Raw genomic sequence first — 47309 nt, forward strand, 5'->3', positions numbered from 1 at the left:
AATATCGAGGGGCTATGCATTACGCGTATCATCTCGATGCAGCAAAGTTTACCAATATGTTGACCAAATTTGGTGTTGAACAGTTAGGCGTTAAACATCTGCTTGCAGAAGTTATTGATACAAAAATAGACGCTCAGGGAAATATCTTAGAGTTACATACTGATAACGCTGGTATATTGACTGCGGACTTGTATGTTGATTGTACTGGATTTAGTGCTCAACTCATTGGCAGCGCATGTAACGTTCCCTTCGTTGATAAGAGTGACATTTTGTTTGTCGACTCAGCATTAGTTGTGCAGCTTCCTTATGAAGATAAATATACGCCTATCCCTTGTTTCACTAAATCAACAGCACAAGAGGCTGGCTGGATATGGGATATCGGTTTGTCTGAACGTCGTGGTGTTGGTTATGTGTATTCCAGTCAATATTCATCAATAGAGCAAGCTGAGAGTGTATTGCGGGAATATCTTGGTAAAGCAGCAGAACACGTCTCGTTTCGACACATACCGATGAAGGTGGGGTATAGAGAGAAATCGTGGCAAGGTAACTGTGTGGCGATTGGTTTGTCGAGTGGTTTTGTTGAACCTCTAGAAGCGACTGGTCTGCTTATGTTTGATGCGACAGCCAGAATGTTAGCCGAATGTTTTCCTGCTAATACTGACGTTATGCCACTTGTGGCTAATCGTTATAATCAGCGCGTATCGAATGCTTGGAATCGGGTGATTGATTTTATTAAACTTCATTATGTCATAGCTAAACGAATGGATACGCCATTTTGGGTTGATAATAAAAATGAAATAAGTATTCCAGACACATTAAAAGAACATTTAGAATTGTGGCGCTATCACATGCCGACTGCCTATGACTTTACTTCTACGCTAGAATTTTTCAATTTAGAAAATTATTTATATGTACTTTATGGCTCAGACTTTGAGTCAAAATTAGAGAGGAAATTAAATGATGAAGAGAAAAGGCTTTTCACGGTAATGACCGAGAAATTAGGCAAGCAGGTTACATTACTCAAATCGCAATTATTACCCCATAGAGAGTTAATTGAACGTATCAAGTTGTATGGCATCCAACTTAATTAATGGTTTAATTAAATGGTGAGTAGAGCAAGATTTTTAATCTTGCTCTTCATTATTTTAAATATTTTTAATTTTCGCTAAGAATTCTTGATGTGATAAAGATTGCTCTTTTGCTCTAAACTGTTGTGTTTTTAAGTTGTCGAGTATTCTTGATATTTCATTTTTGGGACAAGGTATATGAATTTCAGGAATATGCTGCATACCATAAAGTACGTATCGATAATTCTCATCTGTAAAAACTGAACTATATCCATTGGCAAGATCGACATACTCACAAACCTTGTCTTTCCATAGTGTCATTTTTTGTTCTAGAGCAGGTATGAATGCTGAGCTTTGTGCAGCTTTTTGCCAAAATTCATTATCATCTCTATCAGTTAAACAGTAATGAAGTACGATAAATTGTCTAAGATCGGTATACAATCCGTTCATTGCGATATTATATGACGTCCTTATCGCTTGGGAGGGATTAGATGAAGTTAAATGCGTCGCTAGCAATCTTGCTCCTAAGTTTATAAGATGCAAGCCTGTCGATTCTAAGGGTTCAATAAATCCACCTGCGAGCCCCATTGCAATACAATTTCCAACCCAAAATTCACGTCTACAACCTATCTTCATATCTAAGTGAACAGTTCTTATGATCTCTTGTTCATCGCCAAGATAAGCTTTTAATTCAGCCTCAGCTTGCTCCCTCGTTAGACTATGTCCATCGTAGACATAACCCGTTCCTTGACGATTCGTTAGGTCAATTTCCCAAGCCCAACCATGACTAAGTGCTGTTGCTGTCGTATAGGCTCTTGGTTGCTGGTGAGGCAGATATTCCCGCTGCATTGCAACGGCTTTATTGCAAGGTAATTCGGTTTCAAATGATTGCCAATTATCATTCTTTAGGCTTTGAATTAAAAACCCTTTAAAGCCTGTGCAGTCGATAAATATGTCACTCTTGAATAAGCCTTGGTCAGTTACAACCTCTGTGATGTTGCCATCATTAACCAGAACGTCCGTTACATTTGCTTCAACATGCTCTACCCCTGCTTGGGTGGCTTTGCGCTTTAAAAAGGCCGCCATAAGTGTCGCGTCTAAGTGGTAACCATAGGGGACAATACCTTGATATTGATTCAAGTATTGTGTTTTAGGACTTAAGTTATTTCTCATTAAACTAAATGAAAGGCTTGTTGCTTCAGCAAAGGAAGTGCTGTTTGATTCATTAATCTGATTATTTAAAATCCAAGCACTTGCATTATCAATTTTTCCAGATGGTTTTTGTTGCTCAAATGGATGGAAATATTCATGCATTTTACCATCGACTGGTTTCATCCAGTTACGAAATAATATGCCGGTCTTTAATGTTGCGTTTGTTTCTCTAAGTAGCTCATTTTCATCTAATCCCATAGCTGCAAAGAAGAATCGTAGACTATGAACGGTAGCTTCGCCAACGCCAATAATACCAATTTCTTTACTTTCGATAAGTCTAATATCTATGATATTAGATGAGTGGTTATATAACTTACTCAAGTAGAGAGCCGTCATCCAGCCTGTGCTACCGCCACCGACAATCGTGATACTTTTTAGCGGAGAATTATTCATCTTAATGTTTCCTATTAACTCGCCAACATGACGCTACCCGTCAAAATGATCCAAATGGAGAAAAAGAGTTTTAATACTTTTACAGGGAGAAAGAGCGCTAATTTACGAGCGAGTAATCCTCCGATAATGGCGCCAGGGCCTGCGAATAACACTAGCTCAAAGAGGGCATGGCTATTTGTTGAAAAAATATGGATAGGGCTTGCTGACCAGACTGTAATCGCAGAAACAACAACGCCAGTGGCGACCGCCATTTTGGCGCATAGTCCCCTTATCATGAGATAAATGACGACTAATTCACCAACGCCTACCGATAACCAAGCTGTGATAATACCTCCGAAATAGCCAATGAGAGCGAGCCAAAGAAAATCGACCGGCATTATAGAGCGAGTGATTTGTGTGCTACTTTTGCTACTGATAATGATGGCGATACCAAGCACTATCGAGAAAATGCTAAAGCTGGTGTGTAGCGAAGAGGGCGAATTGAGTTGTAGTAATTGGCTACTCCAGAAACCTAAGACAGAAAAGAAGGCGGTAAGTAATGATGCTTTTACAAAACCAGACCATGCATCATCTTCTCGGTGGTGCTTTTTATAATGCAGTGACCATGAAATCGCGCCTGCTGTCATGCCAAAGCATTGGATCATAAATGAAGTCGAGACACTTTGAGACTCACTAAAGTTGAGGCTCGAAAATACCGGAATAAAGATGACTCCACCGCCAGCTCCCGTCGAGTTTGCAAATATCGCTCCTGTGATTCCTAGAAAAACGAAGCGTCCATATTCTTGGATAAGATCAAATAGCGAATGAAAATGGTTAGCCCAAAATAACCAAGCTCCACAGAGTAGTAATACCAAACTGAGGTTTAGGTAATACCGATTTAAGCGCGGAGCAGGCTGGGTATTATTGGGCACAAGTGTGTTAATGGGATTCATCAATAGCTACCGTGATCTTTGTCATGTTATCGCTATGTTATCAATGAAAGACAGCGTTGTCACATAAGCTTGAATAAATAAAATAAACATTTTAAGTATTTGAATAATTTGCATTAATTATGTCTATTCATAAAAAATAACAATAATTGTCAAAAAAATGTAGAAATCCTGTTCTTTCTTGTGTACTTTAATAATGACAACGCTGTCATCTGCTTGTGTGACGCGTTGTTTGTAAGGTCTGCATGAGAGGATGAGGTCTCCTTATCATGTGTTTGGCAGGAGTATTGCTGTCGGGCGGCGATACGTTTGTCTTTGATATTTTGATAGTCTCTCCCCAGAAACTAGCGTGGGCTGGGTACTGTAAGCAGTGCCCAGCCATTTTTTTAGGATGTTTTTACGGTATTACTCAACTGCCTACCTCAGCACTTGAACGTTAGCGGCATAGATAAATAAAACTCACTGGTATAAACCAGATAATAAAAGAGGCTGCAATTTATGGCGATTCATTTAACGGCTGCGATGCGTGTCATTGCAATTGGCATGTCGAGTGTCATTGGCCATGTCGCACTCATCATGACAAGAAGAACGGTTTGCATCCCCCTGTTTATAATAGCATTAGCGTTTTTTTCGGCATTTTCCTCTTTTGCTGTATTTGCTGCCGACACAGCCACAAATAATTTAGCTTCAAATTCTGATGTGTCTAAATCGTCTGCACAGGTTTCAAAAACAATCACCACCGCGATACAGCAGGAATGGTTGCTAAAGTTACTTGATGAAGCACTGCGGCGCTCGGATTCGGGTTATCAAGCGCAAGAAATGTCGACTCAAATGAATCAAAAGCGCAAGGTTGAAGAAGCACTCGCTGGGACTGTCGACGTGTTTTGGAGCATGACCTCAAAAGAATTGGAAGAAACAGTGCTTCCCGTGCGCATTCCATTGTTTAAAGGGTTACTCGGTAATCGGCTGCTGATTATCCGTAAATCGGATGAGGCACGATTTGCTAATGTGAAAACCATGGCGGATTTTAGGCAGTTAAAGGCGGGGCAAAATCGTTATTGGCCCGATGCCACGATTTTAGAAGCCAATGGATTACCCGTCGTCACTAGCTATCAGTACACCAATTTATACCCCATGTTAGAAGGCGGGCGTTTCGATTATCTTGCCCTCGGCGCCCAGGAAATTGGCGAAGAACTCGCAAATCACCCCGATCCCGCACTTAAGGTCGATAGCCATATCCTGCTGCAATATCGCTCGCCAGCTTATTTCTTTGTTTCCCCTAAGCGCCCCGAACTTGCTGCGGCCATTTTAGCCGGGCTTGAAAGTATGGTAAGCGACGGCTCTTTTGATGAGATGTTTAATCGCGAGCTTAAAATTGAGCAGCTGTACCGTGAGGCTAAGTTTGAACAAAGGGTGATTATCCGTCTTGATACACCTGATTTAAGTCCATTAACACCAATAGAACGCACAGAATTATGGTTAGATCTTTTTAGTATGCAAGGTGCAAAATAATGAAAACATTAGCCTTAAAAGTACAGATTGGATTAGCGGCAGCGATTTTTATGATTGTTAGCGTTCTGTTCGGTGCATCTTACTGGTTGGCGAGCGATAAATTGGCCGCCAGTGAAACTGAGTTCGAAGAAAATACCGTCGCCAATTTGCAAGTCACTATGGCGCAGCCCATCTTCACCTACGACTATGAGCAGATCCGTGCAGTGCTATCTGTGATGCTTAAATCTGCGCAAATTTATCATATTGTCGTGAGTGACCATCGCGGTAAAGTGTTAGCCGAGAGTCAACAGGCTCAAACAGTGGCCGATGAGTATCTAGTGAAACGTGAAATTCAATTTGCTGATCAAGGTAACCCAACGGGCCAATTGGCTATTCAGTTTTCTATGTTGCCTATTCGCGCTCAGTTGTCAGATTTACTCTTAGGTTATTTCTTGCAGGCGTTGTTAATTCTCGGTGGCAGTTTATTTGTTATCTTCATTATTCTTAAACGTTTAGTGATTAATCCACTTGGGAATGTGGTCCGTGCTATGGAAGAAATTGCCAGCGGTGACGGCGATTTATGCCACAGATTACCCGTTGAGAGTCAGGATGAGATTGGTCAGCTTGCCAAGGCATTTAATGGTTTTGTTGAGCAAATTCACGGCACGATTTCCAGAGTGCACGAAACCTCAGGGCAATTACTGGGTGATGCCAAAGCGCTGGGGTCACTGTCGCAAACCAATAATGATCGCGTGCAAACCCAATTAAAAGAAACCGAGGCGGCAGTGACGGCTGTAACTCAGCTGAGCGCCAGTGCCAATGAAGTCGCCATTAATGCGAAACGCACCGCGGACGCGGCGAGTCAGGCCGATAAAGCGGTCGATGACAGTCAGCGTCAGTTCGATTCGGGATTAGACATTACTCGTAAACTGGCATCTGAATTAGCTCGCTCGGCATTGTTCGTTTCACAGTTACAGCAAGAAACGCAAAAGATTGATGAAGTCGTTGTAGTCATCAACAGTATTGCTGAACAGACCAACTTACTGGCGCTTAATGCTGCGATTGAAGCGGCGAGGGCGGGTGAACAAGGGCGCGGTTTTGCTGTGGTTGCCGACGAAGTGCGTACGCTGGCGAGCCGAACCCAACAGGCAACTGGTGAGATCCAGAAGATGATCCAGCAGGTCCAGAGCCGAGTGGCCGAAACGGTCACTGTGATGAAAGCGAGCCAAGCCCTCTCAACTCAGGGCGTTAACCGCTCAGAAGAAATTAAGTTAGTGCTTACTAAAGTGACTGATTTAGTCTCAAATATCAGTAATATGAACATCGAAGTTTCCCATGCGGCACAGGAGCAAACCTGCGTCACCGAAGCGATTTCTCGTACGTTAAATGATCTTGCCAATGTCTCAGGTTCAGCCTCACTCGATAGCGAGCACTTAGCGCACTCGAGCGAGCGACTGTTTCACCAAGGGGAAAGACTGCGGACGTTAGTAACTTCCTTCAGATTGTAGCCATTTCTGGAGCTAGATAAGGATAATCATGAAAAAAACACTTTCAGCAAGCGCCATTTTACTGGCTTTAGGATTAGCGGCCTGTTCCGAGGCGCCTGTGACGCCTTCCGCGGCGTCAGCCGATAAGGCTGTGGCTCAAACACAGCAAGCTCAGGACGCATTAACTCAAGCGCAGTTACAACAACTCGGGGATTCGTTAGTCGTAACTTACCGTGTTGTGACCAATGTGCCAGACGATAAGTGCCTAAAAGATAAAGCCGATGGTCGCTGTTTTGTCGCTCAAATTGATTTCGTGTCCGGTATGGATTTAGCCAGCCAAGATTGGGAAATCTATTTAAGCCAAATGCGCCCAGTGCAATCGGTTGAAAGCGGTGAGTTGACGATAACGCACGTTAAAGGCGATTTGCATCGTATTACGCCAACGGCTGCTTTTAAGGGATTTGTTAAGGGCGAGAAAAAGCAATTGACGTTCCGTGGTGAGCCGTGGCAATTGGCTGAAACCGACGCTATGCCAAACTATTACCTCGCAGCAAAAGGATTAGAACCCGTCATTATCGCCAGCACTCAAGTGGGTAAAGATGCCGAAACGGGTTTAGAGACGCGTCCGTATGTTGAAGGGTTTACGAATTTTAAAACCCAATATCAACGCACTGAAACGGATAAACTCGCGCCAGCCGATGCCGCGCAATTATTTAAAGACAATCAAAGCGTGAGTGAAGATGCCGCCTTGGCTGTGGATACCATTATCCCAACGCCACAAAAGGTGAAGATCCATTCAACAGATACACCAGTATCCCTTGCTGGTGGTATTAAGCTAGAATATCAGCAAGATAACCCAGAGCAAAAGAGTCAAGTTGCGGCAGCGGTGGCACGTTTAGCTCGCCTGGGTGTGGCTGAATCTGCGAGTGGCATTATCGTGAAATTTGCCAGCCAAAAAGGGGATGAGGGCAGTTATCGCTTAGATATTCAGCCAACTGAAATTGTGATCGCTGCCAATGATGCGACGGGCTTCTCTTACGGTTTGTCATCATTAGCAAGCCTTGTGGATGTGAATTCGCTGAAAGTGAATGCCATGACCATTGAAGACAGCCCACGTTATCCGTTTCGTGGTATGCACATTGATGTGGCACGTAATTTCCACAGCAAACAATTGTTGCTGGATTTGCTCGACCAAATGGCGGCTTATAAGCTCAATAAACTGCATTTACACATGGCTGACGATGAAGGTTGGCGACTCGAAATCGACGGGCTACCTGAGCTGACCGACATCGGTAGTAAACGTTGTCATGATCTTGCTGAAAATACCTGTCTGTTACCGCAACTGGGCAGTGGTCCTTTTGCGGAGTCGAGCGTTAATGGTTTCTATACTAAACAAGACTATATCGACATAGTGAAATATGCCGAGGCGCGTCAAATTCAAGTGATCCCATCAATGGATATGCCGGGTCATAGCCGCGCCGCGATTAAAGCGATGGATGCGCGTTTTCGTCGATTACAGGCTGAAGACGTAGAGCTTCAAAACACGGGCAAAGTGCAGGTTGTCCCTGTGCAGGAAACGGCAAATCAAGCTAACACAGCGGTAAAAGCTTTAGATGCGGGCGCTCGTCAATTGCAAGCTGAAGGGAAAACCACTGCAGCTGAGCAATATTTGTTATCCGATGAAAACGACAAAACGGTTTATTCTTCAGTGCAATATTACGACGACAACACGCTTAACGTCTGCATGGAATCGACTTATCACTTTGTCGATAAAGTGATTGATGAAATTGCCAAGTTACACCAAGCCGCGGGTCAACCATTGACGCGTTACCACATTGGTGCCGATGAAACGGCGGGAGCTTGGAAACAATCTCCGCAGTGTTTAGCATTTGTCGCCAATAACGATAAAGGCGTTAAGTCGATAGATGACTTAGGCGCTTATTTTATTGAACGAATTTCGACTATGTTAGCGGCAAAAGGCATTGAAGCAGCAGGATGGAGCGATGGTATGAGCCATGTTCGCCCTGAGAATATGCCCGCTAAGGTGCAGTCTAATATTTGGGATGTGATTGCCCACAAAGGTCATTCGCGCGCCAATCAGCAGGCGAATCTCGGCTGGGAAACCATACTTTCTAATCCTGAGGTATTGTACTTTGACTTCCCCTATGAGGCCGATCCTAAAGAGCATGGTTATTACTGGGCGAGCCGCGCGACCAATAGCCATAAAGTCTTTAGCTTTATGCCTGATAATTTAGCCGCTAACGCCGAGCAATGGACCGATATTGAAAATCAGCCATTCGAAGCGGATGACAGAATAAAATTTGATGAGGCGGGTAACAAAGTCTCGGGTCCAAGGGAGAAAGGCAAACCCTTTACTGGCTTGCAAGGGCAGGTTTGGAGTGAGTCGATTCGCAGTGACGATACGATTGAATACATGGTGTTTCCGCGTTTGTTGATGCTGGCTGAGCGTGCTTGGCATCAAGCTGCGTGGGAAGTGCCTTATCAGTATCAAGGCGCTGTGTATAACCAAAGCTCTGGGGCTTTTACCTTAGCCATGCGTGATGCACAGGCAAAGGAGTGGCAACAACTTGCGAATACCTTGGGCCACAAAGAGTTTATCAAGCTAGATAAAGCGGGGATTGATTATCGCGTACCGACGGTCGGCGCCGAGATCCGTGACGGTAAACTGTTTGCCAATATTGCCTATCCCGGCCTTAAACTCGAATACCGTAGCCTCAATGGCCAATGGCAAGCTTATCAAGCGGGATTGTCGGTCACTGCACCAATTGAGATCCGAGCCATTGCGGCCGATGGTATTCGTAAAGGCCGAAGTTTAATCGTTAACTAAATCGTTTTTATATCTGGCTGTATTTTAAAGATAAAATACAGCCTTTTTGTTTTTCTGTGTCAGTGATTGCCTAAATTTGATTTTAGATCATAAATCACTTAAAAAACTAAATGACAACGCTGTCATTTTTGCTGTAACATTGAGTTAACTAAAGTTGAGCGCTGTATTAACGGCAAATAATAAGCAACGGTAGCGCTGCATTGATAGGTGAAGAGGGGTGTCATGGGGTTAGTCCAGACAAAAGATCAACAACTGTTTATAGGTGTAGATGGCGGCGGCAGTAAATGTCGAGCCACCATTTACTGCGCAGACGGTACCGTTTTAGGGACAGGTGTTGCTGGACGCGCAAATCCACTGCATGGTCTCACACAAACATTTGAATCCATTGAAGCATCGACTCGCCTGGCGTTGCTGGATGCGGGCATGAACGAGAGCGATAGTCACTTGCTGGTGGCGGGTCTTGGTCTTGCTGGCGTAAATGTCCCTCGGTTATATCAAGACGTGATCAACTGGCAGCATCCTTTTGCAGCCATGTATGTCACTACCGATTTGCATACGGCTTGTATTGGTGCCCACCGTGGTGCCGATGGCGCGGTGATCATCACGGGTACAGGCTCTTGCGGTTATGCCCATGTTGGTGATACCAGTTTGAGTATTGGCGGTTATGGTTTTGCATTAGGTGATAAGGGCAGCGGTGCTTGGCTTGGATTAAAAGCTGCGGAACACGTGCTGTTAGCACTCGATGGCTTTGCCGTACCAACCCGATTAACCGATATGCTGCTGAGCTACTTTAACGTCACCGATGCGCTCGGCATTGTCGAAAATCTAGCCGGTAAATCATCAAGTTGCTATGCCGCATTAGCCAGAAGTGTGCTCGATTGCGCCAGTGAAGGTGACGCGGTCGCGACGGCGATAGTACAAGAGGGCGCAGATTATATTAGCGACATGGCGCGTAAGCTATTTAGCCTAAATCCGGTGCGTTTTTCGATGATCGGTGGCCTTGCAGAGCCTTTACAAGCCTGGCTCGGTGCCGATGTGGTCGCCAAAATTTCAGAAACCTTAGCACCACCCGAACTCGGTGCTATGTATTTTGCTCAGCAAGAATTTAATAAGTCGTTGTCAGTGCAAATAGGCACTGAAGCCAAATCCTGTATTTGAACGTGAAGGTAAAAGACATGACAAACACTATTATGGAACAAGAAGCACGCACTGCACCGCAAAAAATTGCGGGTCAATTAGAAGCTAACGCTGACATCATGCAGCAGTTAGGTGAGAAACTGCGCGCCTTCGCCCCTCGTTTTGTGATGATAGTAGGTCGCGGCTCATCGGATCATGCGGGAGTGTTCGCTAAATATTTATTTGAAATTGAAGCGGGTGTACCGACCTTCGCCGCCGCACCTTCAGTGGCGAGTGTGTATGGTAAAACCTTGAAACTCGAAGGCGCGTTAGTCATTGTGATTTCACAATCTGGCCGTAGCCCTGACATTTTGGCGCAGGCGCGTATGGCAAAAAATGCCGGTGCTTTCTGTGTTGCCTTAGTGAATGATGAAAGTGCACCGATTAAAGATATCGCCGATGTCGTTGTGCCTTTACGTGCAGGTGAAGAAAAAGCCGTTGCTGCGACTAAGAGTTACCTCGCAACGTTGTCGGCGATTTTACAACTCGCCGCCGCCTGGACTCAAAGCGAATCACTCGCTAGCGCCGTAGCGTCTTTACCCCAAGCGCTGCAAACGGCGGTGGACGCTGAGCCGCAGCTCACGCCAGAATCCGTTGCCGACGTGAAAAACTTAGTCGTACTCGGCCGTGGTTTAGGTTATGCAGTATCCAAGGAAATTGCGCTTAAGTTAAAAGAAGTGTGTTCAATCCATGCCGAAGCGTTCAGTAGCGCCGAGTTCCTCCACGGTCCTGTGACCTTAGTCGAGAAAAAACTCACTATCGTCGATGTGTGTATTGGCGATGAATCTTACGCTAGCCATATCGAACAGATTGAAAATGTGAGCCAACGCGGCGCCGATTTAGTGCATCTGAATCAAACCTCTACTGACATTCACCCACGTGTGGCGCCGTTAGCCTTGTTACAGCGTTTTTATATTGATGTGGCTGCGGTTGCGATTGCCCGCGGTATCGATCCCGATCAACCGGCAGGCCTTAAAAAAGTGACCCAAACGCTCTAAGCCGCCGAGCTTTAAGTGGCCAAAGTTTAAGAGGTTTAGGTGCTGCGGATTAGATTTAGCGGACTTTTAGCTGCACGATTAAGCAGCTCACGATTAAACCTGTTCAGCTTAGCTCGTGCAGCTTAGCCCTCGCAGTGAACTTAATTTAAGACTTAAGTCACTCGTGTTATTTATTGAAAGAGGTTTGCGATGAAAATCACCCTGATCGCCGAGCGTATTTTTGATGGTGAATATTTCCATCAAGATGTGCCAGTGACTGTTGAAGACGGGCACATTCTGGCGTTTGATACTGTCTCAGACGCGAAGGAAATCCGCCAAGCCGGAACGCTGGTACCGGGTTTTATCGATGTGCAAGTGAACGGCGGCGGCGGGGCGTTATTCAATGCCGATCCGAGTGTGAATTGCATTGAGACTATCGGCCGTGCCCATGCGCGTTTTGGCACCACGGGATTTTTACCCACACTTATCACCGATGATGTTAGCGTGATGGCGAGTGCCGCCGACGCGGTGGCCGAGGCTTTAGGCAAAGGTAGCGCAGGCGTTTTAGGAGTGCATTTTGAAGGGCCGCATTTATCTGTGCCTAAAAAAGGTGTTCATCCGCAGGGATTTATTCGCGAAATAACCGATGCTGAACTCGCGGTATTTTGTCGCCAAGACTTAGGAATTAGAGTCGTTACGCTTGCGCCTGAGAATGTGTCGCCGGAGGTGATCCGCACGCTTGTCGCCTCGGGCGTTAAGGTGTGTTTGGGCCATTCTAATGCCGACTACGACACTGTGATTGCGGCATTAGCGGCAGGCGCAACGGGCTTTACCCATCTTTATAATGCAATGTCACCACTCGGTTCCCGTGAGCCGGGCATGGTTGGCGCGGCGATTGAGAGTGAAACCGCGTGGTGTGGGTTGATTGTCGATGGCCACCATGTGCATCCCGCGGCGGCAAAGGTCGCACTGCGGGCAAAGCCGAGGGGCAAAATGATGTTAGTCACAGATGCTATGCCGCCTGTCGGTATGGACGATGAGACCAGCTTCGAACTCTTTGGTACGCACGTGCTGCGAGTTGGTGACAGATTAAATGCCGTGACCGGTGAGCTGGCGGGCTGTGTGCTCGATATGGCGACTGCGGTCAATAATACCGTCAACTTGTTGGGTTTGCCTTTGGCGGAAGCCTTGAGAATGGCGGCGCTTTATCCCGCGCAGTTCCTCGGGATTGACCATAAAGCTGGCCGTTTAGCACTGGGGAATCGGGCTGACTTTGTCTTGCTAGATGGGCAGAACAAAGTGCAGGCAAACTACATTGCGGGGCAGGCCGTCTATTCAGGACCTGTTTATGCGAGCTAGGCAATCAGGGGTCGCCCTTAAATTGTGTCTGCAGCAAAGGTAATGTTTAACCTATACCCAAACTACCTGAAAATGCAGGATTCAGCGGGAATGTAACGCACTTTAGGCAAGGCGGTTATTTGCAGACCTAGTGGACTAAGTTAAAAATAACCAACACGGCATAAAGTGCGTTACAACCAGCCGGGACGGAGCGCCTAGGGCACTCCACTTCCGTGTTGCATCAATTCAAAAGGTGGCCGACATTCTGTCATTGATGCGCCTTGAATTGAAGCACCCTAGGCGCTCTGAAACTCGTATCTTCAGGTAGCTTGGGCATAGCCCTTGTCGTATTTTGATGACAGGGGCTAAGTTTTTTTATTGTACAGCACTCATTTTATTCAGTATTAGTTTTGTACCGTATTCGTTTTGTACCGTATTCGTTTTGTTCAACTTTTATAAAAGCTTTTAATAACAATAATAAAGGATGATGTATGGACACAACACAGACAAACGCGACTTTGCCAGTAAAGGCGAATAAACCTAGGTTGATGTCTCTAGATGCACTGCGCGGCTTCGATATGTTTTGGATTTTGGGCGGTGAGGCCCTATTTGGTGGTTTGCTTATTTTAACGGGCTGGGCTGGCTGGCAATGGGGCGATGAACAGATGCACCATAGCCAATGGCATGGTTTTCACTTCTACGATTTAATCTTCCCGCTGTTTATTTTCCTCTCCGGAGTGGCCTTGGGGTTATCTCCCAAACGTTTAGATAAATTACCTATGAGTGAGCGATTACCTGTGTATCGCCATGGGATTAAACGACTCTTTTTATTGCTGTTACTGGGCATTTTATACAATCACGGTTGGGGAACGGGCACACCTGCCGATCCTGAAAAAATTCGCTATGCCAGTGTGTTAGGTCGAATCGCCTTTGCATGGTTCTTTGCCGCATTATTGGTGTGGCACACGAGTCTACGAACGCAAGTTATTGTCGCCTTGGGCATTTTACTCGGTTATGGCGCAATGCAACTTTGGTTGCCTTTCCCTAGTGGACAGGCGGGCGTGCTCTCGCCCACGCAATCCATCAATGCCTATGTCGATTCAATTTTATTGCCTGGCGTCAGCTATCAGGGGCGCACGCCCGATCCTGAAGGTTTACTGTCGACCGTCCCCGCCATCGTTAATGCGTTAGCGGGTGTGTTTGTCGGCCACTTTATTGTTAAATCCCATCCTAAAGGTGAGTGGGCCAAAGTGGGATTACTCGCCGCAGCGGGGGGCGTTTGTTTAGCCTTTGGCTGGTTGTTAGATCTTGTTATTCCGGTCAATAAAGAGCTGTGGACCAGTTCATTTGTGTTGGTGACGACGGGCTGGAGCATGATACTGCTGGCGCTATTCTATGCACTAGTCGATGTGCTTAAGTGGCAAAAAGCCGCATTTTTCTTTGTGGTGATAGGCACCAACGCCATCATTATTTATTTAGCGTCGAGCTTAGTGGATTGGAAATATATCGCCCAAAGCGTGTTTGGCGGCTTAGTGCTGGCCTTGCCTGAAAGCGCTCAAGCGTTAGCTGCGGTTGTCAGCTTACTTACGGTGCAGTGGCTGGTGTTATATTGGATGTACCGTCGCAATATTTTTGTCAGGATTTAGTCAGTTAGGTCCGTTTATTCATAAAAGCCGTAGGCATCTTGTGTCTGCGGCTTATTGCTATTTGGATATGACTTACGCCCTAGCGGTTTGACTGCGTTGTTAATGTCAGAGTTATTAATAGTTGAGTAGTAAATCATAAATGACAGCGTTGTCTTTTTGTGTTATTTGTTTTAACATCAGTGAAACAATGGCGCGTTTGGATGATAACATTAGCCATTGCACACGAGTCGCGCTACGGGTATGTGGAACGCTGAGCTGTTTTTCGTCCCCTCATCACCTTAATAATTAATTACTATAAGAAGCAGGTTTATGGAAATGACACTCGATAAAAGCCAGCAGAAAAGCAGCTTTCTCCCCATGGCCATAGTGGCCGCGCTCTTTTTCATCCTTGGATTCGCCACTTGGTTGAATGGGTCTTTAATGCCGTATTTAAAACAAATATTGCAACTCAATCCCTTCCAAGCCTCGTTGATCCTATTTTCCTTTTATATTGCCGTGACTTTCACGGCACTACCTTCGGCTTGGGTCATACGTAAAGTCGGTTACAAAAACGGTATGGCGCTAGGCATGGGCGTGATGATGCTGGCGGGGTTGCTGTTTATTCCCGCTGCTGAAACGCAAATTTTTGCACTATTTCTTTTCGCCCAATTAGTGATGGGCGCAGGCCAAACCCTATTACAAACGGCGGTTAACCCCTATGTGGTGCGGTTAGGCCCTGAAGAATCTGCGGCCGCCCGTGTGAGTGTGATGGGAATTTTAAATAAAGGTGCGGGTGTGATTGCGCCTTTGGTGTTTTCGGCGTTGATTTTAGACAGCTTTAAAGACCGTATTGGTACTGAGCTAACTCAAGTACAAATTGAAGAAATGGCTGACGGTTTAGTATTCCCCTATTTAGGCATGGCCATTTTTATCGGTATCTTAGCGCTCGCGGTAAAAAAATCACCTTTGCCAGAGTTGTTGAATGAAGATGAAGCTGCTGAAAATACTGATAAAGGGCAACTTAAAGCGGCATTATCTCACCCTAACTTAGCCTTTGGCGTGTTAGCGCTGTTTGTTTATGTTGCTGTAGAGGTTATTGCTGGCGATACCATTGGTACATTTGCTTTGTCTTTAGGCATAGAGTCATACGGTGTTATGACTTCCTATACTATGGTGTGTATGGTGTTGGGTTATTCTTTAGGTATCCTGTTAATTCCTCGTTTTATTTCACAGCCTAAGGCTTTGATGGTGTCGGCCATTCTGGGTTTGTTACTGACATGCGGTATTTTGTTTGGCGATAATAATTCCTACGCTATTGCTAATGTTTTGTTAGTACCTTTTGGTGGTGTGGCGCTGCCCGATACTTTGTTGATGATTGCTTTTCTTGGTTTAGCTAATGCGATTGTTTGGCCTGCGGTGTGGCCGCTAGCTTTGTCTGGTATGGGGAAATTGACCAGTACAGGTTCTGCGCTTCTCATCATGGGGATTGCAGGTGGCGCCTTTGGTCCAGTGTCTTGGGGCTTAATGAGTTCGGCGACAGATATGGGCATGCAGGGTGGTTATATTGTGATGTTGCCATGCTACTTGTTCATCCTTTTCTACGCGGTGAAAGGCCATAAAATGCGTAGTTGGTAGTCAAGTCTGTTTGAACAGCTAAAAAGAAGCCCTCGATGATGAGGGCTTTTTTGTGTTTTAGTTGGACCAAGCTAAGGCGAAATTAGAACGCGTAGCTTACGCTCGCAAGCACGGTATCTGAGTTTTTAAATGCACCGTCAGAGACTTTTTGGTCACCGCTAAGATCTGTGCCTAACCAAGCAAGAGAAAGCCCAAAGCCTGACAGTTCAGTCGATACGCCAACAGAGTAATCAGAGTAGCTATCAAAACCTTCACCATCATCTAAGGCATCACCCACGTTATAGCCGTAGTGCAGATCGAGACTCCAGTTTTCAACAAATTCGTAGGAGTAGTTTAGCTCTCCATAGTGATAATCTAAGTCAGTACCACCGTAATCATTGGTAAACCAATAGGCTAGGCGAAAGCCCTTAAATTCCATACCCGTAATCACTTCGAAATAACCTATATCACTCTCGCCTGAGTAGTTATAACGGTTAAGGGTGATGTCGTAGGTCAGATCTTCGTTGATCTCACCACCATAGGCGACATAGAAATCGTATTCGATCGCTGGGCCGTTATAACCTGGCTCATCAAAGTCCACGTTACTTGCCCAAGCCCCGACAGAGAAACCCGAATCGAAGCTCCAATCGATACCACCTTGCAGGGCAGGATCGCCAGCGGTTTGTGATACGCCGCGAAAACGATAGTCGTTAGTAAGACTAATTTCCCCAGTCACTTCGGCGGCGGCAATGCCGGAGAATAGGGTCGTGGTTAGCGCGAGTCCGACAAGCTGTACCAGCCGTTTTTTTTTCAGATTGTTATGCACGGTATTTCTCCCATTTTCTTTGTTGACTCGGACGTGTTACTGGCGACCATGGTTATTCAATCGCGCCAGTGCATCCGTTGGTTTGCCAAACAACAGCCTAGGAAAACCCGTTGCTGTGACCTCATGGCGAGTTATTGCTAAGATAACTTAGCTTTTTTGAGGCTAACATCAGCCTCGTTGATCTCACTTTTGTTCGAAAATGACGTAAACCTTGCGGCAGGGCTCCACGACTTCCCAAGTGCCTTGAAAACCCGCGGGTATGATAAACCTGTCACCCACAGTGAACGTCTGCGATTGACCTTGAAGATCTGTGATAACACTCATCCCTTCGAGGATTTCGCAGTACTCGTATTCAGTGTAGTTTATTTTCCAAGCGCCTGATTCACTTTGCCAAATTCCACTGTGAAATTGATCACAAGGGCTAGAATAATGATTCTCTAGCCCTTGAGTTGGATTGCTTGCTAACAACTTTTCCGCCGGTAACTGATAGGTTTCGACGGGTGTTTGCGCCGTAGCAAAGCGAATAATGGCGTTGATACTCACAGTCATTTGCGATTTCCTTGTTGAGCTGACATTCGGCTATTTCATCGTTGGCATCACAAACTCGGCTTGAGTCTGTTTACCCACGGGCCAGCGGGCAGTTATTGCCTTACGCTTGGTATAAAAACGCACGCCATCGGGGCCATGCATATGCAGCGGCCCAAACAGTGAGCGCTTCCAACCGCCAAAACTGTGGAACGCCATCGGCACCGGGATCGGCACGTTCACTCCAACCATACCGACTTGTACGTGGTGACAGAAATGTCGCGCCGCTTCACCACTTTGGGTGAAAATCGCCGTGCCATTGCCAAATTCGTGTTGGTTAATCAGCTCAAGCGCCGCCTGATAATCTTTCACGCGCACAATCGCCAGCACTGGCCCAAAGATTTCTTCGCGGTAGATGCTCATATCTGGCGTGACATGGTCGAACAAACAGGCGCCGAGGAAATAACCCTGCTGATGATCATCCACACTCAGTTTACGGCCATCGACCAGCAGCACTGCGCCTTCTTGCACACCGGCTTCAACATATTGGGTGACCTTAGCAAGGTGTTGTTTTGAGATCAGTGGCCCCATTTCCATCTCTGGCACCAGGCCGTTGCCGACTTTTAAGGTTTGGATTTGCGGTAGCAGTTTTTCCACTAACGCATCGCCCACATCGCCTACCGCCAGCACGACTGAAATCGCCATACAACGCTCACCAGCACTGCCGTAAGCGGCACCCATTAAGGCGCTAACGGCTTGATCTAAATCCGCATCTGGCATGAGTAACATATGGTTTTTCGCGCCGCCTAAGGCTTGCACGCGTTTGCCATGTTTAGAGGCTGTGCTGTAGATGTATTCAGCAATCGGCGTTGAGCCTACAAAGCTCACCGCTTGCACATCTTTATGGGTGAGTAAGGTATCGACGGCTTCTTTGTCGCCGTTAATCACGTTAAACACGCCATCGGGAAGACCCGCTTCTTTAAGCAGCTCGGCAATACGCATCACTGAGCTCGGGTCTTTTTCCGAGGGTTTCATAATAAAGGTGTTACCGCAGGCAATCGCGATTGGGAACATCCACATGGGAACCATCACGGGGAAGTTAAAGGGCGCTATGCCTGCGACAACACCTAAAGCTTGATTAACTGACCAAGAATCGACGCCGCCACCCACTTGCTGGGTGTGTTCACCTTTAAGCAAGTGCGGAATACCACAGGCAAATTCGACCACTTCGAGACCACGGATCAACTCGCCCTTAGCATCGTCGATCACTTTGCCGTGCTCGCGGGTGATAAGCTGCGCCATTTCATCTAGGTGCTGCTCAACTAAGGCTTTGAATTTAAATAGCACTCGAGTACGGTTGAGCGGCGTGACTTGTGACCATGTTTCAAAGGCGGTTTTAGCGATTGCGATGGCTTCACCCACTTCAGTTTCGCTTGCCAGTGAGACTTGGCCACGTAGTTCACCCGTGGCGGGTTCAAAAATATCTTGGGTTCTGGTACTGGCAGGGGTGTGCTGACCATTAACAAAGTGAGTGATCTTGAGCATAGTTAACCTTTGAAGTTCCCCGCCGCAGCGGGGTGTTAAATGTGAGAGTGGAACGAACCGCTGGTGCTATTATCCAACGGCGTTAATGGCATCGCTTAGGCTATTAACCATTTGGTCAATTTCGCGTTTATCGACAATTAGTGGCGGTGACATCGCAATGATGTCGCCCGTGGCTCGAACTAAAGTGCCGTGGCGGAAGCAGTGTTCAAACACGCCGTAACCACGTTTACCCGCGCCTTGAGCGTTAGGGGAGAATTGAATCCCCGCCACTAAGCCTGTGTTGCGGATATCAATCACATTCGGCAACCCTTTGAGGCTGTGCACTGCGTCTTCAAAGTAGCGTTCAAGCTCAAAACTGCGCTCAAATAATTGCTCATGCTCATAAATCGATAGGGTGGCAAGCGCCGCCGCTGCAGCCACTGGATGACCTGAATAGGTGTAACCGTGGAAAAACTCAATCAGTTCTGTGGGACCTTGCATGCAAGTGTCGTGGATAAAATCTTGCACGAACACTGCGCCCATAGGGATGGCGCCGTTATTGATGGCTTTAGCCGTGGTGATTATATCTGGGATAACGCCCCAACGTTGACTCGCAAAGGCGGCGCCAACGCGGCCAAAAGCGGTAATGACTTCGTCAAAAATCAGTAGGATGCCGTGCTTTTTAGTGATTTCACGCAGACGTTTTAAGTAACCTTGTGGAGGCAATATTACCCCTGCAGAACCCGACATAGGTTCAACGATTACGGCGGCAATATTCTCGGCGCCATGCAGGGTCACTAGTTGTTCTAATACTTCGGCTTTTTCAGCGCCAAAGTGCGAGAGTCCACGGGTAAATGCCGCATTTTGGATATCTAAGGTATGAGGTAAGTGATCGACGCCTTGCAGTAATTGGCCGCTAAATGCTTTGCGGTTATTGCTCAATCCACCCACAGAGATGCCGCCAAAGCCGACACCGTGGTAACCCATTTCGCGCCCGATAAAGCGGGTGCGTGAGGCTTGACCGTTGGCTCTGTGATAGCAAAGTGCCATCTTAAGTGCAGTATCGACGGACTCAGAACCTGAGTTAGTAAAGAAGACTTTGTTTAATCCTTCAGGACTGAGCTCGACTAACCGCTCGGCAAGTTCAAAGGCGATAGGATGACCCATTTGGAAGGAGGGCGCGTAGTCCATCTCTTTAATTTGTTTGCTGACTGCTTCGCTGATTTCCTTGCGACCATGGCCTGCGTTACAACACCATAAACCTGCGGTGGCATCTAACACTTTATTACCATCAATATCCGTGTAATACATGCCTTCGGCCTTGGCGAGTAACCGCGGACTGGCTTTGAATTGGCGGTTAGCGGTAAAAGGCATCCAGAAATGTTCAAGTGAGGGTGCGCTTGAGGAATTGAGCGGCAAATCGGCCATAGTGTCTACCTTGTCCTGTATTTTCAGGTCTTGTTTTAGGGTGGCTAATATTTGCTATGCTATGTTAGAAATAATGAACATGGAAGAGCCGTGTGCAGTTATTTGTGGCAAAAAAGCTATTTTTGTAAAAAATATTGAATTTTATTACTTAAACAGCGTAACCTGAAGCTCGGATTATGACTGTGATGATGTTTACCATTTGCGCTAAAGTCGTCACGGGCCACTATTTTCTTGTCTATGAACGATAAACCACACCTATACGAATGATTAAGAGGTCATCATGAGCACACCGAAGAGCCGCAGCGAATGGGAAAGTCTGGCTGCCAGCCTGTCTATTAATGGTAAGGCGTTTATCAATGGCGAATACCAAGATGCCGTTTCGGGTAACACCTTTGATTGTATTAGTCCTATCGATGGCCGCTTGTTGGTAAAAGTGGCGAGTTGCGATCTTGCAGATGCTAATCTTGCGGTTGCTAATGGCCGCAGCGTATTCGAGTCTGGTGTTTGGTCGCAGCAGTCTCCGGTAAAGCGCAAACAAGTGATGATACGTTTCGCCGAGTTACTGGAAGAAAATGCCAATGAACTCGCGCTGTTAGAAACCCTCGACATGGGTAAACCAATTCGTTTCTCCAAAGCGGTGGATGTGGCGGGGGCTGCCCGTGCGATTCGCTGGTCTGGCGAAGCTATTGATAAAATTTACGATGAACTCGCGCCAACGGCTCACAATGAAATTGGCATGATCACCCGTGAGCCTGTGGGGGTTGTGGCCGCGATTGTTCCGTGGAACTTTCCAATGCTGATGGCGTGTTGGAAGCTCGGGCCCGCGCTGGCCACGGGTAATAGTGTGGTGTTAAAACCCTCTGAAAAGTCACCCTTAACGGCTATCCGTATGGCGCAATTGGCTATTGAAGCTGGGATCCCACAAGGCGTACTCAACGTGTTGCCAGGATTTGGTCATACCGTGGGTAAAGCCTTAGCGTTGCATATGGATGTGGATACGCTGGTTTTCACAGGTTCCACCAAAATTGCCAAGCAATTAATGATTTACGCTGGTGAGTCGAACATGAAACGCGTGTGGCTAGAGGCGGGAGGCAAGAGCCCTAATATCGTCTTTAATGACGCGCCAGATCTCAAAGCCGCTGCCGTTGCTGCTGCCGAAGCCATTGCTTTTAACCAAGGTGAAGTTTGCACCGCAGGTTCGCGTTTGCTGGTGGAGTCCGGGGTGAAAGATGAGCTTATCGCGCTTATCGCAGAGGAGCTAGCCTCATGGCATCCAGGGCATCCACTCGATCCCGCCACTGTGAGCGGCGCCGTTGTCGATAAACAACAGTTAGATACAGTACTCAGTTACATCAAAGCGGGTAAAGATGAAGGTGCAACCTTAGTCCACGGTGGCAGCCAAGTCATGGCAGACACCGGCGGCGTGTATGTGCAGCCAACGGTATTTTCTAACGTAAACAACCAGATGAAGATTGCCAGTGAAGAAATCTTTGGCCCAGTGTTATCTGTTATTGAATTTAATGGCATGGAAGAGGCGATATCAATCGCCAACGATACCATCTACGGTTTAGCCGCTGGCGTGTGGACATCGGATATCAGCAAGGCCCATAAAACCGCTAAAGCCCTGCGTTCTGGCATGGTGTGGATCAACCATTACGATGGTGGCGACATGACAGCGCCATTCGGTGGCTATAAACAGTCAGGTAATGGCCGAGATAAATCTCTGCACTCCTTCGACAAATACACAGAATTGAAAGCGACTTGGCTCGTGTTATAACCGCTCTTTTTTGTCTATATTTGTCTATATAAGAGAAGGAGCCGCTTTCGCTCAATACTAAAACCTCTTTTCATATTACATGGAAAGAGGTTTTTTATTTTTTGTAGCTCAAGGCGTCCCCATTTTTCTAAGCCATATTTCACTTGTAAAATCTGCATCTGTTACCGTAAATAAAATGTTACCGTCTTGATTCGTAATGTTGTTGCTCATTTATACCCGATAGAATATTGACTTTAAACACTCCCATTAATATCTCAATTTACTTCCATTCTTATCTGCTTCATAAATATCGTAAGTTATCGCTTATAAATTTGTGGCTTTCAAACATTACCATTAATGCATTTAGTTATAGTGTGAAAAGTGTTGTAAGTTATTTGTGATATTATAGGGTGCTTAGAGTATTGAATAAGAAGGCAAGTATGCACAATGTAGAAGAGTTTGGGGCAATCGTCAGTAAAGCTCTCGATAGTTACAAATCCGATTTTATGGAACTTGTTAGGGAATATGCGATTTCTTGTAAAAATCAAGGTGAGGCATATTGCGATTTTTTTGTCGACATCGCCTCTATGATGAATGGCGCATGGCTTTTAACCGCAGTATGTGAATTTGAGTATGTTTCTGAATTTAAAGCCTTTAATTGGTATCAATTATTGAATGTTGATATAGACAATATGCCAGAAGATGATTTGTTCTCCCTACAAAATAAGCTATATGAAATCGGTTATATTTGGTTGGTGGAGCAATTAATTTCCTCTAAAAAAGAAATAAAATGTATCGAAATTAGGTTGTTTCATAATGGCAGCAATGAATACCAATCTTTGGCATAATTAGCTTCTAACAGAGCTAAACGACATCAGTCACTGGGCTCATTGGATAGACTTTTTTGTGTGTGGTTATGTCATACCGTTGGTAGTATTTACCTCTAGGGCAAGTATGAAGAACTTTATTAGCAAAGATCTAGATATTGAAGAGTTCAAAAAAAGATTTGATAACACCAGAGAAAGTTTTATAAATTCTCTAAAAACAGCAAGTAAAGGTTATCGAAATGTAAGGTTCTTCGCTTGTGATGAAAGTGGAGTCCCCATTAAATGGGTATGGGATGATGAAACGTTCACACATAACTGGGAAGAGGGCACTCTTGAAGACGCTATTCAGTTTGCCCGTCACATGATAAATAGTGGAATGTATTTTGCGTTTATGGGGTGTTTGTCTGGTTCCAGTGATCTTGATATTTGGCTGACCACCTTTGAAAACCCCATAAAGAAACCTACATGGCCAAGTGGTAAAGAACCCAAATTTGAGATTATCCATGAAGTGTTAACTCGTTAGGGCTTTGTTTACCGATCTAAATTAGGAAACAAAGCCTCGTTATGGCTGCATATTTTATCTCAACGTAAGAGCATTCACCTGTAAATACGTGATTTTAGCGTGCAACTGCTGTAGCCTCGTGGAAATTTATTGTTTCTTATTTTTGATCTTTTAGGATGCAAGCTTAGAGCTTTGCCATCTAAGGTTGTTGGTTATTTTCCCCGAGACTTTTGCTGAGCCTTTCGCTCGTCAGCAAAGCGTTCACTCATTAGAGAGGGTGTCATGTGAATGCACTTCAAAACCCAATTAGGCAGTTCAATGTCGTCAAACTATTTGCACTGGCATTGCTAAGCTTTTTGGCCGGCTGTTCTTCATTGCAGACGGGTGAGAATGGAAACTGGGTGGGGTTCACGGAAGCTGGTCAGGCTTCATTTTATGGGGATAAACATCAGAATAAGCAGACGGCCAGCGGTGAACTTTACAAACATAAATTAAAGACAGCAGCGCATAAAAAGTTACCCTTTGGCTCGAGTGTTAAGGTCACCAATGTCGATAATGGCAAAAGTGTGATTGTGAAAATCAATGATAGAGGGCCTTTCGTGCGTGGCCGCATTATTGATCTGTCTAAATCGGCGTTCAGTAGCATAGGCAAAACTTCCTCTGGTTTGATTGATGTGAAAATTGAAGTCATTAAATAGCGGCTATTTTGAAAACGGTTGTCTCGAAACGGACTTTTGCGAAAACGGCTATCTCGAACATGGCCATATCGACAGGATCGTTTTGAAAGCGGCATCATTAAAAATGAGCAGTTTGAAAGCACTCTCTTCAAAACACGGCTTCGCCGCAATCTAATGATTGAATGCACTAATAATTGAGCGCATAAAACCGAGTCGACGCTTTTAAATAAAATCCCAAAGCAGACAATTTGTTAAGCTGATATTTGGGCTTTACGGCATTTGGTGAGAGACTATCGGCAGATTTGGATAACAGTAAAAGGACCCGCTATGGAATACCCACTTGTTAGTACGCAGTGGCTCGAAGCACACCTCACCGATCCCCATTTAGTCTTGCTCGATGCCAGTATGGAAACCGTTATTGGTAAAGAACCCCTAGTTTACGATGAGCCTATTTGCATTCCGCGCTCACGTCGATTCGACTTGGAAAATGTGTTTTGCGATAAGACTTCAACCCAAATTCATGCCTTGCCGACGTTTGAGCAGTTCATCCAAGGGATAGCTCAACTTGGGATTGAGGTCGACAGTGTTATTGTTATCTATGATAACCAAGGCATTTATTCATCTCCACGGGCGTGGTGGACCTTTAAAGTCATGGGCTTTAATCGAGTCTATGTGCTTGATGGTGGCTTGCCTCAATGGATTGAAGAAGACCGCATTACCTCATCGCGTTATCAAGCCGAAGGCGTCGATTATGGCCCGACGGATATCGATACTTTGGCGGATGTGTTGCAATACCACCCCGAGCTTGTGATGGATGCCGAGGCAGTGTTATCACGAATTGAAGATGCCGGAACGGCGATTGTCGATGCCCGTGGTGTGCCACGCTTTTTAGGTCAAGTGAGTGAGCCGCGTCCCGGTGTGCGCTCTGGGCATATTCCTTGCTCGGTTAATTTACCCTTCGCTCAAGTGCTCGATGGTAATAAAATCAAAACGACCAGTGAGCTACAGTCTATTTATCAAGGGCTAGCAGCGGATAAATCCGCAAGGATATTCAGCTGTGGTTCTGGGATTACGGCGTGTATTTTGATCTTAGCTTCGGTCGCCGCGGGGCATAAAAATCCCATCCTCTATGACGGTTCATGGGCGGATTGGGGCAGCCGTAACGATCTGCCGATAGAGTGTTAATTGAGTATCACCATTGAAATTAGTACTGTAGATTAATTAAGTTAGCGTGGTTTTTGTTGAACATCATGTGACTTCTACGTCGTTTGGCTAAATGCCAAGGAGAAACCTTTGATAGCGAGATTGATCGATAAGTTGGTATTTGGATTTATTTTAGTGATTGCCTTACAGTTACCACAACTGGCTGATCATTATCAGCAATTTTTATCAGGCCTTTATGAATCGACTCGATGGCAGGTAGAAGGTTACGAGGCAACGGCTAAGGAATATCATTACGCCGATGTTGATGCCATGATTGCCCGCCACCAGCAAAATGAGGAGCCAAGTGTGCGTGCCGACGCTGAGCAAAAGGTACAGACACTGGCGCTTTATAAAGCGTTAACACAGGGCGTGGCGATCTTTAATACGGGCAATTTGTTTGAGAAAACTGCCTATATGTTTAACCCTGTTCGCTTTGATTATCTTGAGAAAACCATCAGTAACTTTAAGCCAGGGATACCTTTAACTTCTAGTGGTATTGGCTTTGGCGTCTTGGTGGCTTTAGTCGTGCATTATCTTGGGTCTATCCCTTTTATCCTGTGGGCAAGGCGTAACAAGCGACTTAAAACAAGTCCTTAAATCTGTGATACAGCATGCCTGCAGCGAGCATAGGTGAGCGGAACGTCGGGCCGCCGGGGAAGGTGATGTGTTTGATTTTAGCAAACACATCGAAATGTCCCGCCTGTTGGCAAATGGCCTCGGCAAGCAGTTTTGCCGCCATGTGAGTGGCATTCACGCCATGTCCCGCATAGGCTTGGGCGTAAAAAATATTATTTGCATCGGGAAGGCGACCAATTTGTGGCATACGGTTAGCACCGATACCTATCATGCCGCCCCATTCATAATCGATACGTACCCCTTTTAATTGCGGGAAAACCTTCTCAAGATTCGGTCTCAGTGCCGCTTCAATGTCTTTCGGATCTTTACCCGAATAGGTACAAAGGCCGCCAAACAGCAAACGACGATCTGCCGATAAGTGAAAGTAATCTAGGGCAATTCGCATATCCGCGAAGGCCATATTCTGCGGGATAATACTCGCGCATTGGGCCTCAGTTAAGGGCTCTGTTGCCAATAAATAACTGCCAGCAGGTAATACTTTCCCCCCTACAAAGCTATTAAGTTTGTGGCCGATATAGGCATTGCCCGCCAGCACTACGTATTGGCATGTGACTTCGCCCTTAGCGGTAATGACCTTAGGTTTGGCGCCTTGAATGATTTTTTCAGCAGCGCTGTACTCAAACAACCTAGCGCCGAGATTGCGGGCGACGCGAGCTTCACCGAGGGCAAGATTAAGTGGGTGTAGATGACCGCTACCCATATCAACTAGCGCGCCTTGATAAAAATCTGAGCCTATGACTTCACCTAATTGTGGCTTAGTTAACAGCTTGATTTCTTGCTGATAACCCATGGCTTTGAGTGCGCTAAATTCTTCTTCAAGCTCATCCATGTGACGAGGTTTAACCGCTAAGTCGCAGTAACCCATTTGCAGATCGCAGTCGATACTGTGTTCTTGTATGCGATTTCGCACTATCTCGACGGCTTCAAAGCCCATTTGTTGAATTGCTTGAACACCTTCAGTGCCGATTTCACTTTGAAATTGTGCAAGGTCATGGCCTATGCCGCGAATGAGTTCGCCGCCATTACGCCCCGATGCGCCCCAGCCAATTCGCCTCGCTTCTAACAGCACGACACTCATACCGCGCTGTGCGAGTTCTATGGCGGTATTTATACCGCTAAAGCCGCCGCCCACGATACAGACATCGGCATTGATATTGCCTTCGAGTTGTGGGTGCGCATAAATTTCTTTAGCAGTATCAACATAATAAGAGTGTGGATACTGTTCACTGTGCACTGGAGGTTTGCTTGCCATTATGGCTCCCAAAAATTGTTTTTATTGTAAATTGGACTTGTCTCAGTATACTCATCACACTTTTAACATGACGCAAAAAAGTGTTCGTTTTATTTAACACGCTTTTTATGTAGAATACAATGAAAGCAGTAAAACACGCGCTTTTTGGGCGAAAATGCGTTCTGGATGGTGTTTATCCTGAACAACCTGTTCGTCATCTATCGGGATTGACCCGAGCCTCTAGGGGGATGTGAAATTTGGATATTGGAGCCAGCCTCAAAACTGTTCGAAAAATGAAAGGCTTATCTCAACGAGAATTAGCCAAACGTGCTGGTGTGACTAACAGTACGATTTCAATGATCGAGAAAAACAGTGTCAGCCCGTCAGTCAGCTCTTTAAAAAAAGTGCTGTCGGGTATCCCGATGTCTTTAGTGGACTTTTTCTCCATTGAAGCCTCAACGGATAGTGAGCAAAAGGTCGTCTATCGATCCAATGAATTACTGAATATCGGTACTGGACCACTTGAATTTAAACTGATCGGTCGTGATTACCCGAACCGCGCAATGTCAGTGATGAATGAGATTTACCCACCCGGTTCAGATACGGGTGAAGAGATGCTAAAGCACGAAGGTGAAGAGGCCGCTATGGTGATAGAAGGTAAATTCGAACTCACTGTTGGGGATGAAGTGTATATTTTGGAAGCGGGTGACAGTTATTATTTTAACAGTGAATTGCCCCATAGATTCCGCAATCCCTTCGATGAACCTTGTCGCCTAGTGAGTGCGACTACGCCTGCAAACTTCTAATTAAGTCATTAACTTACCCTATTATTCAACATATTAGGCCACTTATTCGCTAAAAGTGAGTGGCCTAATACTGTTATTCAACATTCCTGTGTATTTACCTACTTTCTAATCCTGTCATATTGGTTATGTATCCTCTTCTTTGTGTAAATAATATTGGTTCAAATTTGGTTCGAATACGGTTTAATTTACCCTGTAAAAAGTGAGCTTTATGCTGGTGTAACTGCTGGTTTATATACATGAATTAGCGAGAAATGGGGTAAATATACATTTAACTACATGTTATTTATGCTTATTAAGAATAAGTGGATTAAATAACCTTTAACAAGTGTTTAACCTCTTGCCTAGTGCTAAATTTCGGTGTACTGTGTGAAAAAATGAACATTTAAAGGCAAAGTGTTCGTTATGCTAGTAAAATCAATTCTAAAGGTGAGATATGTCAGCCGATTTACCCCTCATAGGTGTTATTGCATGCAATCAACAATTGGGATCACACCCCTTTAATATTGTTGGTGAAAAATACCTTTTAGGCGTAGTTAATGGCGCGAAAGGCTGGCCGTTAGTGATCCCATCTTTAGGTGGCGATTTACCGATAGACGCTATTTTAGAGCGTCTTGACGGTATTTTGTTTACTGGCTCTCCTTCTAATGTAGAACCCCATCTTTATGCAGGCCAGCCGAGTGAGCTTGGTACACACCATGATCCTAAACGTGACGCGACAACCTTGCCGCTGATCCACGCTGCTATTGCTGCTGGGGTACCTGTATTAGGTATTTGTCGCGGTTTTCAAGAAATGAATGTGGCTTTTGGTGGCAGTTTGCATCAGAAGCTCCATGAGGTGGGTGGCTTTATTGAACATCGAGAAGATAAAACCGCATCCTTAGATGTGCAGTATGGGGCTTCTCACAGTATTACTGTTGAGCCCGGGGGGCTTATTTACGAGGCCTGGGGCCGTAACTCTGCAGAGATTAACTCTGTACATACTCAAGGCGTGGAGCGCCTGGGTGTTGGGTTGCGGCCAGAAGCTTATGCTCCAGATGGGTTAGTGGAGGCTTTCTCCGTAATTGGTACTAAAGAATTTGCCCTCGGTGTGCAATGGCATCCAGAGTGGAAGGTGAGCGAGAATCCGTTTTACCTCTCCATTTTCAATGCCTTCGGTGATGCATGCCGACGTAGGGCTACAACTCGAGTGAAATAATAATGAATAAGCTAATCGCTTTTTTAAAAGAACGAAAAATCACAGAAGTCGAATGTGTTATCAGTGACATGACTGGCATCGCCCGCGGCAAGATTGCTCCAGTCGATAAGTTTCTCGATGAAAAAGGCATGCGTTTGCCCGAAAGTGTGTTGTTGCAAACTGTGACGGGTGATTTTGTCGACGAAGAGATTTACTACAGTTTGCTCGATCCCGCCGACATCGATTTTGTTTGTGTACCCGATGAAAATGCCGTCTTTATGTTGCCTTGGACCATCGAAGCCACGGCACAGGTTATCCACGATTGCTACGACAGAATGGGTAATCCGATTGAGCTGTCACCACGTAACGTGTTGAAAAAAGTCTTGTCTCTCTATGACGAACAGGGCTGGGAACCTGTTATCGCTCCCGAAATGGAGTTCTATTTGACTCGTCGTAGTGACGACCACGATTTACCCTTAAAGCCTCCAATTGGTCGTTCAGGTCGCCCCGAAGCGGGTCGCCAGTCATTCTCTATTGATGCTGCCAACGAATACGATCCTATGTTTGAAGACATGTACGATTGGTGTGAGCTTCAAGGTTTAGATATCGATACTTTAATCCATGAAGATGGTCCCGCTCAGATGGAGATTAACTTCAGTCATGGCAACGCATTATCTTTAGCTGATCAAGTGTTTATCTTTAAGCGCACTTTACGGGAAGCCGCGCTGAAGCACGATGTTTGCGCCACTTTTATGGCAAAACCCGTGACGGATGAGCCTGGCAGTGCGATGCATATTCATCAAAGCGTGATCAATAAAGAGACGGGCAAGAATATTTTCACCAATGAAGATGGGACTAAGAGCAAGCTATTCTTGGGATATATTGCAGGCCTACAAAAATTCATTCCTGAGTTGCTGCCACTGATGGCGCCAAATGCGAACTCGTTTCGTCGTTTCCTCCCCGGCACTTCTGCACCTGTAAACTTAGAATGGGGCGATGAAAACCGTACCTGTGGTTTACGCATTCCAGAATCTTCACCACAAAACCGTCGCATTGAGAACCGCATTCCCGGCGCCGATGCTAACTGTTATTTGGCGATTGCCGCGAGCTTGTTGTGTGGCTATATCGGCATGGTTGAGTCGCTAAAACCTTCGACTCCTGTGCAAGGTAAAGCCAATGAAAGCCGTAGCAATAATACCCATTGTTTACCGCTGACATTAGAGGAAGCATTAGCGGCGATGGAAGAAAGTGATGCCTGTAAGCAATATTTAGGCGAATCCTTCACCACTGGATTTGTGGCGGTAAAACAGGCTGAACTTGAAAACTTCCGCCGTGTTGTCAGCTCATGGGAACGTGAATTCCTATTACTCACTGTGTAATGTTTTGGATTGATTGCACTGACCGTGTTGCCGCGTTAACCCAAGGAATAAGGGGTTAACGTAGGCCATAACGATACTGATGCGTGCACTGTTTTAGTGAGGTTGCACTTAACTGGTGCAACTCGCTTGTTAAATAATATGATGGTTTTTAATGGCTTGTCCGTTAAAGTGATTATTCAATTCCATTGCTTGTCTGCAAGGGAAGTAAAATAGGCTTAACAATTTTAGGTTGTTCGCTTACTAGCGTTACTAACTAATTGTTAGTCATATTTAAAATGTGTTTATCTAAGTGTTTTTTTGCGATTGCTTAGGGACTTGAGGCATTTGCCTTAATGTTGCAAAATGTACAAGCAGTGTCATATCTAGTCTATTTTTTTGAGTGTTAATGCAATACCGATGCCTCGAAAATTTGGCACGAAACCTGATACTTAACAAATTGCAGCAAGATATAAAGTAGGCATGGTTATCATGCCGTAGAGACTGCCGATGCGGTTTTTAAGGTGTAGCATTGGTCGAAAATAACAACAATATCCGGGCAGCCCGGTGACACAATGTCAGAATTTGCTTAAGCAGTTCTGCTACCCGAGAAAGGAGAAAGCATGAAGCTATTTAATAAGATGACCACATTAGCGCTGGTGACTGCGAGCGTATTTGCGAGCGCAGTGGCCCAAGCGGAAGAAGTGGTTCGCGTGTATAACTGGTCAGATTATATCGCGGAAGATACCTTAGAAAACTTCAAGAAAGAAACGAGCATTAGGGTAATTTACGATGTATTTGATAGTAACGAAGTGCTTGAGGCTAAATTACTGTCTGGTCGTAGTGGCTACGATATCGTTGTACCTTCTAACCACTTTCTCGCTAAGCAAATCAAAGCGGGTGCTTTCAAACCTTTAGACCGCGCTAAGTTACCTAACTTTAAAAATTTAAATCCAGCCCTGATGAAGTTGCTTGAAAAAGCCGATCCGGGTAACCAATATGCCGTGCCTTATTTATGGGGAACAAATGGCATTGGTTACAACATAGATAAAGTGAAAGCCGCTGTGGGGGAAGATGCGCCATTTAACTCAATGGAACTGATCTTCAATCCTAAATACGCTGAAAAAATTTCTAAGTGTGGCTTTGCTATGTTGGACTCTGCCGACGACATGGTGCCACAGGCGATGATTTATTTAGGCTTAGATCCTAACAGCACTAAGGCTGAAGATTATGAAAAAGCGGGTGAGTTACTGGAAAAAATTCGTCCTTATGTGACGTATTTCCATTCTTCACGTTATATTTCTGACTTAGCAAACGGTGACATCTGTGTCGCTTACGGTTTCTCCGGTGACGTATTCCAGGCGAAGGCCCGTGCTGAAGAAGCAAAAAATGGCAATAAGATCGGCTACTCCATTCCAAAAGAAGGTGCCAATCTGTGGTTCGATATGTTAGCTATCCCAGCTGATTCAACGAACGTCGATAATGCACTCACGCTGATTAACTATTTTCTGCGTCCAGAAGTCATAGCGCCTATCTCTAACTATGTGGCCTATGCTAACCCGAACGATCCCGCTCAACCTCTGGTTGATGAGGCTATCCGTACCGATCCTGCGATCTATCCACCACAAGAAGTGTTAGACAAACTTTATATCGGTGAAATTCGTCCTTTGAAAATTCAGCGCGTATTAACTCGTGTTTGGACCAAAGTGAAGTCAGGACAATAGTCGATAGGGGGCAAGCCTAGCTTGCCCCCAGCTTGGCAAACTTCTATGTCCAATCCTATGCATAGTTAATCCACGTATAGGATTTGACACAGTTTGTTTAACCACTTTTCATTCATTAATCGTGTTGAACCTAGAGTTTGAGCGTATCTACGCCTCATTTTCGGGTGGAGAAGTACTATGGCAATCACCTCGAGCGTCACCAATAAACCGACAACAAAGACGCAAGAAAAAGTACTGCTCAAGATTGAGCGGGTAAGCAAATTATTCGATGACGTGCGGGCTGTCGACGATGTGTCATTAACTATCAATAAAGGCGAAATTTTTGCCTTACTTGGCGGGTCAGGCTCGGGTAAGTCAACACTACTGCGCATGTTGGCGGGTTTTGAAAAGCCCACCTCTGGCCGTATTTTCCTTGATGGGGAAGATATCACTGATTTACCGCCATACGAACGTCCCATCAATATGATGTTTCAATCCTATGCTTTGTTTCCCCACATGACAGTGGCACAAAACATTGCATTTGGTTTGAAGCAAGACAAGCTGCCTAAAGCCGAAATTGAACAGCGTGTGCAAGATATGCTGAAACTCGTGCATATGGAGCAATACGGTAAGCGTAAACCGCATCAGTTATCCGGTGGTCAGCGCCAGCGTGTTGCACTGGCCCGTTCATTGGCGAAACGACCTAAATTATTACTGCTCGATGAGCCTATGGGCGCATTGGATAAAAAACTGCGTACCCAAATGCAGCTAGAAGTGGTTGAAATCCTTGAGCGTGTCGGCGTGACCTGCGTGATGGTGACCCACGATCAGGAAGAAGCCATGACAATGGCTGGTCGAATTTCGATCATGAGTGATGGCTGGATTGCTCAAACTGGCTCGCCAATGGATATTTACGAAAGCCCGAACAGTCGTATGATTGCCGAGTTTATCGGTACTGTGAATTTGTTTGGTGGCGCGATTGAAGTGGATGAAGTCGACCATCTGATCATTAAATCTAATGATTTGGCTCAACCTTTCTATGTCGGTTATGGCGTCACGACTAACGTTGAAGATAAGAATGTTTGGCTAGCAGTGCGTCCCGAAAAGACCATTATTAGCCGTGAGCAGCCTGAAGGTCAGTACAACTGGGCGAAAGGAATCGTGCATGATATCGCTTATTTAGGCGGTATTTCAGTCTATTACATTCGTTTAGAGAATGGTCAAATCGTACAGTGCAGTATGACTAACCGTGAACGCCGCGCCGATCATGCCACATGGGATGACGAAGTGTTCATTAGTTGGGAGGACACCAGTGGCGTGGTGTTGAGATCATGAAGAAACCCATTAAATTAAAGTGGCTTAAGGGCCGCTTCTGGACCATAGGTATTCCCTACGCTTGGCTGCTGCTGTTTTTTGCCTTACCGTTTGCGATTGTCCTTAAACTGAGTTTTTCGACGGCGGCGATTGCTATCCCGCCCTATGAAGCAACATTCCAATATGCTGACGATGTATTAAATATCTTCCTGCATTTGGGTAACTATTTGATGTTGCTCGATGATTCGCTATATTACATGGCTTATCTCAGCTCATTGAAAATGGCGTTAATTTCGACCTTGGGCTGCTTGATTATTGGCTACCCAATGGCCTATGCCATTGCCCGTGCCCCTGCACGGTTGCAAACCGTGCTGCTGCTGTTAGTTATGTTGCCTTCTTGGACCTCATTTTTAATCCGTGTTTACGCTTGGATGGGGATCTTAAGTAACACAGGGATCATTAACAATTCACTGATGTGGTTGGGGATTATTTCTGAGCCGTTACAGATCCTCAATACCAATATTGCCGTGTATATCGGCATCATCTATGCGTATTTACCCTTTATGATTCTGCCCTTGTACGCCACCTTAGTGAAACTTGATATGAGTTTGATTGAAGCTGCGTCTGACTTGGGTTCGAGCCGTTTGAATACCTTCTGGAAAATCACTTTCCCGCTGTCAAAAAGTGGTGTGATTGCCGGTTCTATGTTGGTGTTTATTCCTGCCGTGGGTGAGTTTGTGATCCCAGAGCTACTCGGTGGTCCCGATTCCTTGATGATAGGTCGAGTGTTATGGCAAGAATTTTTCAATAACCGCGACTGGCCTGTGGCTTCGTCACTGGCGATTGTGATGTTGGGTCTATTGATTATTCCGATCACTTTATTCCATCGCTATCAGGCGCGTAGTTTGGAGAAAGACCTATGAAAAAATTAAGCTTTTCTTCAGTGATGCTCTGGTTTGGCTTGTTTTTCTTGTATGCACCAATGTTAGTGCTGGTGATTTATTCCTTTAACGACTCTAAATTAGTGACGGTATGGGGCGGATTTTCACCTAAATGGTATGGCGAGTTATTTCAAGATCAACAGATTTTAGATGCAGTATGGACCAGCCTGCGGATAGCGTTTTATAGCTCAACTATGGCGGTCATTATCGGTACTATGGCAGCCTTTGTGATGACACGCTTTAAGCGTTCATGGGCAAAACTGACCCTGTCGAACATGATTACTGCACCGCTGGTAATGCCTGAAGTGATCACTGGTCTGTCTTTGCTTTTACTGTTTGTGCACATGGCAGATTTGTTGGGCTGGCCCAGAGAGCGTGGCATGATGACAGTGTGGATTGCACACTCAACATTTTGTGCTGCCTATGTGGCTGTGGTGGTGTCTTCAAGATTGCGCGAGCTCGATATGTCAATCGAAGAGGCGGCAATGGACTTAGGGGCAACACCGCTCAAGACTTTCTTCTTGATCACTGTGCCTATGATTTCGCCGGCGCTGGTGGCGGGTTGGTTGTTGTCATTCAGTTTGTCCTTAGACGATTTAGTGATCGCAAGTTTTGCCTCAGGCCCTGGTGCAACGACGCTGCCTATGGTGGTGTTTTCTTCGGTACGTTTAGGGGTTTCTCCTAAGATCAATGCCTTAGCGACGCTGATCATACTGTGTGTTTCACTCATCGCTTTCCTTTCTTGGTATATGGCAAGACGGGCAGAGAAACGCGACCGTACACCAATGAACTAGTTAGTTTAATTTTGGGATGGCTTTGGTATTGCCAAAGCCATCCTTGATATTTGTCACCGCTCCCATCACCCGCTTTGCTTTGCAGGCTAGTACTGTTACTCAAGATCACCAGAATTGAATCACTGAGCTAAAAATAATCGCGTGTTTGATATATCAAACAAAATGTAAATTATTGCGCTTTTCTGGCTAGTGTTTCGTTTTATGAAGGTGTAGGATGTGATGGCTGTTTAAAATAATGAACATTAGAATTCAAGGGAACAACATGTCTGCTATAGCTCACGCTGGATCATATTATGCGGCATCGGCCAACGATAAGGTTGAACGTCCGCGTCTACAGGAATCGATTGAAGCCGATGTTTGTGTGATTGGCGCAGGTTATACAGGCCTTTCTGCCGCGCTGCATTTATTAGAATCTGGCATGAGTGTGGTGGTATTAGAAGCTGCTCGCATTGGCTGGGGCGCCTCGGGCCGTAATGGCGGACAAATCGTTAATAGTTATAGCCGTGACATTGATACTATTGAAAAAACAGTCGGTAAAGAACAAGGTAAACTCTTTGGCCAAATGGCCTTTGAGGGCGGGCAAATCATCCGCGATCGGATTGCTAAGTACAACATTCAATGCGATCTCAAAGATGGCGGCGTGTTTGCTGCGATGAATGAAAAGCAAATGGGTCATCTGCGCCATCAAAAGCAACTGTGGGAAAGCCACGGTCATGTTAATCAGCTTGAACTCCTCGATGCCAAAGGTATTCGCGGTGTAGTAAATACTGAGCGCTATGTCGGTGGTCTGCTTGATAAAAGCGGCGGCCATATTCACCCGCTTAACTTAGCTCTTGGCGAAGCGCGCGCGGTCGAATCCCTCGGCGGCAAGATTTATGAAGACTCAGCAGTGCTGAGTGTCGATGAAGGCGATAGCCCAGTTGTGCATACGGCGCAGGGCAGTGTTAAAGCCAAGTTTGTGGTCGTGGCGGGTAATGCTTATTTAGGCAAGTTATTACCAGAATTGCAGGCGAAATCTATGCCCTGCGGCACGCAAGTGATAACCACTGAGCCCTTGAGTGACGATCTAGCGGCGAGCTTATTACCGCAGGATTACTGCGTCGAAGACTGTAACTATCTGCTCGATTATTTCCGCCTGTCTGGCGACAAGCGGATGATTTACGGCGGCGGCGTAGTGTATGGCGCCCGCGATCCGGCGGATATCAAGTCGATCATTATTCCTAATATGCTCAAAACCTTTCCGCAATTAAAAGATGTGAAGATTGATTATGCCTGGACAGGTAACTTCCTACTGACGCTATCGCGCCTGCCACAGGTCGGTCGTATCGGTAAGAACATCTATTATTCACAGGGTTGCAGTGGCCACGGTGTCACTTATACCCATCTGGCAGGTAAGTTACTTGCTGAAATGCTCAACGGCCAAGCCACGCGCTTCGATGCCTTTGCTGCATTGCCACATTATCCTTTCCCCGGCGGTCACGCACTTCGCGTCCCTTTTAGTGCTATCGGAGCTTGGTATTACACGTTAAGAGACAAACTAGGTCTCTAACATCATCACTTTTAAGAAGCTAGGTAGCTTCACAATACGAGGAAATCCTTGTGCAATTAAATGATCCGAGTTTGCTACGTCAACAGTCTTTTATTAATGGTCAATGGTGTGATGCCGTTTCTGGTGACACGCTAAAGGTGGTTAATCCCGCAACCAATGCCCTGATTGGCTACGTTCCTAATATGGGACAAGTTGAAACTGAAATGGCGATTAAGGCGGCAGAAGCGGCTTTACCTGCATGGCGAGCGATCACTGCCAAAGAGCGCGGCGCTAAGTTAAGGCGTTGGTTTGAATTACTCAATGAAAACAGTGATGACTTAGCATTGCTCATGACGACTGAGCAGGGTAAACCGCTGGCAGAAGCGAAAGGTGAAGTAACCTATGCCGCTTCGTTTATCGAGTGGTTTGCCGAAGAAGCGAAACGTATTTATGGCGATACCATTCCTGGGCATCAAGGGGATAAGCGCTTGATAGTAATTAAGCAGCCTGTCGGTGTAACCGCCGCGATTACGCCGTGGAATTTTCCTGCTGCGATGATCACCCGCAAAGCCGCTCCAGCGTTAGCTGCGGGTTGCACTATGGTGGTAAAACCTGCGCACCAAACCCCCTTTACCGCATTAGCTATGGCTGAACTCGCTAAGCGTGCCGGTATTCCTGCGGGCGTATTTAGTGTGTTAACGGGTGATGCGGTGCAGATTGGCAATGAAATGTGCAGCAACCCGATAGTGCGTAAGCTGTCTTTCACTGGCTCAACCAATATTGGTATTAAATTAATGGCGCAATGTGCGCCAACTCTTAAAAAATTATCTTTAGAATTAGGCGGTAATGCGCCATTTATCGTGTTTAACGATGCCAATATCGATGCCGCTGTCGAAGGCGCCATGATCGCTAAGTACCGTAATGCCGGCCAAACCTGCGTCTGCGCTAACCGTATATATGTGCAAGATGGCGTATACGATGAATTCGCCTTAAAACTCAGCGCTGCTGTGGGCAAGCTCAAAGTCGGAGAGGGCATCAAGGAGGGCGTCACAACGGGCCCGCTGATCAATGCCGCCGCGGTCGAAAAAGTGCAAAGTCACCTTGTCGATGCCATTGCCAAAGGCGCATCTGTGGTCGCTGGCGGCAAAGTCCATGACCTTGGCGGTAATTTCTTCGAGCCAACCGTGCTCACTAATGTCGATAAAAGCATGCGTGTCGCCCGTGAAGAGACCTTTGGTCCACTCGCGCCGCTGTTTAAATTCAGTGATGTCGACGATGTGATTAAACAGGCTAACGATACGGAATTTGGCCTCGCCGCCTATTTCTATGGTCGCGATATTTCACTGGTGTGGAAAGTCGCCGAAGCCTTGGAATACGGTATGGTTGGGGTTAACACTGGCTTGATTTCGACGGAAGTGGCTCCCTTTGGTGGGATGAAATCTTCAGGGCTTGGCCGCGAAGGTTCTAAGTTCGGCATCGAAGAATATTTAGAAATGAAGTACATCTGCATGTCCGTTTAATACGGTCCGATTTGGCGTGTGAGGAACACTAAATGACAACAACCAATGATTCATTGATGGCACGTCGCCAAGCCGCAGTTGCGGGTGGTGTCGGGCAAATTCACCCTATCTTTACCGCGCGCGCCGAAAACGCGACCGTGTGGGACGTTGAAGGTCGCGAGTTTATTGACTTTGCGGGCGGCATTGCCGTGCTTAATACCGGTCATCTTCACCCTAAAGTGAAGGCGGCGGTTGCCGCTCAGCTGGATAATTTCTCCCACACTTGTTTTATGGTGCTCGGTTACGAGAGCTATATCCAAGTGTGTGAAAAGCTTAATCAATTGGTGCCAGGGGATTTTGCTAAGAAGACGGCATTATTCACTAGTGGCTCAGAAGCAGTTGAAAACGCAGTTAAAGTAGCGCGTGCCTTTACTAAACGCGCTGGCGTGATTGCGTTTACCTCTGGCTACCATGGTCGCACTATCGCGGCCTTAGCACTGACCGGAAAAGTTGCGCCTTACAGCAAAGGTATGGGGCTGATGTCGGCGAATGTGTTCCGCGCCGAGTTTCCGTGCGAGATTCACGGCGTGTCCGATGACGATGCTATGGCCTCGATTGAACGTATCTTTAAAAATGATGCCGAGCCAAGTGATATCGCCGCCATTATTTTAGAGCCAGTGCAGGGCGAGGGCGGTTTCTACGCCGCATCACCCGCCTTTATGCAGCGCCTGCGCGCACTGTGCGACCGTGAAGGCATTATGCTCATCGCCGATGAAGTGCAAACGGGCGCAGGCCGTACTGGCACTTTCTTCGCTATGGAACAAATGGGTGTGGCTGCGGATATCACGACTTTTGCTAAATCTATCGCGGGTGGTTTCCCTCTTTCGGGGATTACCGGCCGCGCGCAAGTGATGGATGCGATTGGTCCGGGTGGCCTTGGTGGTACCTATGGCGGCAGTCCGTTAGCCTGCGCCGCAGCGCTTGCTGTCATCGAAGTGTTTGAAGAAGAAAAGTTGCTAGAAAGAGCCAATGCCATTGGTGAGCGCATTAAGTCTGCCCTGAATGTGATGCAGGTCGAACATCCACAAATCGCCGATGTGCGTGGTTTAGGCGCGATGATCGCCATCGAACTGATGGAAGAGGGCAAACCTGCACCGCACTATTGCGCGCAAGTGTTGAGCGATGCCCGTGACCGTGGATTGATTTTATTATCCTGCGGCACTTACGGTAATGTGCTGCGTATTTTGGTGCCATTAACCGCGCCGGATGCACAAATTGATGCAGGCCTTGGTATCCTCAAAGCCAGTTTCGATGCCGTTCTGAAAAGCTAATATTGCTTTGATATAAAAACCGTTTTAGATGACAGTTTTACATAATAAAAATCCCGCTGCGGCGGGATTTTTTATGGGGCAATTGTTTTGAGGATGGTTCCATTGGCAGCCATTTTTACTGCCAGTGACTTTCAGCACTCATCAGTTAAATGAATCGCTACTTTTTAATCTCCATTAGGATCTGTAATGCCTTTTTGCGTTTATCAAGATCATACAAGTCGTTGGTAAAGATAAACTCATTCACGCCGAGTTCTTTTACTATCATTTCCAAACGATGCTTAATCGTCGCTGGGCCACCAGTAACGGATAAACCTAAGAAATTATCGACATAGGTTTCTTCTTGCTCACTCCACAAGCCATCCATAGTATCAACTGGTGGCTTTAGCCATAACTCGTGACCACGGATAAGTGCCAGCACGCGCTGTTTTGAGGTCGTTCCCAAATATTGGGCCTCTTCATCTGTATCGGCGGCAACTAACGGCAAGCCAAGCATTACATATGGCTTATCAAGCACTTGAGAAGGTTTAAAGTCGCGGCGATAGATTTCAATCGCATCGTAGAGAAAACGTGGTGCAAAGTGGCCCGCAAACACATAGGGCAAACCGCGCTGCGCCGCTAACTGTGCGCTAAAGAGACTCGAGCCCAATAACCAAATCGGCACATTAGTGCCTTCTCCAGGAATCGCTCGCACCGCATGGCGACCATTGTAAGGGCCGAGTAAGGTTTGTAATTCACTGACTTCTTCAGGGAATTGTTCGGCGCGACTGGTATCACGGTTCAGTGCTCGGCTGGTAACTTGATCGCTGCCGGGTGCGCGTCCCAGTCCTAAATCGATACGACCAGGATAGAGACTTTCAAGAGTGCCGAACTGCTCGGCGACCACTAATGGCGCATGGTTTGGCAGCATAATGCCACCCGCGCCGACGCGAATACGCTGCGTATTGCCAGCAATATAACCAATTAATACCGAGGTCGCCGCGCTGGCGATACCGGGCATATTGTGGTGTTCGGCAAACCAAAAACGATTAAAGCCGAGGCGATCGGCTTCCTTGGCATACTGCAAACTATTGTGCAGCGTTTCACCCACGGTTGAGCCTTGGCGCATGGGCGCGAGTTCCAATAGCGAGAAGGGAATATCGGCCAATATTGATGTCTGTTGTGACATAGTGTCTCCAAGTGACTGCCGTTTTTGCTAGCGACAACAAGAGGTGCTAACTGTGTTAGGCGTATTGTTTGTTGCATTGCTAGGCTCATTGCTAAGACAAAGCGTTAACGGCTCAGTCTTGATGAATAAAAGGTATTCAGTGTTATTGATATGGGGTTAACGACACGGCTTATCAAGCTTTAATGGATAACACTTTTCCCTTTGTTATTTCATTCGTTATTCAATTTGAGTGTGCACTTGAGCTGCGCTATTAAACCGAGTGCGTCCGAGTCCATACTTGCTTTGTAACAAATCGAGGGACTGAAGTCATCTGCGTGTGAGGGCCGATAATGTGGAACTGAAGTTCTTATTCTCAGCAACTCAGCGCTAAGCCAGTCACAGTGGGATTGCATGACTTTCGCTAAAGCTCATTTGGCTATGAGTAGCAATATAAGGATATAAACGATGTTGAATGAAGTTATAAAAAACTGCCGATAGCAGGGCTATCGGCAGTTAATGTTATGTAATAGAAAAATCGCTATTGTCAGTCGAGCATTACTGCTCGGCTTTCACATCCCGTAGCGATGCTGCAGCACTTTCATTAATATCATGATCAGCAGCATTGTTATGTGAATGATGAGTCTCAGTCAGGCGACGCATCAGAGGTAATACCGCAAGTGCGATAAAGGTACAGACCACAGCGGCTATACCTAGTTTATTAAACAGACTTGTGTATACGGGTAAGGTTTGCAGTGGGTCGACTAAATCCTTGGGTACACTGGCGAAGTTAGCAACCACACCGCCTAAATACTGGGAAATACCTGATGCGACGAAATAGGCACCCATCATAAAGCCGCCCATGCGTGCAGGTACGTAGCGGGCAATCATGGCAAGTCCAAGACCACTCACCAGCAATTCCCCTAAAGAGTAAGAGGCATAGCCCCAGATCATGATCCATGAAGAGGTTTTACCATTGACGGCAAATTGGCCCGCAAAGCCATAGATAAAGAAGCCAATCGCCACAACGGCAAAACCGAGAGCAAATTTCGCCGCGATAGAAAAGTCTTTATCATTGCGTCCAGCCCACGAATAGCTCCATGCGAGTACTGGACTTAATACCATAATCCATAATGGATTTAATGCTTGGAACTGGGCAGGTGACCAAGTCCACAAGTGGGTACCAAAAACTTGAAAATCCCAATCCACGTTACGCAGGGCAAACAGCGCGAGTGACGTTGACATTTGTTGATAGAAAATAAAGAAGAACACAGTTTGCACGGTAAGGATCAGTGCTGCAATCAGTCCCGCTCTTTCACTGGTTTCGCTGGTGCGGATCAAGTGGAAGAAGATTGCCAATACGGCTACGCCTGCTGCATAAACGAAGACGCGCGCAACAGCTTCGTATTCAAGAATAATGGCTGAAGCGACAACTGACAATGCGGATAGACCCAATACAATCGCGAGGTTTTTCTTGTTCACAGGGCGAGTATCTGGCTCAGAACCGTAATGGACTAGACTCTTACGCATGAGTGCATAGTTACCTAACCCCACCAATATACCGACACAGCACACGGCAAAGGCCGCGTGCCAGCCAAATTCGTTGCCATACTGGGCGTTAACGTAATCTTTAATCCAAGGCGTGAGCAACATAGAGAAGGTCGATCCCACGTTTACCGCCATGTAATAGATGGTAAAAGCACTGTCGATTTTAGAGTCGTCACCTTCGTAAATTTTACGGACTAAGTTACCCGCATTCGGCTTGAATAGGCCGTTACCGACCACAATCACGCCGAGCGCTGAAAACATAAACCACGTATTTTCAGTGGGTACGGCCATTAGCGCATAACCCAGAGAGAGGATCCCCGCACCGAGCAGCATAGTGCGTTTGGTGCCGAGGATTTTATCCCCAACCCAGCCACCAATTGCCGGTGATACATAAATAAGTGCCGCACAGGCACTCCATACTAAGTTTGCACGTGAGTCATCAAAGCCAAGGCGCTGCACCATAAAGTACACAATCAGCGCTTGCATGCCGTAATAACCAAAGCGTTCCCATAATTCGATAAGAGACACAGTCATAAATGAATGTGTTTTACTTACCGGAGCAGTCCCAATAGTCATATCGCTTGCTTCCAACATTGTTGTTTTAATATTTGAGCTCAAAAGTATAAGGCGATAACCAATTCAAACCAATGGCAGACATAGGCAAAAACAGACTTTGTTACAAATGACCTTATCAATTTTAAGGTGGATTTAAGCGGGGACAGTTCTATCCAAGTTTTTCTGCTGCGGATAAATCAAGGAACATTCGCAGTACTATCGGATAAGCAGATAATGGCATGTGCGGGTATGCGCTATGGTGTATTTAAATACATTGAGGTTGATTGCTGTTTGTCCAGCAGGCATAGTGCGCTTGTAAATTCTAATGTAGATAACTTTAAAACGAAAAGTTCTACTTAGCAGCGTCTCTACAGTTGCAGATATGCATCAGGTTGTTAATGCATCGCTTTGCGTTAAATATATTTAAACGGAGTATATGAATGTTACGAATTGGTATCGATCTTGGTGGCACAAAAATCGAGGTAGTCGCATTAGATAGCGATGGTAACGAAGTCTTTCGTAAACGCATCCCGACACCGAGAGAATATGTTGCGACAGTCAATGCTTTGGTTGCATTGGTAACTGAAGTCGAAGACAGCCTGCAGCAAACCGCCACTATCGGAATAGGTATTCCTGGGGTTGTTTCTCCTTTTACTGGCCTAGTAAAAAACGCTAATTCAACTTGGATCAATGGTCATCCACTCGATGTGGATCTGGGGACTCGATTAAATCGTAAAGTAAAAATTGCTAATGATGCGAACTGTTTTGCCGTATCAGAAGCGGTAGATGGCGCTGCCGCAGGAAAGTCAGTTGTATTTGGTGCCATTATTGGAACGGGATGTGGTGCTGGTATCGCCATCAAAGGCCAAGTACATGACGGTGGCAATGGTATTGGTGGTGAGTGGGGCCATAATCCTTTACCGTGGATGAAAGCCGATGAATTTAATACCACGACGTGTTTTTGTGGTAATAGAGACTGTATCGAAACGTTTATATCTGGAACAGGCTTTGTTCGCGACTTTCGCGCTGCGGGCGGTGTTGCTGACAGCGGTATTGAAATTGCCCAAATGATGCAAGCGGGAGATCCGCTGGCAACTCAAGCATTTAACCGCTTTATTGACCGTTTAGCCCGTTCATTGGCCCATGTGATCAATATGATGGATCCTGATGTTATCGTCCTTGGCGGCGGCGTGTCTAACATCGATGCTATTTACACCGAATTACCAAAAATTTTGCCGCTATATGTGGTTGGCCGAGAGTGCCATACACCGGTTGTTAAAAATTATTATGGTGCTTCATCTGGGGTGCGTGGCGCCGCTTGGTTGTGGGGACGCTAATCCTAGACTCAATCAAGAATAGTGTTTGATATTAAAGGCTGAATTCATTTATTTGAATTTGGCCTTTTTTTTATTTAGTCATTCAAAAGTTTTACATTCCATTGACAACTCTTTATCTTAAGTACTGGTAATTCTTACCCTAAGTGCTATTTTTAATGCTGTATAGAAAGTATAAAAATAAAGTAGATCAAAATAATTACGCTATTGTCGTTCTCTTGGGAGTTTACTAGATGAAGCATTTGTCCATCAGTACTAAGTTGTTGTGGATTACATCAGCATTATTTTTATCGATAGTGGCTATTTTATCTATCAGTTTATGGTGGACACTGTCGGCTCAAAACGCGCAATTATCGGATCAAGTTCAAAATACCCTACAAACTGAAACACGGGATAAACTCGAAGCCCGCGCCGGTGAATATGGCGAAATGGTCGCTGGATTTATTAACGAAGCCTATCGTATTCCTTACTCTTTTGCCGGTATGGTGGAGAGTACGGCAGAAGAACTTCCCTTAAAGCGTGATCGTTTAGAACTCACTGTGGCGGCTGTGCTTAAGAAGAATGCGCAAGTTTCCTCCATGTATGCCCAGTTTGAACCTAATGGTTATGATGGGCTCGATACTGAGTTTCTGAATATTAATTCCAGCCACAGTGTAACGACATCAGGTGCCCTAGAGGTTTACTATACCCGTGATGACAATGGCACTGTTGCACATCAACAGGTTGAAGATTCGTCAGAAAAATACCTTACTAGCCTAAATGAATTTGGGATCCGTGATGCAGAATGGTATTTATGCGGTAAAGAAACCTTAAAGCCCTGTCTAATGGAGCCGTATTTATACGAAATTACTCCCGGTAACAAAGCATTAATGACCTCGCTAACTGTTCCTGTGCTTAAGCGTAAACAGTTTATCGGTGTGGTCGGTGTTGATTTAAACTTACCAGTCTTTCAAACCCTTATCGATAAGTTATCTAAGAGCCTCTACGATGGGCAAGCGAAAGTAACTTTATTGAGTACCCGCGGTTTAGTGGTTGCAGCAAGTCATTACAGTAAAAAGGCTCGTCCTTTGGCTGAGTCTATAAATCCAGCAATTGCCTCACAAATCATCTCGTTACACAAGAACTCGGGTTACATGGTTAACGATGATGAAATTATTGTTGCCTACCCAATTAAGATCCCTTTAGCGAATGCCGAGTGGTCCTTAGTGATCCAAGTGCCAACTGCGCAGGCGTACAAGAGTTCGATTGTGTTGAATAATGATATGGATGAAATGGCAACTTCCTTGGGAAGTTTGTTGCTCATGGTCGGTGTTGTCGTGTCGATTGCTGCTGTGATTACGATTAGCCTAGTGATCCGTAGCATTATTTCACCCTTAAAGATGATCCAAGGCCGTGTAGAACACCTGGCAAGCGCTGATGGCGATTTAACGCAATCGATAGAAGTGGACTCCCATGCAGAGTTGATTGCGTTAGCAAAAGGTTTCAACTCCTTTATTTATAAACTGAAAAACCTGATTGCCGAGCTTAAAACTCTCGCGAGTCGTTCTCAGGAAGAAAGCCAAGCTTCAGCGAAAATTGCCCAGCTCACGCGTGATAGTGTCAATCGTCAATATGGTGAAATTGAGAGTGTGGTAACGGCCGTAAACCAAATGAGTGCCACTGCACTTGAGGTTGCTAAGGCGTCTGAGCAAACCGCTGCAGAAACAGAAGCTATGTCACGCAACATTCGTCACAGTGAAGAAAGTCTGACTAAGGCGATGGGCTTTGTGGCGACTATGTCTAAAGAGTCAATGGAAGCTAAGCTGGCCGTGAGTAAAGTTGCAGACAGCAGTATGAATATTAGTCGTATTCTTGAGGTGATCAGCTCCATTGCCGCACAAACAAACCTGCTGGCATTAAATGCGGCGATTGAGGCGGCGAGGGCGGGTGAACAAGGACGGGGTTTTGCTGTGGTGGCGGACGAAGTCCGTGCGCTGGCATCTAAGACTCAAAGCTCGACGAATGATATTAGTACTCTTATCGATGCACTGCAAAAAGAAGTTCAAAGTGCTTCTGGCATCATAGATAAAGGCGCTGAACGGGCACAAATGGCCGTATCTCAAACTGAGCAAGCGCTGAACTCATTGAACTCTATGGTGAGTCAAATTGAAGAAATCTCTGGGCAGGTGACCCATATCGCGGCAGCGGCAGAAGAGCAGAGCGCGGTGACTGAAGAAGTTAATCGCAATATTACAGGCATTTCTGATTCGGCTTCTGAACTTGCGCGTCTTGCGGGTGAAGCACAGCAAAGCAGTGTAGTTTTAGCAAACTTAGTGAAGCAGCAACATGAGCAGTTAGGCAAGTTAAAAACCTAGCACTCAGATATTTGTGGAATTAGCTCATTGATTTTAAATAGGCTCTTTGATTGTGTTGCTGCTTAACACTTATCAAAGAGCCTATTTTTATGGATATTTAAATAACATCGAATAGGCTAAAAATTTAAAACAGTTCAGCGAGGGGAATGTGTAAATACACGGATATTGTGTGATAACTAGCGGAGATCAGTTTTTAGATACAAAAAAGCCCATTGAATCAATGGGCTTTTTTGTTGAATCGGGTGGTGGCCCCTCACGGACTTGAACCGTGGACCTAACGATTATGAGTCGTGTGCTCTAACCAACTGAGCTAAGGGGCCGACTTAAGGTAATCGTCATTACCTGAAGCGGGAAGAAGTATACTAAGCTTACTTACGCTTGTCACCCGTGTTTTGTCTGGAAATTCACGCAACTGATTCAATTGGTTATCTGTTAATCAACTTAAATGCTATCGTCGCTTAAATTTAATGCTTCTATGCCGTGCTTATGCAGATATTGGTGTTGAAAAGGTAATAAAAAGCCCTGCATGGGCCTGTCTCTTGATCACATCTTTTGCTCAAGAGACAAGGCTAGCTGGTAACCTTCAAGGATGGTTTGCAGTTTAAACCATCCTTGCCATAACCTTTCCCAGCCCACAATT

At 45.8% G+C, this 47309-nt stretch carries 36 protein-coding genes and 1 tRNA gene (1 of these 37 only partly in view); 27 read left to right on the plus strand and 10 right to left on the minus strand.

What is annotated here, in order from left to right; all coding sequences use genetic code 11:
* Window positions 1-1091, plus strand: the 3' portion of a protein-coding gene (locus KO531_RS19420) for a tryptophan halogenase family protein (protein WP_219252029.1). 451 nt of this gene lie to the left of the window's left edge; only the last 1091 of its 1542 coding nucleotides appear in the window; the start codon falls outside the window, past its left edge; the stop codon is at window positions 1089-1091.
* A 54-nt stretch (window positions 1092-1145) separates the two neighbouring features.
* Here KO531_RS19420 and KO531_RS19425 read toward each other — a convergent pair whose 3' ends face one another.
* Window positions 1146-2672, minus strand: coding sequence for a tryptophan halogenase family protein (locus tag KO531_RS19425; protein WP_219252030.1), 1527 nt, complete (start codon window positions 2670-2672; stop codon window positions 1146-1148).
* A 14-nt stretch (window positions 2673-2686) separates the two neighbouring features.
* Window positions 2687-3604: a sulfite exporter TauE/SafE family protein gene (locus KO531_RS19430; protein WP_198573935.1), complete on the minus strand. Its 918-nt coding sequence runs from the start codon at window positions 3602-3604 to the stop codon at window positions 2687-2689.
* A 495-nt stretch (window positions 3605-4099) separates the two neighbouring features.
* On the opposite strand from KO531_RS19430, the gene KO531_RS19435 reads away from it, so the two are divergent.
* The 8 genes from KO531_RS19435 (at window position 4100) to KO531_RS19470 (ending at window position 16178) form a co-directional block, all read left to right on the plus strand.
* Complete coding sequence (locus KO531_RS19435) at window positions 4100-5113, plus strand: transporter substrate-binding domain-containing protein (protein WP_131525463.1); 1014 nt, start codon at window positions 4100-4102, stop codon at window positions 5111-5113.
* Complete coding sequence (locus KO531_RS19440; protein ID WP_168823518.1) at window positions 5113-6600, plus strand: methyl-accepting chemotaxis protein; 1488 nt, start codon at window positions 5113-5115, stop codon at window positions 6598-6600. The genes KO531_RS19435 and KO531_RS19440 overlap by 1 nt, the downstream gene beginning before the upstream one ends.
* Before the next feature lie 28 nt (window positions 6601-6628).
* Window positions 6629-9427 carry a family 20 glycosylhydrolase gene (locus tag KO531_RS19445; RefSeq protein WP_219252031.1) on the plus strand — a complete coding sequence of 933 codons (2799 nt, stop codon included), beginning with the start codon at window positions 6629-6631 and terminating at the stop codon, window positions 9425-9427.
* Between the two features lie 222 nt (window positions 9428-9649).
* Window positions 9650-10585: a BadF/BadG/BcrA/BcrD ATPase family protein gene (locus KO531_RS19450; RefSeq protein ID WP_006080664.1), complete on the plus strand. Its 936-nt coding sequence runs from the start codon at window positions 9650-9652 to the stop codon at window positions 10583-10585.
* 17 nt (window positions 10586-10602) lie between these two features.
* Window positions 10603-11601: an SIS domain-containing protein gene (locus tag KO531_RS19455; RefSeq protein ID WP_219252032.1), complete on the plus strand. Its 999-nt coding sequence runs from the start codon at window positions 10603-10605 to the stop codon at window positions 11599-11601.
* A 189-nt stretch (window positions 11602-11790) separates the two neighbouring features.
* Window positions 11791-12939: an N-acetylglucosamine-6-phosphate deacetylase gene (gene nagA / locus KO531_RS19460; protein ID WP_219252033.1), complete on the plus strand. Its 1149-nt coding sequence runs from the start codon at window positions 11791-11793 to the stop codon at window positions 12937-12939.
* Between the two features lie 470 nt (window positions 12940-13409).
* Entirely contained in the window at window positions 13410-14564 is a 1155-nt protein-coding gene (locus KO531_RS19465) for a DUF5009 domain-containing protein (RefSeq protein WP_219252034.1), read from the plus strand.
* Window positions 14565-14879: 315 nt separating this feature from the next.
* Window positions 14880-16178 (plus strand): sugar MFS transporter, encoded by a 1299-nt coding sequence (locus KO531_RS19470; RefSeq protein ID WP_219252048.1) that lies wholly within the window; start codon window positions 14880-14882, stop codon window positions 16176-16178.
* Window positions 16179-16260: 82 nt separating this feature from the next.
* On the opposite strand, the gene KO531_RS19475 is transcribed toward KO531_RS19470, so the two are convergent.
* The 4 genes from KO531_RS19475 to KO531_RS19490 all read right to left on the minus strand — a co-directional run bounded on the left by KO531_RS19475 (window position 16261) and on the right by KO531_RS19490 (window position 20460).
* On the minus strand, window positions 16261-16983 hold the full coding sequence (locus KO531_RS19475; RefSeq protein WP_219252035.1) for a TorF family putative porin: 723 nt from the start codon (window positions 16981-16983) through the stop codon (window positions 16261-16263).
* 183 nt (window positions 16984-17166) lie between these two features.
* Window positions 17167-17532 carry a cupin domain-containing protein gene (locus KO531_RS19480; RefSeq protein ID WP_219252036.1) on the minus strand — a complete coding sequence of 122 codons (366 nt, stop codon included), beginning with the start codon at window positions 17530-17532 and terminating at the stop codon, window positions 17167-17169.
* A 30-nt stretch (window positions 17533-17562) separates the two neighbouring features.
* On the minus strand, window positions 17563-19053 hold the full coding sequence (locus KO531_RS19485) for a CoA-acylating methylmalonate-semialdehyde dehydrogenase (protein WP_219252037.1): 1491 nt from the start codon (window positions 19051-19053) through the stop codon (window positions 17563-17565).
* A 69-nt stretch (window positions 19054-19122) separates the two neighbouring features.
* Entirely contained in the window at window positions 19123-20460 is a 1338-nt protein-coding gene (locus tag KO531_RS19490; RefSeq protein ID WP_219252038.1) for an aspartate aminotransferase family protein, read from the minus strand.
* Between the two features lie 280 nt (window positions 20461-20740).
* Here KO531_RS19490 and KO531_RS19495 point away from each other — a divergent pair, with 280 nt between their 5' ends.
* The 6 genes from KO531_RS19495 to KO531_RS19520 all read left to right on the plus strand — a co-directional run bounded on the left by KO531_RS19495 (window position 20741) and on the right by KO531_RS19520 (window position 26022).
* On the plus strand, window positions 20741-22237 hold the full coding sequence (locus tag KO531_RS19495) for an aldehyde dehydrogenase (protein WP_219252039.1): 1497 nt from the start codon (window positions 20741-20743) through the stop codon (window positions 22235-22237).
* 419 nt (window positions 22238-22656) lie between these two features.
* Window positions 22657-23064: a hypothetical protein gene (locus KO531_RS19500; protein ID WP_219252040.1), complete on the plus strand. Its 408-nt coding sequence runs from the start codon at window positions 22657-22659 to the stop codon at window positions 23062-23064.
* 106 nt (window positions 23065-23170) lie between these two features.
* Window positions 23171-23566 carry a hypothetical protein gene (locus KO531_RS19505; RefSeq protein WP_105249914.1) on the plus strand — a complete coding sequence of 132 codons (396 nt, stop codon included), beginning with the start codon at window positions 23171-23173 and terminating at the stop codon, window positions 23564-23566.
* Between the two features lie 263 nt (window positions 23567-23829).
* Complete coding sequence (locus KO531_RS19510; protein ID WP_219252041.1) at window positions 23830-24243, plus strand: septal ring lytic transglycosylase RlpA family protein; 414 nt, start codon at window positions 23830-23832, stop codon at window positions 24241-24243.
* Between the two features lie 306 nt (window positions 24244-24549).
* Window positions 24550-25407 carry a sulfurtransferase gene (locus KO531_RS19515; protein WP_219252042.1) on the plus strand — a complete coding sequence of 286 codons (858 nt, stop codon included), beginning with the start codon at window positions 24550-24552 and terminating at the stop codon, window positions 25405-25407.
* Window positions 25408-25515: 108 nt separating this feature from the next.
* Window positions 25516-26022: a DUF2937 family protein gene (locus KO531_RS19520; protein WP_028760887.1), complete on the plus strand. Its 507-nt coding sequence runs from the start codon at window positions 25516-25518 to the stop codon at window positions 26020-26022.
* Here KO531_RS19520 and KO531_RS19525 read toward each other — a convergent pair.
* Window positions 26006-27313 carry an FAD-binding oxidoreductase gene (locus tag KO531_RS19525; RefSeq protein ID WP_219252043.1) on the minus strand — a complete coding sequence of 436 codons (1308 nt, stop codon included), beginning with the start codon at window positions 27311-27313 and terminating at the stop codon, window positions 26006-26008. The two genes, KO531_RS19520 and KO531_RS19525, sit on opposite strands and share 17 nt — an antisense overlap.
* A gap of 236 nt (window positions 27314-27549) precedes the next feature.
* Here KO531_RS19525 and KO531_RS19530 point away from each other — a divergent pair, with 236 nt between their 5' ends.
* The 10 genes from KO531_RS19530 to gabT all read left to right on the plus strand — a co-directional run bounded on the left by KO531_RS19530 (window position 27550) and on the right by gabT (window position 39737).
* Window positions 27550-28098: a cupin domain-containing protein gene (locus tag KO531_RS19530; protein WP_028760885.1), complete on the plus strand. Its 549-nt coding sequence runs from the start codon at window positions 27550-27552 to the stop codon at window positions 28096-28098.
* Between the two features lie 433 nt (window positions 28099-28531).
* Window positions 28532-29293 (plus strand): gamma-glutamyl-gamma-aminobutyrate hydrolase family protein, encoded by a 762-nt coding sequence (locus KO531_RS19535; RefSeq protein WP_105249909.1) that lies wholly within the window; start codon window positions 28532-28534, stop codon window positions 29291-29293.
* A gap of 2 nt (window positions 29294-29295) precedes the next feature.
* The gene (locus tag KO531_RS19540; RefSeq protein ID WP_105249908.1) at window positions 29296-30651 is read left to right on the plus strand and encodes a glutamine synthetase family protein; all 1356 of its coding nucleotides are present in this window, start codon (window positions 29296-29298) and stop codon (window positions 30649-30651) included.
* A 599-nt stretch (window positions 30652-31250) separates the two neighbouring features.
* Window positions 31251-32351 (plus strand): polyamine ABC transporter substrate-binding protein, encoded by a 1101-nt coding sequence (locus KO531_RS19545; RefSeq protein ID WP_028760882.1) that lies wholly within the window; start codon window positions 31251-31253, stop codon window positions 32349-32351.
* A gap of 177 nt (window positions 32352-32528) precedes the next feature.
* Entirely contained in the window at window positions 32529-33665 is a 1137-nt protein-coding gene (gene potA / locus KO531_RS19550) for a polyamine ABC transporter ATP-binding protein (protein WP_028760881.1), read from the plus strand.
* Entirely contained in the window at window positions 33662-34567 is a 906-nt protein-coding gene (locus KO531_RS19555) for an ABC transporter permease subunit (RefSeq protein ID WP_028760880.1), read from the plus strand. Before potA ends, KO531_RS19555 begins: the two co-directional genes overlap by 4 nt.
* On the plus strand, window positions 34564-35379 hold the full coding sequence (locus tag KO531_RS19560; protein ID WP_105249905.1) for an ABC transporter permease subunit: 816 nt from the start codon (window positions 34564-34566) through the stop codon (window positions 35377-35379). Before KO531_RS19555 ends, KO531_RS19560 begins: the two co-directional genes overlap by 4 nt.
* Before the next feature lie 262 nt (window positions 35380-35641).
* Window positions 35642-36928, plus strand: a complete 1287-nt coding sequence (locus KO531_RS19565) for an FAD-binding oxidoreductase (protein WP_219252044.1) — start codon at window positions 35642-35644, stop codon at window positions 36926-36928.
* Between the two features lie 50 nt (window positions 36929-36978).
* Window positions 36979-38427, plus strand: a complete 1449-nt coding sequence (gene gabD / locus KO531_RS19570) for an NADP-dependent succinate-semialdehyde dehydrogenase (protein ID WP_219252045.1) — start codon at window positions 36979-36981, stop codon at window positions 38425-38427.
* A gap of 32 nt (window positions 38428-38459) precedes the next feature.
* Window positions 38460-39737: a 4-aminobutyrate--2-oxoglutarate transaminase gene (gene gabT, locus KO531_RS19575; protein ID WP_219252046.1), complete on the plus strand. Its 1278-nt coding sequence runs from the start codon at window positions 38460-38462 to the stop codon at window positions 39735-39737.
* Between the two features lie 157 nt (window positions 39738-39894).
* Here the strand turns inward: gabT and KO531_RS19580 are convergent, their stop codons facing one another.
* On the minus strand, window positions 39895-40902 hold the full coding sequence (locus KO531_RS19580) for an LLM class flavin-dependent oxidoreductase (RefSeq protein ID WP_219252047.1): 1008 nt from the start codon (window positions 40900-40902) through the stop codon (window positions 39895-39897).
* A gap of 534 nt (window positions 40903-41436) precedes the next feature.
* A complete protein-coding gene (locus KO531_RS19585) occupies window positions 41437-43002 on the minus strand; it encodes a peptide MFS transporter (RefSeq protein WP_028760874.1) in 1566 nt (521 codons plus the stop codon).
* Between the two features lie 419 nt (window positions 43003-43421).
* On the opposite strand from KO531_RS19585, the gene mak reads away from it, so the two are divergent.
* Window positions 43422-44318, plus strand: coding sequence for a fructokinase (mak, locus tag KO531_RS19590; RefSeq protein ID WP_028760873.1), 897 nt, complete (start codon window positions 43422-43424; stop codon window positions 44316-44318).
* 230 nt (window positions 44319-44548) lie between these two features.
* On the plus strand, window positions 44549-46669 hold the full coding sequence (locus tag KO531_RS19595) for a methyl-accepting chemotaxis protein (protein WP_105249900.1): 2121 nt from the start codon (window positions 44549-44551) through the stop codon (window positions 46667-46669).
* Window positions 46670-46912: 243 nt separating this feature from the next.
* Here KO531_RS19595 and KO531_RS19600 read toward each other — a convergent pair.
* Window positions 46913-46989 (minus strand) — tRNA-Ile (locus KO531_RS19600).
* Window positions 46990-47309: the final 320 nt, after the last annotated feature.

This window comes from Shewanella sp. NKUCC06_TVS (genome assembly GCF_019345515.1).
Classification (GTDB): Bacteria; Pseudomonadota; Gammaproteobacteria; order Enterobacterales; family Shewanellaceae; genus Shewanella; species Shewanella oncorhynchi.

What these genes read in the sequence shown, in the direction of transcription:
- KO531_RS19595 (WP_105249900.1), top strand. Translation starts at nt 44,549, where the DNA reads ATGAAGCATTTGTCCATCAGTACTAAGTTGTTGTGGATTACATCAGCA.
- KO531_RS19495 (WP_219252039.1), top strand. Translation starts at nt 20,741, where the DNA reads ATGAGCACACCGAAGAGCCGCAGCGAATGGGAAAGTCTGGCTGCCAGC.
- KO531_RS19540 (WP_105249908.1), top strand. Translation starts at nt 29,296, where the DNA reads ATGAATAAGCTAATCGCTTTTTTAAAAGAACGAAAAATCACAGAAGTC.
- KO531_RS19535 (WP_105249909.1), top strand. Translation starts at nt 28,532, where the DNA reads ATGTCAGCCGATTTACCCCTCATAGGTGTTATTGCATGCAATCAACAA.
- KO531_RS19480 (WP_219252036.1), bottom strand. Translation starts at nt 17,532, where the DNA reads ATGACTGTGAGTATCAACGCCATTATTCGCTTTGCTACGGCGCAAACA.
- KO531_RS19565 (WP_219252044.1), top strand. Translation starts at nt 35,642, where the DNA reads ATGTCTGCTATAGCTCACGCTGGATCATATTATGCGGCATCGGCCAAC.
- nagA (WP_219252033.1), top strand. Translation starts at nt 11,791, where the DNA reads ATGAAAATCACCCTGATCGCCGAGCGTATTTTTGATGGTGAATATTTC.
- KO531_RS19425 (WP_219252030.1), bottom strand. Translation starts at nt 2,672, where the DNA reads ATGAATAATTCTCCGCTAAAAAGTATCACGATTGTCGGTGGCGGTAGC.
- mak (WP_028760873.1), top strand. Translation starts at nt 43,422, where the DNA reads ATGTTACGAATTGGTATCGATCTTGGTGGCACAAAAATCGAGGTAGTC.
- KO531_RS19545 (WP_028760882.1), top strand. Translation starts at nt 31,251, where the DNA reads ATGAAGCTATTTAATAAGATGACCACATTAGCGCTGGTGACTGCGAGC.
- KO531_RS19555 (WP_028760880.1), top strand. Translation starts at nt 33,662, where the DNA reads ATGAAGAAACCCATTAAATTAAAGTGGCTTAAGGGCCGCTTCTGGACC.
- KO531_RS19435 (WP_131525463.1), top strand. Translation starts at nt 4,100, where the DNA reads ATGGCGATTCATTTAACGGCTGCGATGCGTGTCATTGCAATTGGCATG.
- KO531_RS19440 (WP_168823518.1), top strand. Translation starts at nt 5,113, where the DNA reads ATGAAAACATTAGCCTTAAAAGTACAGATTGGATTAGCGGCAGCGATT.
- KO531_RS19580 (WP_219252047.1), bottom strand. Translation starts at nt 40,902, where the DNA reads ATGTCACAACAGACATCAATATTGGCCGATATTCCCTTCTCGCTATTG.
- KO531_RS19500 (WP_219252040.1), top strand. Translation starts at nt 22,657, where the DNA reads ATGCACAATGTAGAAGAGTTTGGGGCAATCGTCAGTAAAGCTCTCGAT.
- KO531_RS19445 (WP_219252031.1), top strand. Translation starts at nt 6,629, where the DNA reads ATGAAAAAAACACTTTCAGCAAGCGCCATTTTACTGGCTTTAGGATTA.
- KO531_RS19485 (WP_219252037.1), bottom strand. Translation starts at nt 19,053, where the DNA reads ATGCTCAAGATCACTCACTTTGTTAATGGTCAGCACACCCCTGCCAGT.
- gabT (WP_219252046.1), top strand. Translation starts at nt 38,460, where the DNA reads ATGACAACAACCAATGATTCATTGATGGCACGTCGCCAAGCCGCAGTT.
- KO531_RS19560 (WP_105249905.1), top strand. Translation starts at nt 34,564, where the DNA reads ATGAAAAAATTAAGCTTTTCTTCAGTGATGCTCTGGTTTGGCTTGTTT.
- KO531_RS19585 (WP_028760874.1), bottom strand. Translation starts at nt 43,002, where the DNA reads ATGACTATTGGGACTGCTCCGGTAAGTAAAACACATTCATTTATGACT.
- KO531_RS19490 (WP_219252038.1), bottom strand. Translation starts at nt 20,460, where the DNA reads ATGGCCGATTTGCCGCTCAATTCCTCAAGCGCACCCTCACTTGAACAT.
- KO531_RS19455 (WP_219252032.1), top strand. Translation starts at nt 10,603, where the DNA reads ATGACAAACACTATTATGGAACAAGAAGCACGCACTGCACCGCAAAAA.
- KO531_RS19470 (WP_219252048.1), top strand. Translation starts at nt 14,880, where the DNA reads ATGACACTCGATAAAAGCCAGCAGAAAAGCAGCTTTCTCCCCATGGCC.
- KO531_RS19505 (WP_105249914.1), top strand. Translation starts at nt 23,171, where the DNA reads ATGAAGAACTTTATTAGCAAAGATCTAGATATTGAAGAGTTCAAAAAA.
- KO531_RS19430 (WP_198573935.1), bottom strand. Translation starts at nt 3,604, where the DNA reads ATGAATCCCATTAACACACTTGTGCCCAATAATACCCAGCCTGCTCCG.
- KO531_RS19450 (WP_006080664.1), top strand. Translation starts at nt 9,650, where the DNA reads ATGGGGTTAGTCCAGACAAAAGATCAACAACTGTTTATAGGTGTAGAT.
- KO531_RS19515 (WP_219252042.1), top strand. Translation starts at nt 24,550, where the DNA reads ATGGAATACCCACTTGTTAGTACGCAGTGGCTCGAAGCACACCTCACC.
- KO531_RS19525 (WP_219252043.1), bottom strand. Translation starts at nt 27,313, where the DNA reads ATGGCAAGCAAACCTCCAGTGCACAGTGAACAGTATCCACACTCTTAT.
- KO531_RS19465 (WP_219252034.1), top strand. Translation starts at nt 13,410, where the DNA reads ATGGACACAACACAGACAAACGCGACTTTGCCAGTAAAGGCGAATAAA.
- potA (WP_028760881.1), top strand. Translation starts at nt 32,529, where the DNA reads ATGGCAATCACCTCGAGCGTCACCAATAAACCGACAACAAAGACGCAA.